This window comes from Citrobacter sp. wls615 (genome assembly GCF_005281355.1).
Lineage (GTDB): Bacteria > Pseudomonadota > Gammaproteobacteria > Enterobacterales > Enterobacteriaceae > Citrobacter > Citrobacter werkmanii.
Window position 1 is genome coordinate 170,837 of the sequence record NZ_SZXM01000026.1, and the last position, 57,671, is coordinate 228,507.

The 57,671-nt window shown below is 52.1% G+C and carries 53 protein-coding genes, 1 other RNA gene, 2 pseudogenes and 1 other annotated feature (2 of these 57 running past the window's edge); of the genes and pseudogenes, 30 read left to right on the forward strand and 26 right to left on the reverse strand.

From position 1 onward, the window contains the following. The 14 genes from thrS to selO form a co-directional block, all read left to right on the forward strand. Positions 1–1,517, forward strand: partial view of a threonine--tRNA ligase gene (gene thrS / locus FDX04_RS09135; protein WP_032939806.1) — the 3' portion only. 412 nt of this gene lie to the left of the window's left edge; 1,517 of the gene's 1,929 nt are visible here — the last part of the coding sequence; its start codon lies beyond the left edge, outside the window; its stop codon occupies positions 1,515–1,517. 3 nt (positions 1,518–1,520) lie between these two features. Continuing rightward, positions 1,521–2,063 (forward strand): translation initiation factor IF-3, encoded by a 543-nt coding sequence (gene infC / locus FDX04_RS09140; RefSeq protein WP_048997935.1) that lies wholly within the window; start codon positions 1,521–1,523, stop codon positions 2,061–2,063. A 96-nt stretch (positions 2,064–2,159) separates the two neighbouring features. Continuing rightward, the gene (gene rpmI, locus FDX04_RS09145; RefSeq protein ID WP_003030583.1) at positions 2,160–2,357 is read left to right on the forward strand and encodes a 50S ribosomal protein L35; all 198 of its coding nucleotides are present in this window, start codon (positions 2,160–2,162) and stop codon (positions 2,355–2,357) included. A gap of 54 nt (positions 2,358–2,411) precedes the next feature. Beyond that, on the forward strand, positions 2,412–2,768 hold the full coding sequence (gene rplT, locus FDX04_RS09150; RefSeq protein ID WP_003030578.1) for a 50S ribosomal protein L20: 357 nt from the start codon (positions 2,412–2,414) through the stop codon (positions 2,766–2,768). Between the two features lie 119 nt (positions 2,769–2,887). Continuing rightward, positions 2,888–3,012 (forward strand) — a sequence feature (Phe leader region). Beyond that, positions 2,893–2,937: a pheST operon leader peptide PheM gene (gene pheM / locus FDX04_RS24310; protein ID WP_001386830.1), complete on the forward strand. Its 45-nt coding sequence runs from the start codon at positions 2,893–2,895 to the stop codon at positions 2,935–2,937. Its footprint overlaps the feature before it by 45 nt. Positions 3,013–3,177: 165 nt before the next feature. After that, positions 3,178–4,161: a phenylalanine--tRNA ligase subunit alpha gene (pheS, locus tag FDX04_RS09160; protein WP_003832580.1), complete on the forward strand. Its 984-nt coding sequence runs from the start codon at positions 3,178–3,180 to the stop codon at positions 4,159–4,161. 15 nt (positions 4,162–4,176) lie between these two features. Beyond that, positions 4,177–6,564 carry a phenylalanine--tRNA ligase subunit beta gene (gene pheT / locus FDX04_RS09165; protein WP_137370825.1) on the forward strand — a complete coding sequence of 796 codons (2,388 nt, stop codon included), beginning with the start codon at positions 4,177–4,179 and terminating at the stop codon, positions 6,562–6,564. A gap of 4 nt (positions 6,565–6,568) precedes the next feature. Next, on the forward strand, positions 6,569–6,868 hold the full coding sequence (gene ihfA / locus FDX04_RS09170; RefSeq protein ID WP_003030571.1) for an integration host factor subunit alpha: 300 nt from the start codon (positions 6,569–6,571) through the stop codon (positions 6,866–6,868). 145 nt (positions 6,869–7,013) lie between these two features. Beyond that, a complete protein-coding gene (gene btuC / locus FDX04_RS09175; RefSeq protein WP_042308812.1) occupies positions 7,014–7,994 on the forward strand; it encodes a vitamin B12 ABC transporter permease BtuC in 981 nt (326 codons plus the stop codon). A 60-nt stretch (positions 7,995–8,054) separates the two neighbouring features. Continuing rightward, positions 8,055–8,606, forward strand: coding sequence for a glutathione peroxidase (locus FDX04_RS09180; protein WP_042308809.1), 552 nt, complete (start codon positions 8,055–8,057; stop codon positions 8,604–8,606). Continuing rightward, the gene (gene btuD, locus FDX04_RS09185) at positions 8,606–9,355 is read left to right on the forward strand and encodes a vitamin B12 ABC transporter ATP-binding protein BtuD (protein ID WP_061381453.1); all 750 of its coding nucleotides are present in this window, start codon (positions 8,606–8,608) and stop codon (positions 9,353–9,355) included. The genes FDX04_RS09180 and btuD overlap by 1 nt, the downstream gene beginning before the upstream one ends. Positions 9,356–9,432: 77 nt before the next feature. Beyond that, positions 9,433–9,897: an NlpC/P60 family protein gene (locus FDX04_RS09190; RefSeq protein WP_137360029.1), complete on the forward strand. Its 465-nt coding sequence runs from the start codon at positions 9,433–9,435 to the stop codon at positions 9,895–9,897. Between the two features lie 318 nt (positions 9,898–10,215). After that, a complete protein-coding gene (locus tag FDX04_RS09195; protein ID WP_137360030.1) occupies positions 10,216–10,929 on the forward strand; it encodes an EAL domain-containing protein in 714 nt (237 codons plus the stop codon). A 61-nt stretch (positions 10,930–10,990) separates the two neighbouring features. Continuing rightward, entirely contained in the window at positions 10,991–12,433 is a 1,443-nt protein-coding gene (selO, locus tag FDX04_RS09200; RefSeq protein ID WP_137370826.1) for a protein adenylyltransferase SelO, read from the forward strand. On the opposite strand, the gene FDX04_RS09205 is transcribed toward selO, so the two are convergent. From FDX04_RS09205 to ppsR, 6 genes and pseudogenes are all read right to left on the reverse strand, one after another. Next, on the reverse strand, positions 12,430–13,209 hold the full coding sequence (locus FDX04_RS09205; RefSeq protein ID WP_137360032.1) for a heme ABC transporter ATP-binding protein: 780 nt from the start codon (positions 13,207–13,209) through the stop codon (positions 12,430–12,432). The two genes, selO and FDX04_RS09205, sit on opposite strands and share 4 nt — an antisense overlap. Beyond that, positions 13,202–13,906 (reverse strand): annotated as a pseudogene (locus FDX04_RS09210) (FecCD family ABC transporter permease); the annotation flags it as partial. The gene FDX04_RS09205 and the pseudogene FDX04_RS09210, both read right to left, overlap by 8 nt. Further along, a pseudogene (locus tag FDX04_RS09215) lies at positions 13,895–15,058 on the reverse strand (TonB-dependent receptor plug domain-containing protein); the annotation flags it as partial. The pseudogenes FDX04_RS09215 and FDX04_RS09210, both read right to left, overlap by 12 nt. Before the next feature lie 74 nt (positions 15,059–15,132). Further along, positions 15,133–15,321: a hemin uptake protein HemP gene (gene hemP, locus FDX04_RS09220; RefSeq protein WP_032939802.1), complete on the reverse strand. Its 189-nt coding sequence runs from the start codon at positions 15,319–15,321 to the stop codon at positions 15,133–15,135. Between the two features lie 170 nt (positions 15,322–15,491). Further along, positions 15,492–16,538, reverse strand: a complete 1,047-nt coding sequence (gene aroH / locus FDX04_RS09225; RefSeq protein ID WP_137370827.1) for a 3-deoxy-7-phosphoheptulonate synthase AroH — start codon at positions 16,536–16,538, stop codon at positions 15,492–15,494. A 126-nt stretch (positions 16,539–16,664) separates the two neighbouring features. Further along, positions 16,665–17,498, reverse strand: a complete 834-nt coding sequence (gene ppsR, locus FDX04_RS09230) for a posphoenolpyruvate synthetase regulatory kinase/phosphorylase PpsR (protein ID WP_038640212.1) — start codon at positions 17,496–17,498, stop codon at positions 16,665–16,667. 328 nt (positions 17,499–17,826) lie between these two features. On the opposite strand from ppsR, the gene ppsA reads away from it, so the two are divergent. Continuing rightward, complete coding sequence (ppsA, locus tag FDX04_RS09235) at positions 17,827–20,205, forward strand: phosphoenolpyruvate synthase (RefSeq protein WP_042308787.1); 2,379 nt, start codon at positions 17,827–17,829, stop codon at positions 20,203–20,205. A gap of 67 nt (positions 20,206–20,272) precedes the next feature. On the opposite strand, the gene fadK is transcribed toward ppsA, so the two are convergent. The 5 genes from fadK to FDX04_RS09260 form a co-directional block, all read right to left on the reverse strand. Further along, positions 20,273–21,910 (reverse strand): medium-chain fatty-acid--CoA ligase, encoded by a 1,638-nt coding sequence (fadK, locus tag FDX04_RS09240; protein WP_137360037.1) that lies wholly within the window; start codon positions 21,908–21,910, stop codon positions 20,273–20,275. A gap of 81 nt (positions 21,911–21,991) precedes the next feature. Continuing rightward, positions 21,992–22,285, reverse strand: a complete 294-nt coding sequence (locus tag FDX04_RS09245; RefSeq protein WP_137360038.1) for a ferredoxin family protein — start codon at positions 22,283–22,285, stop codon at positions 21,992–21,994. Next, positions 22,282–23,571: an FAD-dependent oxidoreductase gene (locus FDX04_RS09250; protein WP_137360039.1), complete on the reverse strand. Its 1,290-nt coding sequence runs from the start codon at positions 23,569–23,571 to the stop codon at positions 22,282–22,284. The genes FDX04_RS09245 and FDX04_RS09250 overlap by 4 nt, the downstream gene beginning before the upstream one ends. Positions 23,572–23,626: 55 nt before the next feature. Next, positions 23,627–24,562: an electron transfer flavoprotein subunit alpha gene (locus FDX04_RS09255; protein WP_137360040.1), complete on the reverse strand. Its 936-nt coding sequence runs from the start codon at positions 24,560–24,562 to the stop codon at positions 23,627–23,629. 21 nt (positions 24,563–24,583) lie between these two features. Further along, positions 24,584–25,348 carry an electron transfer flavoprotein gene (locus FDX04_RS09260; protein WP_137360041.1) on the reverse strand — a complete coding sequence of 255 codons (765 nt, stop codon included), beginning with the start codon at positions 25,346–25,348 and terminating at the stop codon, positions 24,584–24,586. Positions 25,349–25,822: 474 nt separating this feature from the next. On the opposite strand from FDX04_RS09260, the gene FDX04_RS09265 reads away from it, so the two are divergent. Then, positions 25,823–26,713: an AraC family transcriptional regulator gene (locus tag FDX04_RS09265; protein ID WP_061381443.1), complete on the forward strand. Its 891-nt coding sequence runs from the start codon at positions 25,823–25,825 to the stop codon at positions 26,711–26,713. Between the two features lie 54 nt (positions 26,714–26,767). Here the strand turns inward: FDX04_RS09265 and FDX04_RS09270 are convergent, their stop codons facing one another. From FDX04_RS09270 to ydiK, 9 genes are all read right to left on the reverse strand, one after another. Continuing rightward, on the reverse strand, positions 26,768–27,919 hold the full coding sequence (locus tag FDX04_RS09270; protein WP_038640230.1) for an acyl-CoA dehydrogenase: 1,152 nt from the start codon (positions 27,917–27,919) through the stop codon (positions 26,768–26,770). Between the two features lie 13 nt (positions 27,920–27,932). Continuing rightward, complete coding sequence (locus tag FDX04_RS09275; RefSeq protein ID WP_137360043.1) at positions 27,933–29,528, reverse strand: acyl CoA:acetate/3-ketoacid CoA transferase; 1,596 nt, start codon at positions 29,526–29,528, stop codon at positions 27,933–27,935. A gap of 157 nt (positions 29,529–29,685) precedes the next feature. After that, positions 29,686–30,444: a type I 3-dehydroquinate dehydratase gene (gene aroD, locus FDX04_RS09280; RefSeq protein WP_137360044.1), complete on the reverse strand. Its 759-nt coding sequence runs from the start codon at positions 30,442–30,444 to the stop codon at positions 29,686–29,688. 36 nt (positions 30,445–30,480) lie between these two features. Beyond that, a complete protein-coding gene (gene ydiB / locus FDX04_RS09285) occupies positions 30,481–31,347 on the reverse strand; it encodes a quinate/shikimate dehydrogenase (protein ID WP_137360045.1) in 867 nt (288 codons plus the stop codon). A 21-nt stretch (positions 31,348–31,368) separates the two neighbouring features. Next, positions 31,369–32,604: an MFS transporter gene (locus FDX04_RS09290; protein ID WP_079224424.1), complete on the reverse strand. Its 1,236-nt coding sequence runs from the start codon at positions 32,602–32,604 to the stop codon at positions 31,369–31,371. 238 nt (positions 32,605–32,842) lie between these two features. Then, the gene (locus FDX04_RS09295; RefSeq protein ID WP_137360046.1) at positions 32,843–34,063 is read right to left on the reverse strand and encodes an MFS transporter; all 1,221 of its coding nucleotides are present in this window, start codon (positions 34,061–34,063) and stop codon (positions 32,843–32,845) included. Between the two features lie 47 nt (positions 34,064–34,110). Then, positions 34,111–34,467 (reverse strand): YdiL family protein, encoded by a 357-nt coding sequence (locus FDX04_RS09300; protein WP_137360047.1) that lies wholly within the window; start codon positions 34,465–34,467, stop codon positions 34,111–34,113. Positions 34,468–34,625: 158 nt separating this feature from the next. Further along, an RNA gene (gene rprA / locus FDX04_RS09305) (antisense sRNA RprA) lies at positions 34,626–34,733 on the reverse strand. 184 nt (positions 34,734–34,917) lie between these two features. Beyond that, a complete protein-coding gene (gene ydiK / locus FDX04_RS09310; protein WP_137370828.1) occupies positions 34,918–36,018 on the reverse strand; it encodes an AI-2E family transporter YdiK in 1,101 nt (366 codons plus the stop codon). A gap of 213 nt (positions 36,019–36,231) precedes the next feature. Here ydiK and FDX04_RS09315 point away from each other — a divergent pair, with 213 nt between their 5' ends. From FDX04_RS09315 to FDX04_RS09325, 3 genes are all read left to right on the forward strand, one after another. Then, the gene (locus tag FDX04_RS09315; protein WP_137370829.1) at positions 36,232–39,288 is read left to right on the forward strand and encodes an FAD-binding and (Fe-S)-binding domain-containing protein; all 3,057 of its coding nucleotides are present in this window, start codon (positions 36,232–36,234) and stop codon (positions 39,286–39,288) included. After that, positions 39,285–39,695, forward strand: a complete 411-nt coding sequence (gene menI, locus FDX04_RS09320) for a 1,4-dihydroxy-2-naphthoyl-CoA hydrolase (RefSeq protein ID WP_042308766.1) — start codon at positions 39,285–39,287, stop codon at positions 39,693–39,695. The genes FDX04_RS09315 and menI overlap by 4 nt, the downstream gene beginning before the upstream one ends. Positions 39,696–39,772: 77 nt before the next feature. Then, on the forward strand, positions 39,773–39,961 hold the full coding sequence (locus tag FDX04_RS09325; protein WP_029139522.1) for a YdiH family protein: 189 nt from the start codon (positions 39,773–39,775) through the stop codon (positions 39,959–39,961). A 67-nt stretch (positions 39,962–40,028) separates the two neighbouring features. Here FDX04_RS09325 and FDX04_RS09330 read toward each other — a convergent pair whose 3' ends face one another. Beyond that, the gene (locus FDX04_RS09330) at positions 40,029–40,880 is read right to left on the reverse strand and encodes a Vmh family MBL fold metallo-hydrolase (RefSeq protein ID WP_137370830.1); all 852 of its coding nucleotides are present in this window, start codon (positions 40,878–40,880) and stop codon (positions 40,029–40,031) included. A gap of 122 nt (positions 40,881–41,002) precedes the next feature. On the opposite strand from FDX04_RS09330, the gene FDX04_RS09335 reads away from it, so the two are divergent. The 8 genes from FDX04_RS09335 (at position 41,003) to FDX04_RS09370 (ending at position 49,014) form a co-directional block, all read left to right on the forward strand. Beyond that, a complete protein-coding gene (locus FDX04_RS09335) occupies positions 41,003–41,878 on the forward strand; it encodes a LysR family transcriptional regulator (protein WP_137370831.1) in 876 nt (291 codons plus the stop codon). Between the two features lie 489 nt (positions 41,879–42,367). Next, complete coding sequence (sufA, locus tag FDX04_RS09340) at positions 42,368–42,736, forward strand: Fe-S cluster assembly scaffold SufA (RefSeq protein WP_061381440.1); 369 nt, start codon at positions 42,368–42,370, stop codon at positions 42,734–42,736. Positions 42,737–42,744: 8 nt separating this feature from the next. Then, positions 42,745–44,232 (forward strand): Fe-S cluster assembly protein SufB, encoded by a 1,488-nt coding sequence (gene sufB / locus FDX04_RS09345; RefSeq protein WP_137370832.1) that lies wholly within the window; start codon positions 42,745–42,747, stop codon positions 44,230–44,232. A 16-nt stretch (positions 44,233–44,248) separates the two neighbouring features. After that, positions 44,249–44,995, forward strand: a complete 747-nt coding sequence (sufC, locus tag FDX04_RS09350; RefSeq protein ID WP_038640264.1) for a Fe-S cluster assembly ATPase SufC — start codon at positions 44,249–44,251, stop codon at positions 44,993–44,995. Next, positions 44,970–46,241, forward strand: a complete 1,272-nt coding sequence (gene sufD, locus FDX04_RS09355) for a Fe-S cluster assembly protein SufD (protein ID WP_137370833.1) — start codon at positions 44,970–44,972, stop codon at positions 46,239–46,241. The genes sufC and sufD overlap by 26 nt, the downstream gene beginning before the upstream one ends. After that, positions 46,238–47,458 carry a cysteine desulfurase SufS gene (gene sufS / locus FDX04_RS09360; protein WP_079224402.1) on the forward strand — a complete coding sequence of 407 codons (1,221 nt, stop codon included), beginning with the start codon at positions 46,238–46,240 and terminating at the stop codon, positions 47,456–47,458. The genes sufD and sufS overlap by 4 nt, the downstream gene beginning before the upstream one ends. A 12-nt stretch (positions 47,459–47,470) precedes the next feature. Beyond that, positions 47,471–47,887 (forward strand): cysteine desulfuration protein SufE, encoded by a 417-nt coding sequence (gene sufE, locus FDX04_RS09365; RefSeq protein ID WP_042308753.1) that lies wholly within the window; start codon positions 47,471–47,473, stop codon positions 47,885–47,887. A gap of 122 nt (positions 47,888–48,009) precedes the next feature. Continuing rightward, positions 48,010–49,014 (forward strand): L,D-transpeptidase family protein, encoded by a 1,005-nt coding sequence (locus FDX04_RS09370; protein WP_137370856.1) that lies wholly within the window; start codon positions 48,010–48,012, stop codon positions 49,012–49,014. Between the two features lie 69 nt (positions 49,015–49,083). On the opposite strand, the gene lpp is transcribed toward FDX04_RS09370, so the two are convergent. The 3 genes from lpp to FDX04_RS24455 form a co-directional block, all read right to left on the reverse strand. Next, the gene (gene lpp / locus FDX04_RS09375; RefSeq protein WP_003029373.1) at positions 49,084–49,320 is read right to left on the reverse strand and encodes a murein lipoprotein Lpp; all 237 of its coding nucleotides are present in this window, start codon (positions 49,318–49,320) and stop codon (positions 49,084–49,086) included. Positions 49,321–49,629: 309 nt separating this feature from the next. Then, positions 49,630–51,042, reverse strand: a complete 1,413-nt coding sequence (gene pykF, locus FDX04_RS09380; protein ID WP_006684766.1) for a pyruvate kinase PykF — start codon at positions 51,040–51,042, stop codon at positions 49,630–49,632. Between the two features lie 7 nt (positions 51,043–51,049). Next, positions 51,050–51,244: a hypothetical protein gene (locus tag FDX04_RS24455; protein WP_249357174.1), complete on the reverse strand. Its 195-nt coding sequence runs from the start codon at positions 51,242–51,244 to the stop codon at positions 51,050–51,052. A gap of 375 nt (positions 51,245–51,619) precedes the next feature. Between FDX04_RS24455 and FDX04_RS09385 the strand changes: the two genes are divergently transcribed. Genes FDX04_RS09385 through FDX04_RS09395 form a run of 3 tightly spaced genes read left to right on the forward strand, consistent with a single transcriptional unit; the run spans position 51,620 to position 54,137 of the window. Beyond that, positions 51,620–52,642 carry a methionine ABC transporter ATP-binding protein gene (locus tag FDX04_RS09385; RefSeq protein ID WP_137370834.1) on the forward strand — a complete coding sequence of 341 codons (1,023 nt, stop codon included), beginning with the start codon at positions 51,620–51,622 and terminating at the stop codon, positions 52,640–52,642. After that, positions 52,635–53,303, forward strand: a complete 669-nt coding sequence (locus FDX04_RS09390) for a methionine ABC transporter permease (protein ID WP_137360053.1) — start codon at positions 52,635–52,637, stop codon at positions 53,301–53,303. The genes FDX04_RS09385 and FDX04_RS09390 overlap by 8 nt, the downstream gene beginning before the upstream one ends. 21 nt (positions 53,304–53,324) lie before the next feature. Continuing rightward, the gene (locus tag FDX04_RS09395; RefSeq protein ID WP_003029358.1) at positions 53,325–54,137 is read left to right on the forward strand and encodes a MetQ/NlpA family ABC transporter substrate-binding protein; all 813 of its coding nucleotides are present in this window, start codon (positions 53,325–53,327) and stop codon (positions 54,135–54,137) included. Positions 54,138–54,215: 78 nt separating this feature from the next. On the opposite strand, the gene ttrA is transcribed toward FDX04_RS09395, so the two are convergent. Beyond that, positions 54,216–57,281 carry a tetrathionate reductase subunit TtrA gene (gene ttrA / locus FDX04_RS09400; protein ID WP_137360054.1) on the reverse strand — a complete coding sequence of 1,022 codons (3,066 nt, stop codon included), beginning with the start codon at positions 57,279–57,281 and terminating at the stop codon, positions 54,216–54,218. Beyond that, a protein-coding gene (gene ttrC / locus FDX04_RS09405; protein WP_042308742.1) for a tetrathionate reductase subunit TtrC crosses the window boundary here: on the reverse strand, positions 57,274–57,671 show its end. 625 nt of this gene lie beyond the right edge of the window; 398 of the gene's 1,023 nt are visible here — the last part of the coding sequence; the start codon falls outside the window, past its right edge; it ends in the stop codon at positions 57,274–57,276. The genes ttrA and ttrC overlap by 8 nt, the downstream gene beginning before the upstream one ends.

The window sequence follows — 57,671 nt, forward strand, 5'->3', positions numbered from 1 at the left end:
AAGTCAGCTGGTACGAAGCGCGTGAAACCTTCGTGAAGCGTGGTGAGACCTATAAAGTCTCTATTCTTGATGAAAACATTGCCCATGATGACAAGCCTGGCTTGTACCATCATGAAGAATATGTCGATATGTGCCGTGGCCCGCACGTGCCGAACATGCGTTTCTGCCATCACTTCAAACTGATGAAGACCGCTGGGGCATACTGGCGTGGCGACAGCAATAATAAGATGCTGCAGCGTATTTATGGTACTGCATGGGCAGATAAAAAAGCCCTCAACGCCTACCTGCAACGTCTGGAAGAAGCCGCCAAACGCGATCACCGTAAAATCGGTAAACAGCTTGACCTGTATCATATGCAGGAAGAAGCGCCGGGTATGGTGTTCTGGCACAATGATGGCTGGACTATCTTCCGTGAACTGGAAGTCTTTGTTCGTTCGAAACTGAAAGAATACCAGTATCAGGAAGTTAAAGGTCCGTTCATGATGGACCGCGTGCTGTGGGAAAAAACAGGTCACTGGGATAACTACAAAGATGCGATGTTCACGACGTCTTCAGAGAACCGTGAATACTGCATTAAGCCGATGAACTGCCCGGGTCACGTACAGATCTTTAATCAGGGTCTGAAATCTTATCGCGATCTGCCGCTGCGTATGGCTGAGTTTGGTAGCTGCCACCGTAACGAGCCGTCAGGCGCGCTGCACGGTCTGATGCGTGTTCGTGGCTTCACTCAGGATGATGCGCATATCTTCTGTACTGAAGAACAGATCCGTGATGAAGTTAACGCTTGTATTCGTATGGTCTACGATATGTACAGCACCTTTGGCTTCGAGAAGATCGTTGTCAAACTGTCCACTCGCCCCGAAAAACGTATCGGTAGCGATGAAATGTGGGACCGTGCTGAAGCTGACCTGGCCGTTGCGTTGGAAGAAAACAACATCCCGTTTGAGTTCCAACTGGGTGAGGGCGCGTTCTACGGTCCGAAAATTGAATTTACCCTGTATGACTGCCTCGATCGTGCATGGCAGTGCGGTACTGTACAGCTGGACTTCTCTCTGCCGTCCCGTTTAAGCGCCTCTTATGTTGGCGAGAACAACGAGCGTCAGGTGCCGGTTATGATTCACCGTGCAATTCTTGGGTCGATGGAACGTTTCATCGGTATCCTGACCGAAGAGTTCGCTGGCTTCTTCCCGACCTGGCTTGCGCCGGTTCAGGTTGTGGTCATGAACATTACTGATTCTCAGTCTGAATACGTTAACGAATTAACGCAGAAACTACAAAATGCGGGCATTCGTGTAAAAGCAGACTTGAGAAATGAGAAGATAGGCTTTAAAATCCGCGAGCACACTTTACGTCGTGTCCCTTACATGTTGGTCTGTGGCGACAAAGAGGTTGAAGCAGGCAAAGTTGCCGTGCGCACCCGTCGTGGCAAAGACTTGGGCAGCCTGGACGTAAATGAAGTGATTGAGAAGCTGCAACAAGAGATTCGCAGCCGCAGTCTTCAACAACTGGAGGAATAAGGTATTAAAGGCGGAAAACGAGTTCAAACGGCACGTCCGAATCGTATCAATGGCGAGATTCGCGCCCTGGAAGTTCGCTTAACAGGTCTGGAAGGCGAAGCTTTGGGTATTGTGAGTCTGAGAGAAGCAATCGAAAAAGCTGAAGAAGCTGGAGTAGATTTAGTTGAAATCAGCCCTAACGCCGAACCGCCAGTTTGTCGTATTATGGACTACGGCAAGTTCCTTTATGAAAAGAGTAAGTCTTCTAAGGAACAGAAGAAAAAGCAAAAAGTTATCCAGGTTAAGGAAATTAAATTCCGTCCTGGCACCGACGATGGCGATTACCAGGTAAAACTCCGCAGCCTGGTACGCTTTCTGGAAGATGGCGATAAGGCTAAGATCACGCTGCGTTTTCGCGGCCGTGAGATGGCCCACCAACAGATCGGTATGGAAGTGCTCAACCGCGTCCGTGACGATCTGAGTGAACTGGCAGTAGTCGAATCCTTCCCTACGAAGATCGAAGGCCGTCAGATGATCATGGTGCTCGCTCCTAAGAAGAAACAGTAAGGCCTTCAAGTAGCAATGTCTGTGGAGCCTGCGGGTTCCACAGCCGTTGTTCGCCTACGTTTCGTTTATTAACAATGCGAAGTGGAAGTTATTAAAATGCCAAAAATTAAGACCGTACGCGGTGCTGCTAAGCGCTTCAAAAAAACCGGTGGTGGTGGATTTAAGCGTAAGCACGCAAACCTGCGTCATATTCTGACCAAAAAATCTACTAAGCGTAAACGTCACCTGCGTCCAAAAGGCCTGGTTTCTAAAGGCGATCTGGGTCTGGTTATCGCGTGCCTGCCGTACGCATAAGCCGTTAACGTTTAATTAATTTTTTACTAAGAATATAGATACAGGAGAGCACATATGGCTCGCGTAAAACGTGGTGTAGTTGCCCGTGCACGTCACAAGAAAATTTTGAAACAAGCTAAAGGCTACTACGGTGCGCGTTCTCGCGTATACCGCGTTGCCTTCCAGGCTGTTATCAAAGCTGGTCAGTACGCTTATCGTGACCGTCGTCAGAAAAAGCGTCAGTTCCGTCAACTGTGGATTGCGCGTATCAACGCAGCAGCACGTCAGAACGGTATTTCTTACAGCAAATTCATCAACGGCCTGAAAAAAGCCTCTGTTGAAATCGACCGTAAGATCCTGGCTGACATCGCAGTATTCGACAAAGTAGCGTTCACCGCTCTGGTTGAAAAAGCGAAAGCAGCTCTGGCATAAGCCGGTGAAAAGAGGGAGCCTGGCTCCCTCTCTTTTATTGTAGGGCAATCAATTGGTTGACAATTTACCCGTAAGCCTTTTCAATAAAGGTTGTCCGGTTTTTACCACACAAGGTAACGCAAGCATGAATGCTGCTATTTTCCGCTTCTTCTTTTACTTTAGCACCTGAACTCAGGAGGCTTGCGCGTGAAAGAAGAAACGGAAAACAGCGCCTAAAAGCCTCCCTGGTGGAGGCTTTTTTTATACGCGTCATCCTTCAAGTTGTCTCTGTGTTGGCTGCATTCGCTCACCCCAGTCACGTACTGATGTACGCTCCTGAGGATTTGCTCTTTTGCCGCCTTGATACAACTTGAATGATTTTGCGTATATACGAGCGACTAGTGAATATCGCCACATAACGAGGAAAACCATGTCACATCTCGCAGAGCTGGTTGCCAGTGCAACGGCCGCCATTAACCAGGCTTCAGATGTTGCCGCGTTAGACAATGTCCGCGTCGAATATTTGGGCAAGAAAGGGCACTTGACCCTTCAGATGACAACCCTGCGCGAGCTGCCGCCAGAAGAGCGTCCGGCAGCAGGTGCGGTGATAAACGAAGCCAAAGAACAGGTACAGCAAGCGCTGAATGCACGTAAAGCCGAATTAGAAAGTGCTGCGCTGAATGCCCGTCTGGCTGAAGAAACGATCGATATCTCACTGCCGGGACGTCGTATCGAAAACGGCGGTCTGCATCCGGTAACACGTACTATCGACCGTATTGAAAGCTTCTTTGGTGAGCTGGGCTTTACCGTGGCGACCGGTCCGGAAATCGAAGATGACTATCATAACTTCGACGCACTGAATATTCCTGGCCATCATCCGGCACGTGCTGACCACGACACCTTCTGGTTTGACGCGACCCGTCTGCTGCGTACGCAGACTTCCGGTGTGCAGATCCGCACCATGAAAGAAAAACAGCCGCCGATCCGTATCATCGCCCCTGGGCGCGTATATCGTAACGACTACGATCAGACGCACACTCCAATGTTTCATCAGATGGAAGGGCTGATTGTTGATACCAACATCAACTTCACCAACCTGAAAGGTACGCTGCACGATTTCCTGCGCAACTTCTTTGAAGAAGACCTGCAGGTTCGCTTCCGTCCTTCTTACTTCCCGTTCACCGAACCTTCTGCGGAAGTTGATGTGATGGGCAAAAACGGCAAATGGCTGGAAGTGCTGGGCTGTGGGATGGTTCACCCGAACGTGCTGCGCAACGTGGGTATCGATCCGGAGATCTACTCTGGCTTTGCATTCGGTATGGGTATGGAGCGTCTGACCATGTTGCGTTATGGCGTGACCGACCTGCGTTCTTTCTTCGAAAACGATCTGCGTTTCCTCAAACAGTTTAAATAAAGGCAGGATAAAACAATGAAATTCAGTGAACTGTGGTTACGCGAATGGGTAAACCCGGCGATTGATAGCGATGCGCTGTCAAACCAAATCACGATGGCGGGTCTGGAAGTTGACGGTGTGGAACCTGTTTCGGGCGCGTTCAACGGCGTGGTGGTGGGTGAAGTGGTTGAGTGCGCTCAGCACCCGAACGCTGACAAACTGCGCGTCACCAAAGTGAATGTAGGCGGCGACCGCCTGTTGGATATCGTCTGTGGCGCGCCGAACTGCCGTCAGGGCCTGAAAGTGGCTGTGGCAACCGTGGGCGCCGTACTGCCGGGCGACTTTAAAATTAAAGCGGCGAAACTGCGTGGTGAACCGTCTGAAGGCATGCTGTGCTCGTTCTCCGAGCTGGGCATTTCCGACGATCATAGCGGCATTATCGAACTGCCCGCCGATGCGCCAATTGGCACCGATATCCGCGAATACCTGAAGCTTGACGACAACACCATCGAAATCAGCGTTACGCCGAACCGCGCCGACTGCCTGGGTATCATCGGTGTGGCACGTGATGTGGCTGTACTGAACCAGGCTCCATTGGTTGAGCCGCAAATCGCGCCTGTAGCCGCAACCATTAACGACGTCCTGCCGATTCAGGTCGAAGCAGTGGAAGCTTGCCCGCGCTATCTGGGCCGCGTTGTGAAAGGCATCAACGTTAAAGCGCCAACTCCGTTGTGGATGAAAGAAAAACTGCGTCGCTGCGGCATCCGCTCCATTGATGCAGTCGTTGACGTCACCAACTATGTGCTGCTCGAACTGGGTCAGCCAATGCATGCGTTCGACAAAGATCGCATCGAAGGCGGGATTGTTGTTCGTATGGCAAAAGAGGGGGAAACCCTGGTTCTGCTGGACGGCAGCGAAGCGAAACTGAATGCGGATACGCTGGTGATTGCGGACCATAACAAAGCGCTGGCCATGGGCGGCATCTTTGGTGGCGAACATTCCGGCGTGAATGATGAAACGCAAAACGTCCTGCTGGAATGCGCATTCTTCAGCCCGCTGTCTATTACCGGTCGCGCACGTCGTCATGGCCTGCACACCGATGCCTCTCACCGCTATGAGCGTGGTGTCGATCCGGCGCTGCAGTACAAAGCGATGGAGCGCGCTACCCGTTTGCTGATTGATATCTGCGGCGGTGAAGCCGGTCCTATTATTGATGTGACCAACGAAGCGACGCTGCCAAAACGCGCGACCATTACGCTTCGCCGCAGCAAACTGGATCGTCTGATCGGACACCATATTGCTGATGACCAGGTGAGTGATATTCTGCGTCGTCTGGGTTGTAACGTCACGGAAGGTCAGGATGAGTGGAAAGCGGTAGCGCCGAGCTGGCGTTTCGATATGGAAATCGAAGAAGACCTGGTCGAAGAAGTTGCCCGTGTATACGGGTATGACAATATCCCGAATACGCCAATTCAGGCAGGTCTGATCATGGGTGAGCATCGTGAAGCGGATTTATCGCTGAAACGTGTAAAAACCATGCTGAATGACAAAGGCTACCAGGAAGTTATTACCTACAGCTTTGTCGACCCGAAAATTCAGGCGTTGCTGCATCCGGGTGAAGAATCGCTGCTGCTGCCAAGCCCAATTTCTATTGATATGTCAGCAATGCGCTTGTCACTGTGGACCGGTTTGCTGTCAACGGTGGTGTATAACCAGAATCGTCAGCAGAACCGTGTGCGTATTTTTGAAACGGGTTTACGTTTCGTACCGGATACGCAGGCCAACCTTGGGATCCGTCAGGATCTGATGCTGGCAGGCGTGATCTGCGGTAACCGTCATGATGAACACTGGAATCTGGCAAAAGAGACCGTTGATTTCTATGATTTGAAAGGCGATCTGGAAGCGGTTCTCGACCTGACCGGCAAACTGGCGGACATTCAGTTCAAAGCTGAAGCGAATCCAGCACTGCATCCGGGTCAGTCTGCGGCGATTTATCTGAAAGGTGAACGTATTGGTTTCATTGGGGTTGTTCATCCTGAACTGGAACGTAAACTGGATCTGAACGGTCGCACTCTGGTATTTGAACTTGAGTGGAACAAGCTCGCAGACCGCGTGGTGCCTCAGGCGCGTGAAGTTTCTCGCTTCCCAGCGAACCGTCGCGACATCGCAGTCGTTGTGGCAGAAAACGTTCCCGCTGCGGATATTTTATCCGAGTGTAAGAAAGTTGGCGTAAATCAGGTAGTTGGCGTAAACTTATTTGACGTGTACCGCGGTAAGGGTGTTGCGGAGGGTTATAAGAGCCTCGCTATCAGCCTGATCCTTCAGGATACCAGCCGTACACTTGAAGAAGAGGAGATTGCCGCTACCGTCGCCAAATGTGTAGAGGCATTAAAAGAGCGATTCCAGGCATCATTGAGGGATTGAACCTATGGCGCTTACAAAAGCTGAAATGTCAGAATATCTGTTTGATAAGCTTGGGCTTAGCAAGCGGGATGCCAAAGAACTGGTCGAGCTGTTTTTCGAAGAGATCCGTCGTGCTCTGGAAAATGGTGAGCAGGTAAAACTCTCTGGTTTTGGTAACTTCGATCTGCGTGATAAGAATCAACGTCCGGGCCGTAACCCGAAAACGGGCGAAGATATTCCCATTACAGCACGGCGCGTGGTGACCTTCAGACCCGGACAGAAGTTAAAAAGCCGGGTTGAAAACGCAACGCCCAAAGAAGAGTGATTTAACGATTCGTTAAGTTACTTGCGCTGCCAAGCGCAAAGCATGACGTATATAACTAAAAAGGCCGCTCTGCGGCCTTTTTCCTTTTCACTACCGAAACAGCACCGTAGAATCACCCCCATCTCTTTTCAGCAGAATGGAAAACATGCTGACTTTCGCCCATCAACAGCAGCGACGAAACGTGCGCTGGATACTGTCTCTGTCAGTGCTGATGTTACTGGCAACGATTTTAAGCTTGTGCGCAGGAGAACAATGGATCGCTCCCGGCGACTGGTTCAGCGCCCGCGGCGATCTGTTCGTCTGGCAAATCCGCTTTCCTCGTACCCTCGCCGTTTTGCTGGTAGGCGCTGCGTTGGCCTTATCCGGTGCGGTAATGCAGGCCCTCTTTGAAAATCCCCTCGCGGAACCGGGTCTACTGGGCGTGTCTAACGGCGCAGGAGTTGGGCTCATCGCTGCGGTGCTGCTCGGCCAGGGACAGCTTCCCGGCTGGGCGTTGGGTTTATGCGCCATCGCCGGGGCGCTGATTATTACTCTCATTCTGTTACGCTTTGCCCGTCGGCATTTGTCTACCAGTCGCTTGCTGCTGGCGGGAGTGGCGCTGGGCATTATCTGTAGCGCGCTGATGACGTGGGCCATCTACTTTTCCACCTCTTTTGACTTACGACAACTGATGTACTGGATGATGGGTGGCTTTGGCGGCGTAGACTGGCATCAGGCCTGGCTGATGGTGGCGTTGATCCCCGTACTGATATGGATCTGCTGTCAGTCTCAGCCGATGAATATGCTGGCGCTGGGGGAAACTTCTGCGCGCCAACTGGGGTTACCATTATGGTTCTGGCGCAATCTGCTGGTGGTCGCCACGGGATGGATGGTCGGCGTAAGCGTGGCGCTGGCGGGAGCGATTGGTTTCATTGGATTGGTTATCCCACATATTTTGCGGTTGTGTGGTTTAACCGATCACCGTGTTCTCCTGCCTGGCTGCGCGTTGGCTGGCGCAATCGCGTTATTGTTTGCCGATGTTGTCGCGCGTTTGGTGCTGGCTTCGGCTGAACTGCCCATCGGCGTGGTGACGGCTACCATGGGAGCCCCGGTATTTATCTGGCTATTGTTGAAAGCCGCGCGCTAGAAAGCGTTGGTTCGGTCTATGATTAAAAACTGAAAATCAACCTGTTGTTCTGGAGATGCTATGCAAGACACTATCCTCAATACAGAAGTGACGACCATTGACGGCGAGGCGACTACGCTGCAACCGTATTCCGGCAATGTACTGTTAATCGTCAACGTTGCTTCAAAATGTGGACTGACGCCGCAATACGAACAACTGGAGAACCTGCAGAAAGCCTGGCATCAGCAGGGCTTCAATGTGCTTGGTTTTCCCTGCAATCAGTTTCTGGGCCAGGAACCGGGCAGCGAAGACGAAATAAAAACGTATTGCAGTATGACCTGGGGCGTTACTTTCCCGATGTTCAGCAAGATTGACGTCAACGGCGAGGGGCGTCATCCGCTCTATCAGAAGCTGATTGATGCCGCGCCAACGGCTGTTGCGCCAGCAGACAGTGGATTCTATGAACGTATGGTCAGTAAAGGCCGGGCGCCGCTCTACCCGGACGATATCCTGTGGAACTTTGAGAAGTTTTTAGTGGGGCGGGATGGGCAAGTACTGCAACGATTCTCTCCGGATATGACGCCTGAGGATCCTATGCTGGTGCAAAGCATCAAGAAGGCGCTGGCAAACTAATGTCTCGATTGATGCAGCTACAGGATGTAGCGGAATCGACCCGGCTCGGCCCGCTTTCTGGTGAAATAAAAGCAGGGGAAATCCTGCATTTGGTGGGACCTAACGGTGCGGGGAAAAGTACGCTGTTGGCGCGTATGGCGGGTTTGACGACCGGGGAGGGCAGCATCACCTTTGGCGACATGGCGCTTGAAGAATGGCCGGCAGCAAAGCTGGCGCAATATCGTGCTTATCTTGCGCAACAGCAAAACCCGCCTTTTGCCATGCCAGTCTGGCATTTTCTGACGCTGCATCAACCCGACAAAGCGCGAGTCGATCTGTTACAGGAGGTCGCCGATGCGCTGGGTTTGGGGGATAAGCTGGGGCGTGGCGTGAATCAACTCTCCGGCGGTGAATGGCAGCGTGTACGCCTCGCTGCCGTTATTTTGCAAATTTGCCCGCAAGCAAATCCATTCGGTCAGCTTTTACTGTTGGATGAGCCGATGAACAGCCTTGACGTCGCGCAACAAAACGCCCTGGACAAGTTATTGGGGCAGCTTTGTTTGCAGGGAATAGCGATTGTAATGAGCAGCCATGACCTCAATCATACCTTGCGCCATGCGCATAAGGCCTGGTTGCTCAAACGTGGGAAGCTGGTTGCAAGTGGCTCACGTGATACGGTCCTGACGCCAGCTAATCTGTCTGCGGCTTACGGCGTGAACTTCCGTCGTTTGGATATCGAAGGCCACAGAATGCTCATATCAACCACTTAAGTTAAATGGGTTCTTGAAAATCATATAATTTCCACGCTAAATTGGCATAAAAATTAAATCCAGAGGATTCGTCCTGAATGCGTTTTTGGCTCCTTTTTATCACAGCATTGTTTTTGGCGGGCTGCAGCAGCCATCGTGCTCCTGCGCCAAATGCCCACTTGTCGGATTCTATCGCCGTTATTGCTGGTCTTAATGACCAGCTACAAACCTGGCACGGTACACCTTATCGTTATGGTGGTATGAGCCGTAGCGGGGTGGATTGCTCAGGGTTTGTTTTGATGACGATGCGGGATCAATTCGATCTACAGCTCCCGCGCGACACGCGCACGCAATCAAAGATTGGTACCGAAATCGATAAAGATGATTTGCTGCCAGGCGATCTGGTTTTCTTTAAAACCGGATCCGGAGAAAGTGGTCTGCATGTCGGCATTTACGACACCAATAATCAATTTATTCATGCCTCAACCAGCCGCGGAGTGATGCGCTCGTCACTGGATAATGTCTACTGGCGTAAAAACTTTTGGCAGGCTCGACGTATTTAATCCTCACAACTGACGAGGCTGCCAGCGACTGCGCAGCCTCGCCCCCAGCGTTTGCACGTTAACTTTTATATCTGTCCTAAGCAGAACAATAACCCTGCGCGTTAAGAGAGTATCTTACTAAAAATATGATTTATACCGAGATATTAAAAAGTGCAAAGCTGGATATTCGCTTATAATCAGGATAAGCTAAAAAAAAGGATTCGATTTACTGGCTATAAAGGGAAAAATGAAAGAGCCTCTACTTGCATCAGCAGTAACGTATTTCTCCATCCTTTGCTACAGGATGCCGGATAACACCTATGCAGAGGGGCTGGTACGATGATTGTTTCACTGGATAATCTTTATCAATCGGAATTCTCTTTTCTTCCGGCGAGAAGTGAAAAAGGCGATCTTGAGTTCGTAGATATCATCACCAGTTTTGCCAGCCTGCATGGGGATGTGCGTATACCAACCGAGCTGGTCTTACCCCGGATGTCGGACGATGAGCAATACCGTTTATTTGCAGAAAAACTAGAATTAATCGAAACGTGCCAACATTTTTTTATTCAGCGCAGAGTCTCAGCCTGGATTAATTTAACTCCGGCAATTGCTAATACTTTATTATCAGACGCTAAATATGCTTCACAAATTGAACGATTTTCATTTCTGGAACTGACTATTAATGAAAGCTATCCAGAGTTAAACAAAGGTAAAGACAATCCAACGCTGGCTGCGCTTGCGGCAAGATTTCCATTAGTTTTACAAAACTATGGCGCCGGCGGCATATCAACGCGGGCAATTTTTGATGGCCTGTTCAAACGTGTGGTGTTGGATAAAAACTTTGTTCAACAAAGGATTGCACATATTTCATTTGAACCATTTATGCGCGCTATCCAGGCGCAAATCTCACCCTGCTGTGAGTCAATCATCATTAGCGGTATTGACACGCAAGAGATGCTGGCGCGAGTGCTTCCTCTCGGTTTCAGCGCGATGCAGGGAGGACTGTGGCCTGCGGTGCCGCCCGCGCAGATAATTTCATTGTCCAGGATATAACCCTTTTATTTGCTGGTGTTTAACAGGCTATTAACAGTCTACACTAGAGACAGGAGGCCTTATGACCCTGTCTTTTACCACCCGCTGGCGTGATGAATTACCAGCAACCTATACAGCACTCTCGCCCACGCCCCTGAAAAACGCGCATCTTATCTGGCATAACGATGCTCTGGCTGAGCAATTGGCTATTCCTGCGGCGCTGTTTACTCTTCCAGATGGTTCAGGCGTTTGGGGAGGCGAATCCTTGCTTCCCGGGATGTCGCCTTTAGCGCAAGTTTATAGCGGACATCAGTTCGGCGTCTGGGCAGGACAGCTTGGCGACGGACGCGGGATCCTGCTGGGCGAACAACAGCTTGCTGATGGCTCGACGCTTGACTGGCACCTGAAAGGCGCCGGACTCACGCCTTATTCCCGCATGGGCGATGGACGCGCCGTGCTGCGTTCAACCATTCGCGAAAGTCTGGCCAGCGAGGCGATGCACTACCTGGGAATACCCACCACGCGGGCATTGTCGATTGTCACCAGCGACACGCCGGTATATCGCGAAACGGTAGAGCATGGGGCGATGCTCATCCGCGTGGCGCAAAGCCATATGCGCTTTGGCCATTTTGAACACTTTTACTATCGTCGCGAGCCGGAAAAAGTCCGTCAACTGGCAGACTTCGCGATTCGTCATTACTGGCCGCATTGGCAGGAAGAAGCCGATAAATATCAGCTGTGGTTTAGCGATATTGTCACGCGTACCGCAAGCTTAATCGCCGACTGGCAGGCGGTAGGGTTTGCGCATGGCGTTATGAATACGGACAACATGTCGATTCTGGGGCTGACGATGGATTACGGTCCGTATGGTTTTCTTGATGACTACGTGCCAGATTTTATCTGTAACCACTCCGATCATCAGGGACGATACAGTTTCGATAATCAACCGGCCGCCGCGTTGTGGAACCTGCAACGTCTGGCGCAAACCCTGTCGCCATTTATCCCGGTCGAGGCGCTCAATGATGCGCTGGACAATTACCAGATGGCGCTGTTAGCGCGTTACGGTCAACGGATGCGGCAAAAGCTCGGCTTTTTTAGCGAGCAGAAAAACGATAACGACCTGCTGAGTGAACTGTTTAGCCTGATGGCGCGAGAAAGACGCGACTATACGCGAACGTTTCGCATGCTCAGTCTGACGGAACAACACAGTGCGCTATCTCCGCTACGCGATGAGTTTGTGGACCGTGCGGCTTTTGACGGCTGGTTCACGCGGTATCGCTCGCGTCTGGAACAGGACAGCGTTGCTGACGATGTCAGACAAACACAGATGAAGGCGGCAAACCCGGCGATGGTTTTACGCAACTGGCTGGCGCAACGGGCGATTAGTCAGGCGGAGCAGGGTGATTACGCCGAGCTACATCGGCTGCACCAGGCGTTGCGTACCCCGTTTGTGGATCGCGATGATGACTATGTCAGTCGGCCGCCTGACTGGGGCAAACGGCTGGAAGTGAGCTGTTCAAGCTAAGGTGCCAGAAATACCTGTGGGGACGCGTTGGCCGGATGATGGCCAACGTGAACCTGAGCACCGTACCAGCGCATCAGATCATCGGCCCGTAACACGGTCTCCGGCGTCCCTTGCGACGCCAGCCTGCCATTATGCAATAACACTATTCTGTCAGCCCACAAGGCGGCGAGATTCAAATCGTGAAGCACAATACACACATGCAGCTCTCCTGAAGCGACAAGCGTTTTCAGTAACCGCAGCAGATGCTGCTGGTGGTAAAGATCCAGCGCAGAGGTGGGTTCATCAAGAAATAACCAGCCGCGAGGCGCTCCGTCGCACCAGAGTTGCGCCAGGGCTCGGGCTAACTGCACGCGCTGTTGCTCGCCGCCGGAAAGCGCGGCGTATTGCCGACCTGCCAATGGTGTGCATCCGGTCATGTCCATCACCTGCGCGATAAGGCGAGATTCCGAACGCTGGGTCCAGGGCGCGCGTCCCATCGCGATAACGGCCTCTACCGGCCAGTCAAATCCCAGTTGCGTTTGCTGACGCATCACCGCCCGATGGCGCGACAGGGTCTGCGTATGCCACTCATTCAGCGCTTTGCCCGCCAGCACGCAGCGCCCGGCAATAGGTTTGAGGAAACCGGTCAACAGGCGCAGCAGGGTAGATTTCCCCGCACCGTTTGGGCCGATGAGCGCCACCAGTTCACCTTTTGCGAGGGCAAGCGATACATCAGCAATCACCGACTTGCCCGCCACGCGATAGTGAAGCCCTTCAGCAACGAAATATTCAGCCATGCGATCCTCGCTGACGAAAAATAAGCCATAAAAACCACGGGGCGCCGAGCAGACTGGTTAACAGACCGACCGGCATTTCCGCCGGCGCAACTGAGGTGCGGGCCAGCGTGTCGGCAATCAGTAATAAAAACGCGCCCGCCAGCACGGAACCGGGGATAACGGCCCGATGGTCTGCGCCGAGCCACATCCGCATTAAATGCGGGATAACCAGCCCGATGAAGCCAATTACGCCGCTTACTGCTACCGCTGCGGCTACCAGCAAGGCGCTGCAAAGCAGCAAAATACGCTGGATTGTACGCACATTCACGCCAAGATAATGTGCCTCTTCCTCACCCAGTTGCAGCAGGTTCAGGGCCGGAGCCAGATGCCAGATGATCAGCACCGTCGGGATAGCCAGCGAGGTAACCGCCAGCAGCGTGGACCATTGCGCAGCGCCCAGACTTCCCATCCCCCACAGCGACAGCTGGCGCAGTTGCGCATCATTACTGACCCACGACAGAACGCCAACAGCCGCCCCGCAGAGCGCGTTGATCGCTATACCGACCAGCAGCAGCCGCGAGAGTGAGCCGTCGCGCTGTTGGCTGAGGATAAAAATCACCACGGTAGCCGCCAGCGCGCCGACAAATGCAGCCAACATTGGCGCATACAGCATCAGTAACGCGGGCAAAGAGACAGGCAGTACCACCAACAGCGTAACCGGCAGGTCGCGCAGGGTAATTTCATCCTGTAGCCAGCCGGAGCTGAAATCGATTTTTGCCTCCGGGAAACCGGTGGTTGCGCCACCCGGTTGCTGTTCCTGACGATAGTATTCGCCACCGTAGGTCATCAGGTGAGAAGCAAATGAGTCGGTAAACAGGCGGCTACGGTTGTCGATTTTCCCGCCTTTGGTGGTCTGCTTGCGAAATTCGCCGGTGCTATCCGTGTTTTGTGCATTAATACGCGCTTCGGACCAGTAGATGCGCGCATCCGCGTTCAGCCAGTCATTATCCGCCGGGGAGAGGGAGTAAGTCAGTTGCGCATCGCGTTGGATGGTTGAGCGTTCGGTCATTGGATTGCTGGTGGCATCCGCCGCGCTGGTTTGTGGGTTTTTAGGTTCCCGGGCATCATTGTTGTAATAACGCAGCGAGCCGGCCAGCGTCTGGGCGCTGTCAATTTTCCAGCTGCCTTTCGCCAGCATATTGTTAATCGCTTCGTCGTTCGGAGCGGTAGTACCGTCGCTCTGGCGCAAATTACCGCGATCGCGGCTGGACCAGGCCAGCAGCCCATCGAGGGTATCGGTGCGGCCAAATGTGCTGGCGCCCATACCGAGGCTATGATCGCCGGTAGCTGCGGTACCGAACACGCGATAACCGCTGTTTTGTCCGGCTGCCAGCAGATCTTTAGCATCCGCAGTGTCATAGGCGATTACGCCACCCAGCGCGCCGCTGCCATACAGCAGTGCGGAAGGGCCGCGTACCACTTCAATCCGCTTGATTAGCGCCGGATCGAGGAAGGTACTGTTCAGGTGCCCGGTATCGGTTCCCTGGCGAACGCCATCCACCAGCACCAGAACACCGCGACGGTCATAGCCGCGCAGATTGACGTCCTGACCATTTGTCCGACCCGTACCGTCCAGGGTCAGGCCCGGAACCTTCCGTAACAGGTCGGCTGCCGAGCTGGCTGTCTGGTTTTCAGGTGCAGTAGCGTCGATAACGCTGACCATCATCGGCGCTTCAAAGGCGCTACGGGGATTACCGGTGGCGGTGACGGTCATATCCTCTACTGCCGCCCAGGCAACGACGGGAAGATTACTGACAATCGCCAACGCCAGGAGCGACGGGCGCAAGGATGCGGTGTGCAGGTGGGGCATAGCAACTCTCCATTAGAAAATCGAAAAGCGCTGGCTGCCTGGGTATCACCTGGGTGGCTGGCGAAAAGTGTCGTTTATTTAGTCAGAATGAGTTTTCCAGCATGGGTCTGGCGCAGCAGGTAGTGCTGGCCATCGTGCTCTATAATCACGCGTCCTTCTTTGCCCAGCAAACTTTTACTGTCAATGCGACGCTCGGTTGCGGCGACGACAGGCGGTGTTTTTTCTTTTGCAGGCGTTGCTGTTGTGTTATCCATACGTGACATAGAGTTTAAAAATAGCAATCAATGTAACAATGATAATCATTATCATCAAACTGCAAATTTGCGGCAAGCGTTTTTGTGAAATAATTGTGACGGGAACGGTTTTTGCACAACAATGAAGGGAAAAACAAAGAATTACCACCGGGCAACGTAGTGTTACCCGGTGAACAGCGTTAAAAACGGCTATCAACCGCAGAGGCGAGTTTGCCCACCAGCAGTTCAGTATCTTCCCAGTTCAGGCACGGGTCGGTAATCGACTGACCGTAAACCAGCGGCTGACCGCTAACGATTTTTTGCGTGCCTTCGCGCAGGAAACTTTCCGCCATGATCCCGGCAATCGCCGTCGAACCGTTGCGAATTTGCTGGCATACGTCATCACACACTTCCAACTGACGGCGATGCTGCTTCTGGCAATTACCGTGGCTAAAATCGACGACCAAATGCTCAGGCAGGGAAAATTCGTGCAGGGTATCGCAGGCGGCGGCAATATCTTCAGCATAATAATTTGGCTTTTTACCACCGCGCATAATGATATGCCCGTATGGGTTACCACTGGTCTGATAAATGGTCATCTGGCCGGTTTTATCCGGGGAGAGGAACATATGGCTGGCGCGGGAGGCGCGAATCGCATCGACAGCGATACGGGTATTGCCATCCGTGCCGTTCTTAAACCCAACCGGGCAGGAAAGAGCAGACGCCATTTCGCGGTGGATCTGGCTTTCGGTGGTGCGCGCGCCAATGGCGCCCCAACTGATTAAATCGGCAATAAACTGGCCGGTCACCATGTCGAGGAATTCCGTTGCCGTGGGTACACCCAGTTCATTGACCTGCAACAGCAATTTACGCGCCAGCTCAATGCCGTGGTTCACACGGTAACTGCCGTTCAGATCCGGGTCGGAAATTAAGCCTTTCCAGCCCACGACGGTGCGTGGCTTTTCAAAATAGGTACGCATCACGATTTCGAGACGCGTCTGGTACTTTTCGCGCAGCGCCTGTAGACGCGTGGCGTATTCCACTGCGGCATCAAGATCGTGAATCGAGCAAGGGCCTACGATCACCAGCAAACGGGGGTCTTCACCGTTCAATATTTTTTCTATCCGGCGTCGGGAGTCCGTAACATGACGGGCGACGGAGGACGAAACAGGATGCCGCTGCGCAAGCTCTGCTGGAGTGACCAGGTTGTCAATACGCGCAGTACGGAGTTCATCGGTTCTGTTCATTACTTGTCTCAGAAATTTGTTGCTTCAACGGCAGGACTACCGGGAAGTGATGTGCATCACAATATCACACTCATCCGGCCTGGTGGCGAGCATAATAACAAAAAATCGAACCAATGCACTAGCATTCTAGTACATGCGGCGATTCAGCCCCATAATGTCGAGGATCTTGGTGGCAATCTCTTCTACCGAGTAATTGGTACTGTTCAACCATGGGATCTGATTTTTCCGGTACAGTGCTTCCACTTCGGCAACTTCCATCCGACACTGGCGCAGAGAGGCGTAACGGCTGTTCTCCCGTCGCTCTTCGCGGATCGCCGCCAGGCGTTCGGGGTCGATGGTCAGGCCGAACAGTTTATGCTGCAGCGGCTTCAGGGACGTGGGCAGCACCAGGTTATCCATATCATCGGCAATAAAGGGGTAGTTGGCCGCGCGGATACCAAACTGCATGGCCAGATACAAACTGGTCGGGGTTTTGCCGCAACGGGAAACGCCGAGCAGGATCACCTGCGCCTGATCGAGGTTGCGCAACGAAATACCATCGTCATGGGCAAGAGTGTAATCAATGGCGGCAATACGCGCATCGTACTTGTTGAGGTTGCCGGGATTCAGGCCGTGGGTACGATGGGCTATCGGCGTTGGGTCGAGCTTCATCTCTTGCTGCAATGGGGCGACCAGCGCCTGCACGATATCCTGACAAAACCCCTCGCTTTGCAGAATGATTGAGCGGATTTCCGGCAAGACGATGGAGTAAAACACCAGAGGACGCACGCCGGTTTGTTGGTAAATGGCGTCAATCTGGTCTTTAACCGCGCGCGCGCGGCTCTCGTTTTCAACAAACGGCAGCGTAATGCTGTTGATAGTGACCGGAAATTGCGACATTACCGCGTGGCCCAATACCTCGGCGGTGATGGCCGTACCATCAGAAATATAAAAAACGTGACGATCAACAGCATTATCCATTTTGTGCATCCTGGGGCAGACATAATTCTCTGAAAGCATAAATTAAAATTCGCCAGAAGCGAATATTGCGCTATCACTTTTATAAACTGAAACGCTATTTTTATATTTAATGAAAAGTACATTTCATTTTTCGGAACAAATGTTTATACCGATAGTTTTTGTGGTGATCCCCTGTCGCTCGCGGGTTTGCGCAAATGCGGAAACAATCTTAAAAAATAAAAAATAAAGTTGCTTGAACGATTCACCGTTTTTTTCGCCGCGGTAAATATGCAAAGATAAATACGCAAAATTGAGTTTCCTAACCTCGTTCATATATAAGGATTGTTCGATGTCCAACAATGGCTCGTCACCGCTGGTGCTTTGGTATAACCAACTCGGCATGAATGATGTAGACAGAGTTGGGGGCAAAAATGCCTCCCTGGGTGAAATGATTACTAACCTTTCCGGTATGGGTGTTTCCGTACCGAATGGTTTTGCAACAACCGCCGATGCGTTTAACCAGTTTCTGGACCAAAGCGGTGTAAACCAGCGCATTTATGAGCTGCTGGATAAAACGGATATTGATGATGTTACCGAGCTTGCGAAAGCCGGGGCACAGATCCGCCAGTGGATTATCGACACTCCTTTCCAGCCGGAGCTGGAAAATGCCGTCCGCGATGCCTACGCGCAGCTGTCAGCAGACGATGCCCATGCCTCTTTTGCCGTGCGTTCTTCCGCCACCGCAGAAGATATGCCAGATGCGTCATTTGCAGGTCAGCAGGAAACCTTCCTCAACGTCCAGGGCTTCGATGCTGTCCTGGTCGCTATCAAACACGTATTTGCTTCGCTGTTTAACGACCGCGCGATCTCTTATCGTGTTCACCAGGGCTATGATCACCGTGGCGTGGCGCTTTCTGCTGGCGTCCAGCGGATGGTGCGCTCCGACCTTGCGTCCTCAGGCGTTATGTTCTCCATCGATACCGAATCCGGTTTCGACCAGGTGGTGTTTATCACTTCCGCATGGGGCCTGGGCGAGATGGTGGTGCAGGGGGCCGTTAACCCGGATGAGTTCTACGTCCACAAACCGACGCTGGCGGCTAACCGTCCGGCTATCGTTCGTCGCACCATGGGATCGAAAAAAATCCGTATGGTCTACGCGCCAACCCAGGAACACGGTAAGCAGGTGACCATTGAGGATGTGCCGCAGGAACAGCGCGATATTTTCTCTCTGACCAATGACGAAGTGCAGGAACTGGCGAAGCAGGCGGTACAGATCGAGAAGCATTACGGTCGTCCGATGGACATCGAATGGGCGAAAGACGGTCATACAGGCAAGCTGTTCATTGTTCAGGCTCGTCCGGAAACCGTGCGTTCTCGCGGGCAGGTGATGGAGCGGTATACGCTGCACGCCCAGGGTAAAATTATTGCGGAAGGTCGCGCCATCGGTCACCGCATTGGCGCCGGCCCGGTCAAAGTTATTCACGACATCAGCGAAATGAACCGTATTGAGCCCGGCGACGTACTGGTGACTGATATGACCGACCCGGACTGGGAACCGATCATGAAGAAAGCGGCGGCGATTGTGACCAACCGTGGTGGCCGTACCTGTCACGCGGCGATCATTGCCCGTGAACTGGGGATCCCTGCCGTGGTTGGCTGTGGCGATGCCACCGAGCGCATGAAGGATGGTGAGAAGGTCACTGTCTCCTGCGCCGAAGGCGACACCGGTTATGTTTACGCTGAGATGCTTGATTTCAGCGTGAAGAGCTCCAGCGTGGAGACTATGCCGGATCTGCCATTGAAGGTGATGATGAACGTCGGCAACCCGGACCGGGCTTTCGACTTTGCCTGCCTGCCGAACGAAGGCGTTGGTCTGGCGCGCCTGGAATTTATCATTAACCGCATGATCGGCGTGCACCCTCGTGCGCTGTTGGAGTTTGATGACCAGACGCCTGAGCTGCAAAATGAAATCCGCGGCATGATGAAAGGTTTCGACTCTCCGCGTGAATTCTACGTTGGTCGTCTGACGGAAGGGATCGCGACGCTGGGCGCGGCGTTTTATCCGAAACGCGTCATCGTGCGTATGTCGGACTTTAAGTCCAACGAATATGCTAACCTGGTTGGCGGTGAGCGTTATGAACCGCACGAAGAGAACCCAATGCTGGGCTTCCGCGGGGCGGGCCGTTACGTTTCAGACAGCTTCCGCGACTGTTTCGCACTGGAATGTGACGCGGTGAAACGTGTCCGTAACGACATGGGTCTGACTAACGTTGAAGTGATGGTACCGTTTGTACGTACCGTTGCCCAGGCGAAAGCGGTGGTTGAAGAGCTGGCGCGTCAGGGGCTGAAACGCGGCGAGAATGGCCTGAAGATCATCATGATGTGCGAGATCCCGTCTAACGCCCTGTTGGCAGAACAGTTCCTTGAGTACTTCGATGGCTTCTCCATCGGCTCAAACGACATGACGCAGCTGGCGCTGGGCCTGGACCGTGACTCGGGTGTGGTTTCTGAACTGTTTGATGAGCGTAACGACGCGGTGAAAGCGCTGCTGTCGATGGCGATTCGCGCTGCTAAGAAACAGGGCAAATACGTGGGTATTTGCGGTCAGGGACCTTCTGACCACGAAGACTTCGCGGCCTGGCTGATGGAAGAGGGGATCGACAGTCTGTCGCTGAACCCGGACACAGTCGTACAGACCTGGCTGAGCCTGGCTGAACTGAACAAGTAATATCATGCCTTATCCGGCCTATTCAACGTAGGCCGGATAAGATGCGTTAGCATCGCCATCCGGCGCTCTATCCTGCAACACTCTCCATGCTCAAACGTTTAATAATATCCTGACGCAACTGGTATTTTTGTACCTTACCGGACGCTGTGCGCGGTAACTTCTCGACAACCACGATATGCTCCGGGTATTTATACTTTGCCACCCGTTTGCGGCTAAAAAAGGCGACGACAGATTCCAGCGACAGCGAATGATGTGGGGCTTTTAGTACCACATAAGCGCACGACCTTTCACCTAACCGTTCGTCCGGCATCGCGACAACGCAGGCATCATGAATGCGTGGATGCTGCAATAAAATATCCTCCACCTCGCGGCTGCTGATATTTTCCCCACCGCGCACAATAATATCTTTTTTACGCCCGGTGATTTTGATGTATCCCGCGTCGTCCATCCGGCACAAGTCGCCACTGTAATACCAACCTTCTTTATCCAGCGCACGGGCGGTCAGTTCGGGTTCATCGAGGTAGCCCATAAAAACATTGGGACCACGCGAGGCTTCTTCACCTTCTACTCCTGCGGGCAGGGTATTGCGCGCTTCATCGACGACTTTAATTTCGACCCCTGCGGCAGCATAGCCGTCGGTGGTCATCATGCGGGAAGGTGAATCATCGAGATTGACCAGCGCATGCGGCGAGCTCTCCGTTGAGCCATATATGCTTAACAATTTAATGCCGAGCCGTTGGCAGTCACGGGCAATCTTTTGCGGAATGGTGGTACCTCCGCATAGAAAAAAGCGTAGCGAGGAGAGATCGCAGGAGCGTTTTTCCATGCGACACAACATGTCATAGACAAATGGCGTTGCGCCGAGTACGCAGGTGCAGTGCTGTTGCTCCAGCAGATCGAGACAGGCGTCTGGAGTAAAAATATCCAACAACACGCTGCGTGCGCCGATTAAAAACGGTGCGGTAACGCCATGCAGAAAACCGGTAGCGTGGCCAAGCGGCGCGGGCATTAAAAACACATCTTGCCAGGTGAGATTGAGACGGGCGCAGTAGGCGCGTTCGCTGGCAAGAATGTTATTGTGAGTTAACATTACGCCTTTCGGCATCCCCTCGGTTCCGGAGGTAAACAGTACCGCTGCCAGTTCATCAGCGTGGACGTTAATCGTTTGGCTTAACGGCGGTGCTAAAAGCAGTTGGCTGAGCGCCTGCGCGGTGGTTGCCGGGGCCAGTTTATCCACGGCGACAATCTGTTGCAGATGCGGTAACTGGTTTTGTAAGGGGAGGATCAAATCGACCGGTCGGCTTTGTTTAAACAGGGTAGGTGCGAAAAAAATCTTCGCTTTGCATTTATTCAATACCCATACCAACTCCGCTTCGCGCCAGGCGGGTAGTAACGGGACGGAAACGGCTCCGGTTTTCAGGCAGGCCAGATAAATAATGGTAAATTCGCACCAGCCCGGCAACTGGAAAGCGACGCGATCGCCGGGTTGAATACCGCAGGCTAAAAACCAGCTCGCCAGACTGCTGGCGGCACCGTCGAGTGCGGCATAGGTATATGAAGCGCCATGATTATCAACCACGGCGATTTTATCCGGCATGGCTCTGGCTGTTTGGTTCCAGTAATCGCCAAGCGAAGCATCTCCCCATAAACCTTGTTGTCGCCAGGCTTCGCGACGTTCGGCGTTAAACGTTAGTGTGATACTCATTCGTTATTCCCAGGATAATATCGGCATACGTCTGACCGGATTGGCCGTGGAGGCCGATCCGGGGTGCAACGGCTCAATCCGTTAGCCGTAGCGGAAATCAATGCCAAATGTTCCTGCCGGATACTCCCATTGTTCGAGGATAGTATCGCCGCACAGCACTCGACAGGTGCCACATTCCAGGCAGCCAGCAGAATCAAAATGAATATTTCCACTCTCGTCCTGCTTATACAGTCCGGCGGGACAGGCCTTCAGCAGTTTGCGAAATTCGTTAAGGTCGGGATGTTCGCCCAGAATAATGTGCGGGTGACCTTCATCGACATTGAATTTATTGACGCCCAGCTTGACGTCGACGTTAACGGTATTGTCCTGACTCATAGCGCAGTTGCCCCCTTGATGCCGTCTTTCAGTAAGTTCATCAACCCAATTTGCTTCGCATGGGACATCATCATCTTACGAATCGGCTGGTTCGGACGCCCATCAACGGTGAACATATCGTTCATGATATCCGCGACCATGCGAGGGTATTGGGTGAACAAGCGCGGGTTTTCCATCAGCGCCGGGATCTTGCGAAAATGCTGTAAATCACGCATCACACAGCCCTGTTCAAGGGCGCGTTTGTAGTCCATCAGGCTGCTGGCGGAGAAGTCCTTGCGTTCTTTGGCTGCAATGGCGGTTTGGGCGGCGGCTTCTGCGGAGGCTATTGCTAAATCCATACCACGCACCGTGTAACCCAGATTCAGACAGAAACCCGCGGCATCGCCGACGATCATTACGCCGTCATCAACCAGTTTGGGTACCATTGCCAGCCCGCCTTCCGGCACCATATGTGCGGAATACTCCAGCAGTTCTCCTCCCGCAATCAGCGGACGAATAGTCGGGTGTTGCTTAAAGTCTTCCAGCATTTGTGGAATACTTTTCGTCGCGTGAGCAATATCCCCCAGCCCGCATACCAGCCCCAGAGAGACCGAGTCCTGGTTGGTATACAGAAAGCCTCCCCCCATCAGTCCATCGGACGGTGAACCGGCAAACAGCCAGGCTGCGCCTTCATCGCCTGAGAGGTTGAATCGGTCCGCAATTACAGCCGGCGGTAAGCCGATCAACTCCTTTACGCCAACGGCATAGTGGTGAGCGGAAGAGGGCGGTACCATCCCCAGCGACCGTCCTAATATTGAGTTGACGCCATCGGCCAGGATGACAATATTGGCTTCGAGAATATCGTCACCGGCTTGCACACCGGTGACTCTGGTACCTTCGCGGATCAGCGCATCAACGCGGACGCCGGGGATGAACTGCGCGCCTGCCTGTTCTGCTTTTTCCATCAGCCAGGGATCAAGCCGGTTGCGCAACACGGTGTAAGAATCCTGTGCTGGCGCGTTGTCTTTTTCCCGATGAAAGTCGAGCGTTACGGCGCTCTCTTCGGTCAGGAAGGATATTTTTTCGCGGGTCACTTTACGTTCGAGTGGCGCTTCTTGCGCGAATCCCGGCATGATGCGTTCCAGAGTATGCGCATAGAGTCGCCCACCGGTCATATTTTTACTGCCCGCACTGTTTCCGCGTTCGATGACCAGCACGTCCAGCCCGGCCTTCGCCATAACGTAGCCTGCAACTGTACCCGCCACGCCAGCACCGACCACAATGGCATCAAATTTTTCATCTGACATGCTTTATGCTCCTTTCCCGCCGCAAGGCAGCGGGAGATGTGCGTTAAATGGGGGATTAGTGGCTGAGATGTTCGATAAGGGCCGGAACAACTTTGTAGATGTCGCCTACCAGGCCGTAATCGGCGTAATTGAAAATAGGGGCTTTCTTGTCTTTGTTGATAGCGACAATGACTTTCGCGCCGTTACCGCCGACCATGTGTTGAATTTGTCCTGAGATGCCCAACGTGAGGTAAAGATCTGACTTCAGTAACACACCAGAAACGCCAATGTAGCGTTCGCGCTCCATCCAGTTTTCGCCTTCGGCAATCGGGCGTGAACAGCCCACTTCTGCCCCCAGTACGGATGCCAGCTGGTGCACCATCTCCAGATCGTGTTGCGCAACCAGGCCGCGCCCCACGCCAACCACACGTTTTGCTTTACTGAGGTCCACGCTGCTCACAGATTTGGCGCGACGTTCCTGACACATAATTTCATGAAGCGGTGCGATGTAAGCTGCCGAGACAACAGGGCAATTGTGCGATGCGTTTTCCGCTACGGGTTCAAGCAGGCCTGGGGCTAGCGTGATAATTGCCAGCGCGCTTTTGATTTTTTCTTTGCCGAATGCCAGGCCACCATACATGCGGTGCTCTGCGAACACGGTGTCATCCTCAAGCGTCACCGATATTGCGTCGTTCACCATCGCGGCATTGAGTTGGATGCTTAACCGTGCCCCAAGTGATTTCGCGCGTTTTGTGGCGGGCATCAACAGCATTCCGGCGTGTTCTTGTATCAGCGTTGTGATGGTTTCGGCGTAATTTTCTACACGCTGTAAACCGGAGGGAGCTTCGAGCACGATTATCTCATCGGCGCCCAGGGGTTTGACCTGATTAGCCTGTTCGCTGCCCTGGACAATAAGATGGACGTGTTCACCCCACTGTCGCGCGCCGGTCATTAATTCTGCGTAGCGTTCTACGTTATCGCTGAACACCCATACGTTAGCTAATTTACTCATGATAATTTCTCTCCGTTGAGCTTAGTTCAGGGCTTTTTTCAGGTGTTCCGCCAGTTCGGCTATGGCTTCAGCTGAGTCATTTTCCAGAATGATGTGCTTACGTTCTGTTTGTGGCGGTACGGTGAGGCTTACCAGTTCCGCTAACGGTGACGCAGGCGTCCAGCCAATATCGCTGGCTTGCCACGGCGTGACGGGCTTTTTACCCGCGCCGAGAATGGCTTTCATTGAGGGAATACGCGGCGTGTTGATATCCGAAGTTACGCAGAGTACAGCGGGGAGCGGCAGGTCAATCACTTCGACCTCATCTTCCAGCGTGCGCTCAACCACAATGCGGTCGCCGTTACGTTGGATGTTGCTGACGGCGTTAATCACCGGGAGTTGCAACAGTTCGCCAACCAGTAAGCCAACCTGTTGGGCGTAGATATCCCCCGATCCTTCGCCGAACAGCATCAGGTCGAAATTCATATTTTTGGCCGCGCAGGCCAGCGCCTGAGCGGTATCGCGGGGCAATGAATGCTCCAGCTGTGGATCCTGCACCATGAACAAACTGTCCGGTCCACGTGACAGCACGTCTTTACGCACTTTGGAATTTTGCAGTAGCGAGCCGCCCACGGTTAAAGCGACGATTTCATCACCCTCCGTACTCAGTTGCACCGCGGCCTCAATCGCATTCAGATCAAACTGGCTGATTTTGGCGTCGGCCCGGTCAAAGTTAAGCGAACGCTGTGGGGTAACAACAATGTCCTGTTCTTCAGGCACCAACTTAAAGCAGGTTATTATTTTCATGGCATCTCCAGTCATCCACAGTTGGGAAAATTAACTGAAAATAGTGTGCGGCAGAGAGGGGACTGTTTTCGACGGAGCAATCTGTTTTCATTCCCAACAATCTTGCAAAAAAAAGTGAGGCGGGAATGCTTATTTTATAAACGGGAACTCGGGAGTGTGTACTGAAGAAAAAAAAGAACACACAAACCAGGGAAGGATAATTGCGAAATGCATCCTGTTTTTTAGCGTTTATACGCTTAATTTGTTTCTGATATGTAAATTGTTAATGTTGAATTAATAACATTTATTCTTTTCGTTTTTTATAAAACGGTAATAATCGTGGAGAACAGCGCGACGGGGCAGGAGGTATCATCTTGCAGTCGACGCAAATAATTTTGTTTCGCCAGCAAGGAATAACGTTGTATAACATCATTATCGTTTTCGCTTTCCGATATTAATTATTCGCAAAATTACTGCCTTTAGGTGGAGGTTGTCATGTATCAACGCTGCTTTGATAATGCCATGGAGACCCTTTTTGAGCAGGGGAAAACGCCGAGACTTTCCCGATTCGTCATTAGCGATGATCCTAACTGGGAGTCCGGCCATCATGTTCATGATAATGAAACGGAGCTTATCTATGTCAAAAAGGGTGTTGCAAGATTAATCATCGACTCTTCGCTATATGTCGCGCATGCCGGGGACATTGTGGTGATTGAGCAAGGGCGATTGCATGCGGTTGCATCTGATAGCAGCGCACCGGCTACCACTTACACCTGTGCGCTCTATGGTTTTCGGTTTAACGGCTGGCAGGATAATCAGCTATTGCAGACGCACTCGTGTCCGGTCATTAGCGTCAGTCAGGGTAAAGAGGTTATTAAGAGTATTTTTAATGAACTGGGGGTGATGCTCCCGCAGAGTAAGAACAACCTGACATCTTCTGCTTATGACGCATTCGCGTATGCATTAACCGTTTTATATTACGAAAACTTTAAAAATGCTTACCGCTCTGAACAGGGATATATTAAAAAAGATGTCTTAATTAAAGATGTATTAGTCTATTTGAATAACAATTTCCGCGAAAAGATCACTCTCGAACAGTTATCTAAAAAATTCCGCGCCAGCGTGAGCTATATCTGTCATGAATTTACCCGGGAGTATCGTATTTCACCCATCAATTATGTTATTCAGCGACGAATGACAGAAGCGAAATTTTCCCTGACCAATACCGAGGCCTCGTTGGCGGAAATTTCGTGGCGGGTAGGGTATGAAAACGTCGATCATTTTGCCAAACTTTTTCAGCGGCATGTGGGATGTACTCCCAGCGATTATCGTAAGCAGTTTAAAAATAACCTTGCTGAGCAAGAATGCCTGATGCCTGAAGTCTGATTCCCCCGCACGGTCCCGGATAGCGCATCTGCGCTATCCGGGCAGTTATACCGCTTACTTATTTTGATAATCTTTCAGGATTTGGCGACCCGCGACGTAAATCATGATTTCATCGGTACCACCGCCAATCCGCTCACAGCGGACATCGCGCCAGAATCGGGATACGCGTGCTTCATCGGTGTAACCCAGTCCGCCCATGATCTGAATCGCGTCGTCAATCACTTCCATTGCCGTACGTGCGCAATACAGTTTTGCCAGTGCCGCACTGGTTCGCAGCGACTGTTCCTGATCGGCCTGCCAGGCGACCTTCAGCACCATATTGCGCATGTTTTCGATTTTTATTGCCATCAGCGCCAGTTTTTCCTGGATCATTTGGTTATGACCAATCGGCTTACCAAATGCGATGCGCTGGTTAGCGTAACGAGCGGCATCTTCGAAGGCGCATTCGGCAAACCCCGTGCTGCGCGCGGCGTTGATCAGGCGTTCCATTTCAAAGTTGTACATTACGTTGAGGAAGCCCATGCCTTCTTCGCCGACCATATCGCTTTCGTCCACTTCAACGTTATCAAGATAGACTTCGCAGGTGCTTAACATGTGCCAGCCGATTTTATGCAGCGGGTTAACCTTAATGCCCGGTTTCTTAGAATCCACCCACCACAGCGTAAAGGCTTTCTTCGGATCTTTCGGCTCCGGGTCGCGAGCCAGCACCAGCATGTACGGATACTCTTTAGCGCCGGTGATAAATGTTTTTTGCCCGTTGAGATACACCTTGCCATTTTTGCGGGTGTAGCTGGTGGTGGCACTATTATTATCGGAGCCTGCTCCCGGCTCGGTTAATGCCAGCGCATACGCCGGATCGCCCGTTTCCATGGTGCTTTCTGCTGTTTTACGCAGCTGCTCGGCGGAGCCAAAACGTCGCATACTGTGGATGCACTGACCGTTGGTGATCAAAAATGCGGGCGCGCCGCATTTTGACACTTCCATCAGCGCCAGCATCTGGGTGACGTAATCAGCCGGGATGCCGCCAAACTCTTCCGGAACGCCCAGCATCGAAATACCGTTGTCCGCAAGGGCTCGCATAAATTCCTTCGGATAAGTCGCCGTCTGATCGCAGGTGCGGAAATACTCCTCCGGGAAATTGCTGGTAATCAGCTCGCGAATGCTGGCAAGCAACAGTTCTTGTTCTTCAGTTAATGAAAAGTCCATCAGGGTACTCCTTTTAATTGGCTGCGTCGGGTAATACAAAGCCCATCGAGGCATCGATAAATAATCTTTCGTCCATCAATTTCAGGTCTGGGGAAATAATCGGCGTGAAGTCCATTTTGTCGAGAATGTCTTCCTGCAAAGAGACCCCTGGCGCAATTTCAACTAAATGGAGACCATCTTCTTTTAGCGTAAATACAGCGCGTTCGGTGATGTAGCGCACATCGAGACCACGCTCAAGGGCAATTTTCCCGCTGAACGTCACTTCAGGTAATTCGTTAACGAATTTTTTCACCCGACCTTCCTGCACGATATTTAACTTGCCATCGGCAACTTCCGTTTTCAAACTTCCGGCAGTTAACGTGCCGCAGAAAATAATTTTCTTGGAGGTGGCGCTAATATCGATAAAACCGCCGGTGCCCATAATTTTGCCATTGAATTTATGTACACCGACGTTGCCGTGCCGATCCACTTCAGCAAAACTTAAATAACACACATCCAGGCCGCCGCCGTGGTAGAAGTCAAACTGGGAGGTCATATCCAGAATGGCGCGGGTGTTAACGTTGGCGCCAAACGCGATGCCCTGAGACGTAATGCCGCCAATCGGGCCGGTTTCGACCGTCAGAATAAAATCGTCGGCACAACCTTCTTCGCGTGCGACAAGGCCAATCCCGTCGGCGATGCCCACGCCAACGTTGCCGACTGCGCCTTTACGCATTTCGAACAGCGCGCGTCTGGCCACCAGTTTACGCTGGTTAAGCGGCAGGGCAATTTGCTGGCTGTCATCAAGGACAAAATCGCCGGAAATAAAACGGTTAACCGGCGCGCCACCGTACAGTTGCGTTTGGTCGGGGTCGATGACCACAATATCGACCAGATAGCCCGGAATACGCACCGCTTTCGGATGCAAAGTGGCTTTCTTCACCATTTTTTGCACCTGCATCATGACGATCCCGCCGTTGTTGTGTACGGCCTGAGCAATCACCAGCGCATCGAGATACATCACTTCATCTTCAAAGGTGGCGTAGCCTTCGCTATCGCAGGTCGTCGCGCGAATAAACGCGATGTTTGGCGCAATGGCTTTGTAATAGAGGTACTCTTTGTTATCGATTTCCACCACTTTGATCAGATCTTCGGTGGTCACCTCATTCAGTTTGCCGCCCTGTTGGCGAGGATCGACAAACGTACCGATGCCGATATCACTCAGAATGCCTGGCTGGTGGGCTGCTGATGCTCGTAGAGCTTGGGTCAATACGCCCTGAGGATAGTTATAGGCAGCGATTTTATTCTGCTCCGCCAGGTCGGAGATTCGTGGCGATTGCCCCCAGTGGCCGCAGAGCGCCCATTTGACTAAACCTTCCTGCGCCAGCGGGCTGATTCCGCGGTCGGCACGGTCACCCAATCCCGTTGGGCTAATTAATGATAAATTACGTGGTGATTGCGTGTTTTTGTATTTTTCTGCCAATGCATTAATTAATGTAGTTGCTTCAAGAATACCGCCACCTGCGCCTAATACACAAAGTGTTGCTTCATCAGGAATATAATTAATGGCTTCTGCTGCGGATAATACGGGTACCCGACCATCGATACGGTTTGGTCTCGGAAATTTCATATAAACTCCAGATTATATGCGTGCGACTACCTGTCGTTATTGCCGACAATAATATTGTGAGTTAATTTAATCAGACTTAGCTGCCAGCCAGATATTCGTGGTTACGCGAATATCTGGGGCAGGGCATTGCTAATCGTAATGTGGATATATTCTGCTATTAAGCCTGATGCAATATTGTTAATACAGTACGCAGATCGGCGACCGAAATTTGTCCCGGGGCCGACGCTTTTTTCACTGCTCCAAAGGTGGCTGCTGAACCGAAAACCTCGCCGGAGAGACGTGAAATCACCCCAGTTTTAGCCATCGACATGGTAATTATCGGCCGGTCCGCATAGCGCTCTTGCATTTCCAGCGTAGCGCCCAACAATGTCAGCACATCCGTTTTGTTTTGCGGCATCAGGGCGATTTTAGGAATATCCGCGCCAAGTTCCTGCATTTTACGCAGACGCTGGATGATCTCCTCTGCGGCTGGAGTCTTATGGAAATCATGATTCGACATAATCACGCTGACATTTTTCGCGTGGGCATGTTCGACGGTCGCTCTAACCTGCTCATCACCGGTGAAAAGTTCCAGGTCGATCATATCCACCAGACCACTGTCTACTGCTGCACGGTTAAGTGCAATATAGTTTTCGACAGACAGTGCCTGTTCACCGCCTTCTTTGGCGCTGCGGAAAGTGAAAAGTAGCGGTTTGTCCGCTATCACATCGCGGATGGTGCGAGCCGCTTCCAGCACGGCATCTGTGGAGGAGACATCGCTGAAATGGTCAACGCGCCACTCCAGAATGTCGAAATCCGCTTCGCGATAGGCCAGCGCTTCGCTTTTTACCGTGGGGATGTCTTTACCCATCAGCGAGACAATGATCTTCGGCGCACCCTCGCCAATGACGAGGTTTCTTACGGTTACGGTTTTCATTGATTACCCTTTAAATATATTACAAATGCGTGCCCGTCAGGCTGCAAAACCCATAACCTGTTTCACATACTCCAGTGGGAAATCTTTCCCGGTCCAGAGTTTGAATTGTTCAGCCCCTTGCCATAACAACATGCCGTAACCATCAATTGTTTTGCAACCCGCAAGTTGCGCCTGTTGCAATAATTTGGTCATATGCGGGTTATAAACGCATTCGGTTACCAGCAGGTCCGGGCGCAGCAGGGAAACGTCGGTCACGAGAGATTCGTTTTCCAGCGGTTTCATGCCGACTTTTGTGCCGTTGGTCAAAATATCCGCGCTGGCCAACGCGTCAGCAAAAGCCTGTTGATCGGCGAGATCGATAACGGTCACAACGCAATCGGTGTTTTCATTAACGCGTTTGGCGAACGCCTGCGCTTTAGCAAAGAACTCATCTTTACGGTTAAACAGCTTAATTTCTTTGATGCCTTCAATCGCCGCCTGCGCGCCAATAGCCGTAGACGCGCCACCTGCGCCCAACAGTACCATGGTTTTACCTTTAATATCGAAGCCGCTTTCTTTAATGGCGCGAATATGACCGGTACCATCAGTATTGTAACCGCGCAGGTAACCATCATCATTAACGATGGTATTAATCGCACCGACCAGTTTGGCTGCAGGGGTCAATTCATCAACATATTCACAGGCCAGTTGCTTGTTGGGCATTGAAACCCCGGTGCCGCGCATTTTTAAGGCTTTTAAGCCGGCAATCGCGTTAGCAAACGTTGAGTTATCGACTTCAAATGCCATGTAGGTAAAAGGTAGTCCCGCTTTTTCTAATGCCTTGTTTTGCATTTCTGGTGACAGACTATGTCTGATAGGGTAGGCCATTAAACCAATCAGTTCATATTTAGCAGTTACGTCCATTTGATACTCCTTCTAAACAATTTATTGAAAATAACGCTCGCCCAACCGCACATCATTTTTGGGGATAGCAAATACGCGGTAGTAACGAATAAAGACGATGATGGCGGTGATGAAGGCCAGCAGAGCAAATGCAAAGTCCAGCAAAATGATGTACTGCAGGCCAATGTTAGAAAGGTATCCGGTGATTAGTGGGATAATAAAATTGGCTACGCCACCCATCATCATATAAACGCTGGTGACTTTGGCTTTACTCCTGGGGAAAAACTCTGACATCACTGAGACGCCAAGCTGTAAAATACCGCCAGCGGCAGAGAACCCAATCAAAAATGAACCGGCGTTACACACCAGCGGAGAGGGATATAAATAGATGACCGCTGCGGTGATGGTTGCCAGCCCGGCGTTAAACACATTTGCCCATATCGGTCGAACCATTTTCTTCAGCAGGGCGGCAAAAATAAATACGCAGACCAACGAACCCATACTGTAGTAAGAGATGGTTTTCAGGGCGTCGGCTTCCGCCATGCCGGCAAATGCCATTGCGTATTTCGGCATCCAGACCACGATGACGTAAAAGGTTGAAAACGCCGCGACACCAAACATCACCGAAGCGACACCTTCCAGCCAAACCAATGGTTTGCTGTGCATCTGTGGCAGCTCTTTGGCGATACCGGCATCCACCATCTGGCTGGGAAAGCGGCTTTTTAACAGCATCAGGGTGATAACGACGAACAGTACGCCTGGAATAACGACCGCATAGCCGTACCAGATATGGTTGAGCAGCATGGTGCTGACGACAATGGGGTAGATCATCTGTCCGAACGAGACCATCGCTTTAACCAGGATAACCGCCGATCCTGATGCTTTGGGGAAGCATTCCATTAACGCCGGATAGCCGCCGGTATCCAGCGCCGAGTTAGCCACACCAACGCAAACGGCCAGAATAAAGGCAATCATCAGATTAGGACTAGCGGGAATGCCGAAGAAGAACAGCATATACAGAATAGCGCCTAGCAGGATAATCGCCTTGCGACCAAACTTATCTGAGAGCACCCCAAAGAATAAAATGCTCACCAGTCGTCCCAGACCAATGCCAGAAATTAAATAGGCAATCCCGGCATTGTCTGTGGAGAATTTTTCTGCGAGAGACGTCATATTTTGCGCCAGCGTAATGACGCTAATACCGTGTAGGAAATAACTTAAATAAATACAGGTTATCGCCAGAAGAAATGGCGTGTTAAAGGTCTTATTTTGAGACATTTTCACAACTCCTTGCGGATTTTAAAATTGTTCCGTACTTGTCGATATTTTTAAATTTCGGCGACCTTGTGATTAATATACCGTTCAGTAGTCATAGAACCTACATAGCATGGCGTTTAACTTACCAGGTATTTTGCATCGTAAACTGTGAATTTAATTCTTTCTGATGAATTTTTGCTGATATTTTAATAGTGCAGTCAATTATGTTGCAGGGGAGAGGAACAATATTGCATCCCCATTATTTTGCGACCGTCACCATTTTTAGTTGATGCTTTAAGGCGCTGCGGCTGCGATAACCAATAAACAGTGCCAACAGAAAACCGACAGCGGCGATACCAGTATCAAACCACATGATATGAGCAATGCTGGTCTCTGAGATCCTGGCTGTAATCAGCGGAATGGTGAAAGTCGCAATGCTGCCTGCGCTGTAGTAAATGCCGGTCGCTTTACCCTTCGCATGTGGAAAGCGTGCCGCCATCAGCGTTAAACCGATTTGCACCACGCCTCCGGCTGAAGAAAACCCAATGACAAACGCAAACGCGATAACCACGTAGGGTGTCGGATGCAGGCAAACTATCAGCAGCGCAATAAATGAAATAAATGTGTACAGCATCAACAACGATGTCGCGCGTTCCGCTTTGCGCGCCAGTGGCGCAGTAATCAATACACACAACAAAGAGCCGCAGGTGTAAATGCTTAACAATTTGATAGATAACGTATAGGACATGCCAGCGACAAACTGTCCGTACTGCGCCAGCCACTGGCTTACCAGATAAAATGTCGCCATGGCGATGTAGCCATACAGGGTGTAACTGGCAAGATCGAGAATCGAGCAACGATGTTCAGATTGGTGGATTTCCCGTTGAGCAGGTAATGCCCTGGTGGAGGTTTGACGCCCTGGATGCGTCGGGAAACGACAGCGAAACAAAAACACGCCGTTGAGTATCATAATGGCTGCCGCCAGCAGAAAGGACCAGCCAAACCAAAGCTCGGCCCACACCAACAAACTGATAATCATGGGAAGCAGAAACTGGCCGCTAGAGACGAAGGCTTTTATTAATATATTGGCTGTACTGGGTGAGCGGGGAAACGCCTCCATCAGGCTGGGATAGGTTCCGGCATCGAGAAAACTATTGGCCATTCCCGCCAGAAAGCCAAAAGCATAGGCGATAAAAATGCTATGAGTATTGATGATGCCAACAAAGAAAATCAGGTAGCAGATCATGCCGAAAATAATAAACGGTCGGCGGCCATAGCGATCGGAGAGCATGCCTGCCATTAATAAGACACTTAAACGACCGATGCCCAGTGAGGAAATAACAATCGAGACACCCGCGGCATTGGTTTGCCACTGGTGTTCTAGTGAAGACATATTGAGGCTTATCAGGATGACCCCCATGCCGTGGACCAGGTAATTAAAGTACAGCCCTATCGCAGTGGAGAAATAGGTGTTTTTCATAATATGTTACTCAGCGAATAGGCTAAATCGGTATGGCGTTGTAACACTTAACACAAACGCTCAAGGTCGTGAGCATAGAGTTCAACAGCAGCCGATTGATAGATTTTCCAGTCGAGGAAATCGTTGTGATGATAAACCGCCTGAAATGAGTTCAGATCAGGAAAAAAACGCATGGTATTATTACCGATACGATTGTTTATTTTGTCGATAACTGCATTAATTCTTACCTTCCGCCTGGCTTTCATTTCTTCACAAATGTGTGCGATGTCCTCCGGGATTTTCTTTTCGCCATTTTCCCATTGTTGCCATACGGCAACATTATTATCACGCGAGATATACATAGCGCTTTCCTCCACCGTCATAGCAAAAATATGGCGGATAGCCTGCAGTTCCAATGCGTTCATTATTTGATCACCTCATAAAAGACGGTGGAATAGTAATAACATCGCTGTGGATATTTCGGCTTGAAGAGAGTCACAGTATTTTGTGCAATATTATTTGTTGGATAGCGGGGAAGAGGTGCTGAGTTTTACAACCAGCCGAGTGGAGAGGCGAGTGAAGGACAAAAAAAAGCCCATCGTGGGAGATGGGCAAAGACTACACACAGCAATTCGTTGTTTCACTCAGGGGAATTCCATGCTTATAAATCAATGTGTTGATCTACAGCCTTGAGCTAATAGTAGGCATACAGATTTTTCGCGTCGATCAGATTCATCTCAATAGTTTAAAAACTGTAAAGAATTTGCGACATAAATGAGTACGTCGGGGAGGGTGCCGTTCGGTTTAACTCAGTATCAGGGTGAAATAGATTAACGCCGCTAAACAATCAGGCGGCAATGCCGCCTGACGTTGGGTTACTTGTTGCTTTCTATTTCGGCGAGGAGTTCATCTGGATCGCTCCCCGGCGCAGGAGCTTCATTTACCCAGGCTGAGAACAGACGCCAGGACACGGCCAGGACTACCGGGCCGATAAACAGACCAATCATGCCGAATGCGATTAATCCGCCGATGACTCCGGAAAGGATAAGGATCAGCGGCAAATCGGCCCCCATACGAATCAGCATTGGCCGAATGACGTTATCCAGCGTTCCAACCACGCCGCTCCACACCAGCAGTACGGTGCCCCAGGTTGAATCCCCGGTCCAGTACAGCCAGATAATGGCCGGGACCAGCACCGGTAGCGGCCCCAGTTGTACCAGGCAGGAGAGGATCATTAATACTGCCAGCAGCGTCGCATACGGCACGCCAGTTACCGCCAGACCAATGCCGCCGAGGACCGCCTGCACCAGAGCCGTAACCACAACACCTAACGCAACAGCACGAATGGCCTGCGCCGCCAGCAGAATGGCGGCATCACCGCGTTTGGATGCCAGACGACACGCGAAATGACGGATCCCTAACGCCACCTGCTCACCACGCCAGTACAGCAGGGCGCTGAACAGCAGCATCAGGCCACAATGCATCATAAAGCGGCCAATATGCGCAGCCTGACCGACAAACCAGGTGGTTGTGGCGCCAATATAAGGCCGAACTTTGGCCATAATGGCCGCGCCGCCCATATCCAGCAGGCTGTGCCATGCGCCATACATTTTGGCTCCCACCAACGGAATACTGTTCAACCACGCCAGATCCGGAAGCGCCATATCGCCAGCGGTGACGGCATGGATCAACGGTCCGCTGCCATCAACAATGCTATTAACCAGCAGCGCGATAGGAATGATGAACAACAGCACCAACAGCAGGGTCATTACCAGCACCGCCAGTGAACGGCGTCCCCACAGTAGTTTTTGCAAGCGTAACAGGATAGGCCAGGTTGCGATGACCACCGTACCCGCCCATGCAAAACCAAGGATAAAGGGCTGCACAATCCAGAGACAGGCCACAATCATGATGGCTAAAAACAGCACCGTTAGCAGCACTTGTGCAATATCCCTGGGCTGACGAAAATTTACCATAAATACTTTTCACCTTTGTCTTTGCGTCAGAACGTTGACGCGACGTGAACACTTAAATCACACCCTGTAATGATGAGCAATTTCAGCGGTTTTGAACAGGCGGATTCTGCCTGTAAATCTGCTGAGCGTATTAGAAAAAAATGTGATACAACAAGCAAAGCAACACGCAAACGATTAAATTCACAACACAGACCGCAGGAAAGGGTCACTATAATGATTCCACAAATTTCTCAGGCGCCAGGTGTCGTTCAACTGGTGCTCAATTTTTTGCAGGCGCTGGAGCAGCAAGGATTCACGGGCGATACGGCAACGAGCTATGCCGATCGGCTGACAATGTCGACGGATAACAGTATCTATCAGCTGCTTCCTGATGCTGTGGTTTTCCCGCGTTCAACGGCAGATGTGGCGCTGATCGCCCGTCTGGCGGCTGAACCTCTTTTTTCGTCGTTAATTTTTACCCCGCGCGGCGGCGGAACCGGCACGAACGGTCAGGCGCTGAATCAGGGCATTATTGTTGATATGTCCCGCTATATGAGTCGCATTATTGAAATCAACCCCCAGGAAGGTTGGGTGCGGGTCGAAGCTGGGGTAATCAAAGATCAGCTCAACCAGTTTCTGAAGCCTTATGGCTATTTCTTTGCCCCGGAATTATCCACCAGTAACCGGGCAACGCTGGGCGGGATGATCAATACCGACGCATCCGGACAAGGTTCGTTGGTTTACGGTAAAACCTCCGATCACGTGCTGGGTATCCGCGCGGTGCTGATGGGCGGCGATATTCTTGATACTCAGCCAATGCCGGTCGAACTCGCCCAAACGCTGGGCAACAGCAATACCACTATTGGCCGCATCTATAAGACGGTGTATGAGCGGTGTCGCGATAACCGGCAGCTTATTCTTGATAAATTCCCCAAACTTAATCGCTTCTTAACCGGTTACGATCTTCGGCACGTCTTCAACGACGAGATGACCGAGTTTGATTTAACCCGCATTCTTACCGGCTCTGAAGGTACGCTGGCGTTTATTACCGAAGCCCGCCTGGATATCACGCCGTTGCCCAAAGTCAGGCAGTTGGTCAACGTCAAGTATGATTCGTTTGATTCAGCATTGCGTAACGCCCCGGTCATGGTGGAGGCGCGCGCACTGTCGGTTGAAACCGTTGACTCCAAAGTGCTTAATCTGGCGCGAGAAGATATCGTCTGGCATTCGGTAAGTGAATTGATTACCGATGTGCCGGATAAAGAAATGTTGGGCCTGAATATCGTCGAATTTGCGGGTGACGATGAAGCATTGATCGATGCTCAGGTTAGTGCGCTGTGTGAACGTCTGGATGGGTTAATTGCCCGTCAGGAAGCCGGTGTCATTGGTTGGCAACTGTGTACTGAACTCGCGGGCGTGGAGCGTATTTACGCCATGCGTAAAAAAGCCGTTGGTTTGCTGGGGAATGCGAAAGGTGCCGCGAAGCCGATTCCGTTCGCCGAAGATACCTGCGTTCCGCCGGAGCATCTGGCGGACTATATTGCCGAGTTTCGTGCGCTGCTCGACAGCCACGGTCTGAGTTATGGCATGTTTGGTCACGTGGATGCCGGGGTGCTGCACGTCAGGCCGGCGCTGGATATGTGCGACCCGCAGCAGGAAGTGCTGATGAAACGCATTTCTGACGATGTTGTCGCGCTGACGGCAAAATATGGCGGTCTGCTGTGGGGCGAGCACGGGAAAGGTTTTCGTGCAGAATACAGTCCGGCGTTCTTCGGAGAGGAACTGTATCGCGAATTGCGCAAAGTGAAGTCGGTATTTGATCCGCAAAACCGACTGAACCCGGGGAAAATTTGTCCACCGGAAGACGTTGACGCGCCGATGATGAAAGTGGATGCCGTCAAGCGCGGGACTTACGACCGACAGATCCCACTGGCGGTGCGGCAAGAGTGGCGCGGGGCAATGGAGTGTAACGGCAACGGGTTATGCTTTAACTTTGATGCGAAAAGCCCCATGTGCCCGTCGATGAAAATCAGCCTCAACCGTATCCACTCGCCGAAAGGCCGTGCCACGCTGGTACGTGAATGGCTGCGTTTGTTGGCCGATCGCGGAATTGACCCAGTTCAGCTGGAAAAAGAGCTACCGGAAAAACGCGCCAGTTTACGCGCGCTGATTGCCCGCACCCGCAATAGTTGGCATGCCCGCAAAGGCGAATACGATTTCTCGCATGAAGTTAAAGAGGCGATGTCTGGCTGTCTGGCGTGTAAAGCCTGTTCTACGCAGTGCCCCATTAAAATTGATGTACCGGAGTTCCGCTCGCGCTTCCTGCAACTGTATCACACGCGTTATCTGCGACCGTTGCGCGATCATATGGTGGCGACCGTCGAGAGCTATGCGCCGCTCATGGCGCGAGCCCCCAAAACGTTTAACTTTTTCATCAATCAGCCGCTGGTGCGTAATCTGGCTAAAAAGCACATCGGTATGGTGGATTTACCGTTGTTGTCTGCGCCGTCGCTGCAACGTCAGTTGGTTGGTCATCGTTCTGCCAACATGACGCTGGAGCAGCTCGAATTACTCAGCCCTGAGCAAAAAGCCCGCACGGTGCTGGTGGTACAGGATCCGTTCACCAGCTATTACGATGCGCAGGTGGTGGCTGATTTTATCCGTCTGGTAGAAAAACTGGGCTTACAGCCGGTACTGCTGCCGTTCTCGCCAAATGGCAAAGCGCAGCACATTAAAGGCTTTTTAAACCGTTTTGCCAAAACAGCGAAAAAGACATCCGAGTTTCTCAACCGGGTAGCGAAGCTGAACATTCCGATGGTGGGCGTCGATCCGGCGCTGGTGCTCTGTTATCGCGATGAATACAAGTTGGCGCTCGGAGAACAGCGGGGGGATTTCCATGTATTGCTGGTTAACGAATGGTTATCAACCGTTGTGGCGTCACAGCAGCCAGTCGCTGTTGCCGGTGAGGCGTGGTATTTCTTTGGACATTGTACCGAAGTGACGGCCCTGCCGGGCGCGCCTGCGCAGTGGGCGGCTATTTTTGCCCGTTTTGGCGCCAGGCTGGAGAACGTCAGCGTGGGGTGCTGCGGCATGGCTGGCACTTATGGGCATGAAGTGAAAAATCACCAGAACTCGCTGGGGATCTATGAGCTATCATGGCACCAGGCGTTGCAACGACTGCCGCGAAATCGGTGTCTGGCTACCGGATATTCCTGTCGTAGCCAGGTTAAACGCGTTGAAGGCACGGGCGTTCGCCATCCATTACAGGCACTGCTGGAGATTATAGGATGATCTGGAAACGTGAAGTCACTCTTGAGGCGCTAAATGCCATGGGTGAAGGAAATATGGTGGGGTTGCTCGACATTCGCTTTGAACATATTGGCGACGATACCCTGGAAGCCACTATGCCGGTGGACCATCGCACCAAACAACCTTTTGGTTTACTACATGGCGGTGCGTCGGTGGTGTTGGCGGAAAGCATCGGTTCGGTGGCCGGCTACCTGTGCACCCAGGGGGAGCAAAAGGTGGTGGGACTTGAGGTTAATGCCAACCATGTTCGCTCTGCGCGGGAAGGGCGTGTCAGAGGCGTGTGTAGCGCGATCCATACCGGCTCTCGCCATCAGGTATGGCAAATCGAAATCTTCGATGAGCAAGGGCGGTTGTGCTGCACATCGCGTCTGACGACCGCAATTTTGTGATGCATATTGCTTTTGGTCATTATCTGCACAGCGAATGGTGTTATACTGTGCAGGTTTTGAACACAAGCGAGGATGATATGTCTACCCAATTAGACCCGGCCCAACTGGCAATAGAGTTTTTACGTCGTGATAAAACCGATCTTTCACCAGCTCAGTACCTGAAAAGATTGAAACAACTTGAGCTGGAGTTTGCGGATTTATTGACGCTCTCTTCAACTGAACTGAAAGAAGAGATCTATTTTGCCTGGCGCATGGGCGTTCATTGATTCCGGTATGCTTATCGTAATGAAACCCCGACACGCGTTCGGGGTTATTTTTAGCGTTAAATCTTGTTTACCACTTCATCTCACCGGTATTAACCTTCGCACTTAGCTCCAGAGAGCTGGCATCCGCCAGACCTGGCCATGCCGCCGTCATGGTTTTAATCACGTAAGCTGATCCTTTATTCGCGCTTAACGCCTGCTCAAATGACTGCAAATAGTCCCGGGTGAAGCGAATCGCTTTATCGTCTGTCGGGCGTTCGCCAATGTAATGCCCCGGGACCACCTGAGCAGGCTGTAAGTTCTGCATCTCGCTTAACACATTGCGCCACGCGGAACGCTGTTCAGCAGACTGCGTATCCGCCGTCCAGACATGAATACCCGAAGCCACGCCGGTACCACCAATGATTGCGCGGTTCGCAGGGATCCAGACATACGCCGCATAATCGTTGGAATGGCGTAGCTCCAGCGTTTCGCCATCAACTGTGAAATGCGTTTGTGTGGTGGCTTGCGGCACGGTGAGTGAGGTTGGCGCGCCGTCCTTCATTTGCGGCCCCCAGAACTGCAGTTTGGCCTCTTTCGTGGCGCGGATGTGCTCTACCACATGCGGTGTTGCCAGCACTTTTACCTGCGGGAAGGCGCTGACGATGGGCTGCAGACCAAAGTAGAAATCCGGGTCGCCGGAGGTGATTACGATGGCTTTAAGCGTTTTACCGCTGGCGTGAATCATCTGTACCAGTTGTTCGCCATCTTTGGTGCTGAACTGCGCGTCAAACAAAATCGCCTCTTTCGGTCCCGAAACCAGCGTCGAGGAGACCGGGAAAATAGCCTTATCCTGCGGGTTATAGACGTCCAGTTGTAACGGAGCGGCGAAGACAGAAGAGGAGAACAAAGGTAACAGCAGGGCCAGAGTTTTAACTTTCATACCAGGTAACCTTATGCAGGAAATTGTCTTTTGATAGTTCACGTATTTTAAGGAAATTTGCATCTGTTAGAATTCCTGTATCAGGGTATGCTGAGTTTCTTAAAACGATCGGATGGGGTGCTATGGACAGGGTGATGGCGGCAACGGTATTTAACCATATCTGTGATTTGGGTAGCTTAAGCGCCGCCGCGCGTGCGCTGGGGATTTCCAGACCGATGGTAAGTCGTTACCTCGACGAAATGGAAAAATGGGCGGGGGCAAGGCTTATCCACCGGTCGTCGCGTCGCCTGACGATCACGCCAGCGGGAGAAGAGGCGTTAGTGAAAACGCGTTCTTTGGCGCAACTGTCACTGGATATTGCTGCCGCCAGTGCCGCGCAAATACCTTCCGGTACGCTACGTGTCGCGTGCGCGCATTATACCGCGATGCATATTCTTGCTCCGGTTCTGCCGACGTTTATGGCGCGGTATCCGCAGTTGCGTATTGAAGTTGAGATCAATAATCAGCCGGTAAGTCTTGTTGGGGAACGCATCGATGTGGCGATCCGCATTACGGATAACCCCGAGCCAGGGGCCATCGCCCGTCGATTGGGGGACTGTGAATCCGTGCTGTGTGCGTCTGTCGATTATCTGCACCAACATGGCACTCCTGAAACTCTCGACGATCTTACTCAGCATAACTGCCTCTATTACAGCGGCTTTGCCGGAAAATCCTGGCACTTTCTCGATGCACAAGGGCAGACGGTTTCTGTTGCGATCAAAGGGAATTTGAGCGCCGGGATCTCTTCGCTGCTCTGTGAATCGGCGCTGGCGGGTATGGGGATTGCGCTGGTACCGGAGCCGGAAGCGCGAGAAGGGCTGGCGCAGGGAAAGTTAGTTCGGTTACTGCCAGAGCTACAGCCTAAACGCCTGCCAATATACGGGTTGTATCTTTCTCGTGAGCATCAGCCTGCGGGGTTACGCTTGTTGTTAGACGCAATTAGTGAAACAACGCGCTAATTATGTCCTTGACTGCGCTCAAAAAATAATCAAACCGCAATTTGTGTTAAACAAAACTTATCCGGGAGTGAGATTATTCTTATGCCCCTTCAAGAGCTAAGCCATTGCGAGTGCCGGAGATAAGCGCCGGATGGGGCCGGAACCCTTAAGCCTGCCAGCAAGCAGACTTAAGGGTTTTTTGTTATTTGCACGCTTTTTGAACCGTTTTCATCTCTGTCGAAACTCAGACCTATTCCTTAAATAGACATTATCTATACATCTTTTGATGTTTGACCTGCCTGAACGATTGGATTTTCATAATCCATTATTAATCAAAGCATTGAACAAAATAATCCATCTCTGATAACCCGCGCTGCAGGGTCTATGCTTATTAAAAGTAGCCAAAAAGGGCGATTAACCCGAATGCCCCTGCTGTTGAGGGGTTGAAGTGATAATCATTATCACTAACATGGTGTTATAGCTTGAAAGCTAATGACTCGAGGTAACCCTATGGAATTGCATTCAGGAACATTTAACCCGGACGATTTCGCATGGCGTGGTTTGACGTTAACACCGGCAGCTGCGGCGCACATCCGTGAACTGGTGGCAAAACAACCCGACATGTTGGGCGTGCGTTTAGGTGTGAAACAAACCGGATGCGCGGGATTCGGCTACGTGCTGGACACCGTCCGTGAGCCGGAAAAAGACGATCTGCTGTTTGAATCGGATGGTGCCAGACTTTATGTGCCGTTACAGGCGATGCCGTTTATCGACGGGACGGAAGTCGATTTTGTTCGCGAAGGATTAAATCAGTTATTTAAATTTCATAACCCGAAAGCCCAGAACGAATGCGGCTGTGGCGAAAGTTTTGGGGTATAGGCGGTACTATGTCTCGTAATACTGAAGCAACTGATGATGTCAACACCTGGGCTGGCGGGCACCTCAATTATAAAGAGGGCTTTTTCACCCAACTGCAAACCGATGAGCTGGCAAAAGGGATCAATGAAGATGTTGTGCGCGCGATTTCGGCAAAACGTAATGAACCCGACTGGATGCTGGAGTTTCGCCTGAATGCCTTTAACGCTTGGCTCACCATGGAAGAGCCGCACTGGCTCAAAGCGCACTACGACAAGCTGAATTATCAGGATTACAGCTATTACTCTGCGCCGTCCTGCGGCAATTGTGATGAAACCTGCGCTTCTGAACCAGGGGCTGTTCAGCAAACAGGGGCGAATGCCTTTTTAAGCAAAGAGGTAGAAGACGCGTTTGCACAGCTTGGCGTACCGGTCCGTGAAGGAAATGAGGTAGCGGTTGATGCCATTTTTGACTCGGTGTCGGTGGCGACAACCTATCGCGACAAGCTGGCAGAGCAGGGCATTATTTTCTGTTCATTCGGTGAGGCGATTCATGACCATCCCGAGCTGGTGAAACAGTATCTGGGAACCGTCGTTCCGGGTAATGATAATTTCTTCGCCGCGCTAAATGCCGCAGTGGCATCTGATGGCACCTTTATTTATGTGCCGAAAGGCGTGCGTTGTCCCATGGAACTCTCGACCTACTTCCGGATTAATGCCGAAAAGACCGGGCAGTTTGAACGTACCATTCTGATTGCGGATGAAGGCAGCTACGTCAGTTATATCGAAGGTTGTTCGGCTCCGGTACGGGACAGCTACCAGCTGCATGCGGCGGTAGTGGAAGTCATCATCCACAAAGATGCTGAAGTGAAATACTCGACGGTGCAAAACTGGTTCCCCGGTGATGGTAATACCGGTGGCATTTTGAACTTCGTCACCAAGCGTGCGCTGTGCGAAGGCGAAAACAGCAAAATGTCATGGACGCAGTCGGAAACCGGCTCGGCCATTACCTGGAAATACCCAAGCTGCATCCTGCGCGGCGATAACTCCATCGGCGAATTCTACTCCGTCGCGCTGACCAGCGGACACCAGCAGGCCGATACCGGCACCAAGATGATCCACATTGGCAAGAACACCAAATCGACCATCATCTCGAAAGGGATCTCCGCCGGTCAGAGTCAGAACAGCTATCGCGGCCTGGTAAAAATCATGCCGACCGCCACCAACGCCCGTAACTATACCCAATGCGACTCCATGTTGATCGGGGCGGACTGCGGGGCGCATACCTTCCCGTATGTCGAGTGTCGAAACAACAGCGCCCAGCTTGAGCACGAAGCCACGACGTCACGCATCGGTGAAGACCAGCTGTTTTACTGTCTGCAACGCGGCATCAGCGAAGAGGATGCCATTTCGATGATCGTCAACGGTTTCTGTAAAGACGTGTTCTCTGAACTGCCGCTGGAATTTGCGGTGGAAGCGCAAAAACTTCTCGCCATAAGTCTTGAACACAGCGTCGGTTAAAATTTAAGGAAAGCACATGTTAAGCATTAAAGATTTACAGGTCAGTGTTGAAGATAAGGCGATTCTGCGTGGGCTCAGCCTTGAGATTCGTCCCGGAGAAGTCCACGCCATTATGGGGCCGAACGGTTCCGGGAAAAGTACGCTGTCCGCCACGCTCGCCGGACGTGAAGACTACGAAGTTACTGGCGGGACGGTTGAATTTAACGGTAAGGATTTACTGGAACTGTCGCCGGAAGACCGAGCCGGTGAAGGGATCTTTATGGCATTTCAGTATCCGGTAGAAATTCCCGGCGTCAGTAATCAGTTTTTCCTGCAAACGGCGCTGAATGCGGTGCGCAGTTACCGTGGGGAGGAGTCGCTGGACAGGTTCGACTTCCAGGATCTGATGGAAGAAAAAATCGCGCTGCTGAAAATGCCGGAAGACTTACTGACGCGCTCGGTAAACGTCGGGTTCTCCGGCGGCGAGAAAAAGCGGAATGACATTCTGCAAATGGCGGTGCTGGAGCCTCAGCTGTGCATTCTTGATGAATCAGATTCCGGGCTGGATATTGATGCGCTGAAAATCGTCGCCGATGGCGTGAACTCGCTGCGCGACGGGAAACGTTCATTCATTATCGTCACTCACTATCAGCGCATCCTGGACTATATCAAACCCGATTATGTTCACGTTCTCTACCAGGGGCGAATTGTGAAGTCCGGCGATTTCACGCTGGTCAAACAACTGGAGGAGCAAGGATATGGCTGGCTTAGCGAACAGCAGTAACGTGCTGCAACAGTGGCACCATCTGTTTGAGACCCAAGGGGAGACCCGTTCGCACTATGCGCAACAGCATCTGCACCAGATGCTGCGTCTGGGGCTGCCAACGCGTAAGCATGAGGACTGGAAATACACGCCCCTGGAGGGATTAACCAACAGCCGGTTCGTTAGCAATATCTCCGCAATAACGCCAGCCCAGTGTGACGCGTTAGCCCCGGCGATTGATGCGGTACGGTTGGTGTTTGTCGACGGGCAATTTTGTCCAACACTCAGCGACAGCGTGGAAGGTAGCGGCTTTGATATTACCGTTAATGATGAGCGTCAGATGTTGCCTGCGGCTATCCAGCCGGAAGTATTCCTGCACCTGACCGAAAGCCTGTCCCGCAGCGTAACGCACATTTTGGTCAAGCGTAACCAGCGACCAGCGAAACCGCTGCTGTTGCTGCACATTACCCAGGGACTGACGGGCGATGAGGTAAATACGGCGCACTATCGCCACCATCTGGAGCTGGCGGAAGGCGCAGAAGCCACCGTTATTGAGCATTATGTCAGTCTCAGCGAGTTTCGTCATTTTACCGGTGCGCGCTTAACGATGAACGTCGCGGCGAATGCGCATTTGCACCACATTAAACTGGCGTTTGAGAATCCACTCAGCCACCACTTTGCCCATAATGATATTCAGTTAAGTGCAGATGCCTCGGCGGTCAGCCAAAGTTTCTTGCTGGGTGATGCAGTGTTACGCCATAACACCAGTACCCAGCTTAATGGCGAAAATACCACGCTGCGCCTTAACAGCCTGGCGATGCCGGTGAAAAATGAAGTCTGCGATACCCGAACCTGGCTTGCGCACAACAAAGGTTATTGCAACAGCCGCCAACTGCATAAAACGATTGTCAGCGATAAGGGTCGGGCGGTGTTCAATGGCCTGATCAACGTCGCTCAACACGCTATTAAAACCGACGGTCAGATGACCAACAATAATTTACTGCTCGGAAAACTGGCGGAAGTGGACACCAAACCACAGCTTGAAATTTACGCCGATGACGTGAAATGCAGTCACGGGGCGACGGTAGGGCGGATTGACGACGAACAAATGTTCTACCTGCGTTCGCGCGGGATCGGTCAGCAGGATGCTCAACAGATGATTCTCTATGCGTTTGCCGCTGAGCTAACGGAAGCTCTGCGCGACGAAACGCTGAAACAACTGGTACTGGCGCGGATCGCTCACCGCTTGCCGGGAGGCGTAGCATGACATTTCCCATTGAAAAAGTGCGGGCTGATTTTCCGGTCCTGACGCGTGAAGTGAACGGTTTACCGCTGGCTTATCTGGACAGCGCCGCCAGCGCGCAAAAGCCTAATCAGGTGATTGATGCCGAAGCCGAGTTTTATCGTCACGGCTATGCGGCGGTTCACCGTGGTATTCATACGCTAAGCGCACAGGCCACGGAAAAAATGGAGAATGTGCGCAAGCTCGCCTCGCTGTTTATTAACGCCCGCTCGGCTGAAGAACTGGTGTTCGTTCGCGGTACCACGGAAGGCATTAACCTGGTGGCGAACAGTTGGGGCAACAGTAATGTCAGGGCTGGCGATAACATCATCATTAGCGAAATGGAGCACCATGCCAATATTGTTCCCTGGCAAATGCTGTGCGCCCGCGTGGGCGCAGAACTGCGGGTCATTCCGCTCAATGCCGATGGCACGTTGCAACTGGAAGTGTTGCCTGCGCTGTTCGATGAGCGTACGCAACTGCTGGCAATTACCCACGTTTCAAACGTACTGGGTACCGAAAACCCGCTGGGTGAGATGATTGCGCTGGCGCATCAATACGGCGCAAAAGTGCTGGTGGATGGCGCACAGGCGGTTATGCATCATCAAGTGGATGTCCAGGCGCTGGATTGCGACTTTTATGTTTTCTCCGGACACAAGCTCTACGGGCCAACCGGTATTGGCGTTCTGTATGCCAGAGAGTCGCTGCTGCAGGAAATGCCGCCATGGGAAGGAGGCGGTTCGATGATTGCGACCGTGAGCCTGAGCCAGGGAACCACGTGGGCCAAAGCGCCGTGGCGTTTTGAAGCCGGAACACCTAACACCGGGGGAATTATCGGGCTTGGTGCCGCTATTGAGTATGTTTCAGCGCTGGGGCTGACTGAAATCAGCGAATATGAACAGTTCATGATGCGCTATGCGTTGGAACAGCTGGCGGATGTGCCGGATTTGACGCTTTACGGACCGGATAACCGCCTGGGGGTGATTGCCTTTAACCTCGGTAAACATCACGCCTATGACGTCGGGAGTTTTCTCGATAACTATGGGATCGCCGTGCGGACGGGGCATCACTGCGCTATGCCACTGATGGCCTACTATAACGTTCCCGCCATGTGTCGGGCGTCGATTGCCATGTACAACACCCATGAAGAAGTGGATCGCCTGGTGACAGGTCTCAAGCGTATTCATCACTTACTGGGATAACAGGGAGGCGTTATGGCTGCGCTACCGGATAAAGAAAAGTTGTTGCGTAATTTTCTGCGTTGCGCTAATTGGGAAGAGAAATACCTGTACATCATTGAACTGGGTCAGCGTTTGCCGGAATTAAACGCCGATGAACACTGCCCCGAAAATAGCATTCAGGGATGTCAAAGTCAGGTATGGATCGTAATGCGTCAGAATGCTGAAGGGATTATTGAACTACAGGGCGACAGCGATGCGGCAATTGTGAAAGGGCTTATCGCCGTGGTCTTCATTCTGTATGACCGTATGACGGCCCAGGATATTGTGAATTTTGATGTGCGTCCGTGGTTTGAAAAAATGGCGCTCGCACAGCATCTCACACCATCTCGTTCACAGGGGCTGGAGGCAATGATTCGGGCTATCCGCGCCAAAGCCGCAACTCTTAGCTAAACTGATAAAACACGTCAACGTTCAGACCGACTTGAAAATGTCGTGTAAGGCAACGCTGTGACTCGTAAGCCGGATCTGGCGCTCGCCGCCGTCCGGCAGGAACGCCAGGGGGGTGAGTGAGTATGAAACGCGCGTCTGTTATTACCCTAATGCTAATCGGCGCTTACAGCGCTATTCAGGCCGCATGGGCGGTCGATTATCCGTTGCCCCAGGCGAACAGCCGTCTTGTTGGGCAAAATCAAACTTACACCGTGCAGGAAGGCGATAAAAACCTACAGGCGATTGCCCGTAAGTTTGATACCGCCGCAATGCTGATCCTCGAAGCGAATAATACTATTGCCCCTGTTCCCAAACCCGGAACGCTGATTACTATTCCCTCGCAGCTACTGCTGCCCGATGCGCCGCGCGAAGGCATTATTGTGAATCTGGCGGAGCTACGTCTGTATTATTACCCGCCGGGAGAGAATATCGTTCAGGTATTCCCGATTGGTATCGGTTTGCAGGGACTGGAAACTCCGGTAATGGAAACCCGGGTAGGGCAAAAAATACCGAATCCAACCTGGACCCCTACAGCAGGCATCCGTAAACGTTCTCTGGAGCGCGGCATCACATTGCCTCCGGTTGTGCCAGCCGGGCCAAATAACCCGTTAGGACGCTTTGCATTGCGTCTGGCGCATGGAAACGGTGAATACCTGATCCATGGCACCAGCGCGCCGGACAGCGTCGGCCTGCGAGTGAGCTCGGGATGTATTCGCATGAACGCGCCGGACATCAAGGCATTGTTTGCTCAGGTTCGAACAGGAACGCCGGTCAGGGTGATTAATGAGCCGATCAAATATTCGATTGAGCCGAACGGCATGCGGTATGTCGAGGTGCATCGCCCACTGTCGCCGGAAGAGGAACAAAACGTTCAGACCATGCCGTATGTGCTCCCAGCCGGTTTTACTCAGTTCAAAGACAATAAAGCCGTTGATAGCAGCCTGGTGGAACGCGCGTTGTATCGTCGCGCGGGTTATCCGGTCACTGTGACGGCCGGGCAAGCATCGGTTGTTACCAGCGGGAGTGACGTGAAGTCTGCGCAGAATGGTGTGCCGGGAGAGAATGCAGAGGTACGCGCTACGCAATAACAGGGAACGAGAAATTCAGAGCAAAAAAAATGGCGCACAATGTGCGCCATTTTTATTACACAGTTACTATTACTTGCGGTATTTAGTAGCTGCGTTGTCCAGACGCTGGTTAGCGCGAGCTGCGTCATCTTTAGCAGCCTGAACGTCGGAACGCATTGCGTTCACGTCGTTGCTCAGCTGGTCAACTTTAGCGTTCAGAGTCTGAACGTCAGAAGACAGCTGATCGATTTTAGCGTTGCTGGAGCAACCTGCCAGCAGAGTAGAACCCAGGATTACCGCGCCCAGTACCAGTTTAGTACGATTCATTATTAATACCCTCTAGATTGAGTTAATCTCCATGTAGCGTTACAAGTATTACACAAACTTTTTTATGTTGAGAATATTTTTTTGATGGGAATGCACTTATTTTTGATCGTTCGCTCAAAGAAGCATCGAATTGTGCAAAAACGGCTAAAAAACCGAGTGAAAACAGAAAGCTTCCATCGGATTCATCTTAGATAATCACGGATTGGATAGTGAAATCCGATTTGATTTTTTATTAATTGTGGCTATCGATAAAATAAAAAAAGCGCCACGAGGGCGCTTTTTTAAGCAAATTAATTCGCGGTGGAATTATTACAGTACGTGAACGGATGCAGTGTTGGTCGTGCCGCTTGGAACCAGCGCGCCAGAAACCATAACCACAACGTCACCTTTCTGCGCCAGACCGCTCTCCAGAGCAACTTCTTTGCCCAGGCGGTAGAAATCATCGGTAGAGCTGATTTCTTTGACAACCTGAGCCACAACGCCTTTGCTCAGCACCAGCTGACGCGCGGTAGTTTCGTTGGTGGTCAGCGCCAGGATGGTGGCATCCGGGAAGTATTTACGCACTGCACGAGCAGATTTACCGCCCTGGGTTGCAACCACGATCAGCGGAGCATCCAGTTTTTCTGCAGTTTCAACCGCGCCACGGCAAACGGCTTCAGTGATGCGCAGTTTACGGCTGTCGTTGTTGAAATCCAGACGGCTGGTCATTACACGGTCAGTACGTTCGCAGATGGTCGCCATGATGGTGACGGCTTCCAGCGGGTATTTACCTTTTGCGGATTCGCCAGACAGCATGACTGCATCAGTGCCGTCGAGGATGGCGTTAGCTACGTCGCCAGCTTCAGCGCGGGTAGGGCGCGGGTTTTTGATCATGGAGTCCAGCATCTGGGTCGCAGTGATAACGACTTTACGTGCGCGGATACATTTCTCGATGATCATCTTCTGCGCGAAGATAACTTCTTCAACCGGGATCTCAACGCCCATGTCGCCACGAGCAACCATGATGCCGTCAGAGGCTTCGAGGATTTCGTCGAAGTTGTTCAGGCCTTCCTGGTTTTCGATTTTGGAGATGATCTGGATGTTTTCGCCGCCGTGCGCCTTCAGGTGCTCGCGGATCTCAACCACGTCAGAACGTTTACGGATAAAGGATGCCGCAACGAAGTCAACGCCCTGTTCGCAACCGAAAATCAGGTCCTGTTTGTCTTTTTCAGCCAGTGCTGGCAGCGCGATAGAAACGCCCGGCAGGTTAACGCCTTTGTTTTCGCCCAGGTCGCCGTTGTTCAGCACCTTACAGATAACTTTGTTACCTTCGATAGCGGTAACTTCCATGCCGATCAGGCCGTCGTCAACCAGTACAGTGTTGCCAACGGACAAGTCTTTCGTGAAGCCTTCATAAGTCACAGCAACGATTTCGCTGTTGCCGACAACGGATTTGTCGGTGGTGAAGGTGAAGGTCTGGCCTGCTTTCAGAGAAACGTCGTTGCCGCCTTCCAGTTTAATGGTACGAATTTCCGGACCTTTGGTGTCGAGCAGAATGGCAGCTTTTTTGCCGGTTTTGCTCATCACGTTGCGCAAATTCTTGATGCGCTGACCGTGTTCTGCGTAATCGCCATGAGAGAAGTTCAGACGCATGACGTTCATGCCCGCGTCCAGCATTTTGGTTAACATCTCTTCGGATTCGGTTTTCGGACCGATGGTGCAAACAATTTTCGTCTTTTTCATGACAGTCTTAGTCTTTAAGTTGAGAAGGATTGGGAAATCTGGCTCCCATCGCGCACGGACGGGAAGCTAAACCTGAGTTACGAAAGTGGTGATGTCTCGCTCTAAGGATAGGTGACATCGAAAGAGCGTGCAGAGGAATATGTGCTTGCGTTTCAGCCCAACGGGAAGGTGAGTTTTGTAGTCGTTGAGTTTTACAGGTCAATGTGCTGAAACCATTCAAGAGACAATTGGCGCGCATTATACGCTGAATTTTATCTAAAAGGAAAATGGAAACGCTGTTTCAAAACACTTCTGTGCAGTTTGACAAAAAATATTCATTAATTTGTTCATCGGTATGGATAAAGGCGTTGAGCACAGAAGTAATTTGTTGCGCAACAAACCGCGCTTGCCGTCCCGAATAAGCAGATTTATACGGGTGTTTTCAATGTTGAGAGCATATTCCTAAAAATTATATCAAATTCGTTTTAATTCATTCTAAAAGCCAATTTCACTCATTACACTCATTTGGACATCCATACTGCTAAACAGCTAAAGGCGCTAGCAGGATAACTAAAACAGCAGCGGATACCCAAACGACATGATTGTCCTGAAAAATATTTCAAAAGTGTTTACGCCAGGCAGGCTTGCTATTACCGCTGTCGATAACGTCAATCTGACGGTTGAGCAGGGGCAGATTTACGGAATTATTGGTTACAGTGGGGCGGGTAAGAGCACCTTAATTCGCTTGCTTAATGGTCTGGAAAAGCCGACCTCGGGCAGTGTGACGATTAACGGCCACGATATCTCTGCCGCCCGCGGAGAATCTCTGCGCCAGGCGCGACTGAAAATCAGTATGGTGTTCCAGCATTTCAACTTACTGTGGTCGCGCACGGTTAGCGAAAATATTGCTTTCTCTATGCAAATCGCGGGGGCGCCAAAGGCGTCCATCAAAGCGCGGGTTGCCGAACTGATTACGCTGGTTGGGTTGAGTGGGCGCGAGAATGCTTATCCGTCCCAGCTAAGCGGCGGACAAAAACAGCGGGTGGGCATTGCCCGCGCGCTGGCGAACAATCCTGACGTACTGCTGTGCGACGAAGCCACCTCGGCGTTAGATCCGCAAACTACCGATCAGATCCTTGATTTACTGCTCGATATTAACCGTCGCTTCAAATTAACCATTGTGTTGATCACCCATGAAATGCACGTGGTGCGTAAAATCTGCGACCGTGTGGCGGTGATGGAAAACGGTAAAGTCGTTGAAGAAGGCGACGTGCTCAGCGTCTTTACCCATCCGCAGCAGCTGATCACCCGACAATTCGTGCGTCAGGTGAGCCAGTACGCCGAAGAAGATGAGTTCAACCCACAGCTGGCACGCGAACTGGGCGGCGTGGTGATCAAGCTAACGTTTACCGGGCAACGCACCCACCGTCCCGTCGTTGGAGAATTGACCCTGCGCTACGGCCTGCCGTTTAACATTTTGCACGGCAAGATGACGCAAACCGCGCACGGGGTGTTTGGTCAGCTATGGGTACACGTTGTGGCTACCGAGGAGCAACTGAGCAATATTCTGGCCGACCTGCGCGATAGCGACATTGAAGGTGAGGTGATTCAACATGGCTGAAGAACTATTCCCCCATCTGAAGTGGGATCAATTATTAGCAGCAACGCAGGAAACGCTCTATATGACCGCGCTTTCTGGCGTGGCGACCTTTGTTCTTGGGGTCGCCCTTGGCCTGGCGCTGTTTCTGACCGCACGCGGTGCATTGTTCCAAAACCGCGCCGTGTATAGCGCGATTTCGCTGGTGGTGAATATCTTCCGTTCGATCCCGTTCATCATTTTGATCGTGCTGCTGATCCCGTTTACCAAAGCGATGGTTGGCACCATTCTCGGTGCCAATGCTGCATTGCCTGCGCTTATCGTGGGGGCCGCGCCGTTTTATGCGCGTCTGGTCGAAATTGCCCTGCGTGAGGTCGATAAAGGCGTTATTGAAGCGACACGTTCGATGGGCGCGCGTCTGAGTACGCTTATTTTTCGGGTTTTACTGCCGGAATCTTCTCCCGCTCTGGTGTCCGGGATCACCGTGACGCTGATTGCGCTGGTCAGCTACAGCGCGATGGCGGGAGTCATTGGTGCCGGGGGTTTAGGGAATCTGGCCTATCTGGAAGGATTCCAGCGCAACCACAGCGACGTCACGCTGGTGGCGACGGTGACGATTCTGCTCATCGTCTTCATCATCCAGCTTTGCGGCGATGTGATCACCTCTCTGTTAGATAAACGCTAATAAAATACGGAAACCATTATCATGAAAAAATCACTGACATTACTCGCCGCAGCAACCTTAAGCGCCCTGAGCTTCGCCTCCTGGGCTGATACGCTGACCGTTGGCGCATCAAACGTACCGCACGCGGAGATCCTTGAGCAGGCCAAACCGATTCTGGCAAAGCAGGGGATCGACCTGGAAATTAAGCCGTTCCAGGATTACATCCTGCCGAATACCGCGCTGGCTGGCCGTGAAATTGACGCTAACTACTTCCAACATATTCCGTATCTGAACAGCGTGATTAAAGATCATGCTGGCGATAAAACCTATGACTTCGTCAGCGCCGGAGCAATTCACATTGAGCCGATTGGTATCTATTCGAAGAAGGTGAAATCACTTAAAGATCTGCCGGAAGGTGGTAAGGTGATCATGCGCGATGCGGTATCTGAGGAAGGCCGTATTCTGTCGATTTTCGAAAAAGAGGGTGTGATCAAGCTGAAGCCGGGGGTGGATAAAGTTACCGCGCGCATTAGCGACATCGTGGAAAACCCGAAAAAACTGAAGTTCCTGCCTAACGTGGAAGCGGCGCTGTTACCGCAGATGTACAACAACGACGAAGGCGATGCGGTGGTGATTAACGCGAACTATGCTATCGATGCGGGGCTGGATCCGGTGAAAGATCCGATTGCCGTCGAAAGCGGTGAAAACAACCCGTATGCCAACATCATTACCGTACATCGTGGCGATGAGAAGAAAAAGGATATTGTGGCGCTGGTAGACGTACTGCATTCAAAAGAGATTCAGGACTGGATCCGCACGAAATACAAAGGCGCGGTGATCCCGGTAAATAACTGATCCGCTTCTTGCCTTATCCGGCCTACAACGTCCTGTAGGCCGGATAAAACGCGTTAGCGTTGCCACCCGACGCGAAAGTTACACTCGCTCAATTCTTGCCGGCAGCCCCTGGCGTACCGCCGCACCCGACACCCAGTCAAGCCAGGTATTGGTTACCTGCCGGGTAGGATCCGCAAAGCCAAGATCGTTAAGATTAATTCCCGACCTTATCTGCGCGTCAAATGGCATCGGCTCGCCGTCGAGCGTATGCTGCGCCGCGCCCATTTCTTTATGTCCATAGCCATGTTCAATGGCGATAACTCCCGGCATCACGCCATGCAGCAGGCTTATTTGCGCCAGTGCCTGACCGCCAGGCGTGGTGATACGTACCGTATCACCATGTGCTAAACCGTACCGCTTACCGTCATACGGGTTGAGCGCCACCAGATTAACCGGCTTCAGATGATGCAGGCGCGGGATCACCGCCGTGGCGCTGGACATGGTATTGGATTTAAAGGAGATCAATTTCAGTGGCCATTCTTGTTCCGGGAACAACTCTTCGACCGCACGTCCATCCGACAGGCGCGAAGGATACCAGGCCGGGCATCCGCTGTAGCGTTCCCCGGTTATCGCATGGCGGTGCGCGGCGACATTCGCATTCCAGATTTGCAACGGTTTTTCCCACGCATTGCCGACGCGATTCTCCACCTGGCCATTGCTGGCTGGAGCGAAACGCCCACCGCGTGAATACACAAATGCCACCCGGCTGGCTTCATCGGCTTTCAGCGTTTGCGTTATCACCGGCATGATCCGTTGCACCCCAGTCAAGGCAATGTCTTCCGGCTGAGCCTCCGGGACCGGTGCTTTGCCCATAAACGCAATATTCGCGGCGAGGCGCAGATAATAATCTTCCGCTCGATTTAACGGATACTGATTGCCTTGCGGGTCGGTAATCGCATTATCACCAAAACCAGGCAAACCAATGCGTTTCGCTACCGCAATACAGAAAGATTCCATTGAAGCCGGTTGACCGTCAGCGGTACTGCTGGTTGCGGCTCTGACCACGGGCCAGCGAGCGGTGGTGGCTTTGCTAGCGACGCCCGCCCACGGGGCGCTGAATCCCCAGCTTTCGAAGTTATGGGTATCCGGCACGATGTAATCTGCCAGCGCTGTGGTTTCGTTCATAAAGGCATCAATGGCGATAAATAGCGGCAAACGCGCAGGATCTTTAAGCTTTTCTTCCGCCACGCCGCGCAACCCTGCGATGCCGTAAAACGGGTTGGTCATGTTAGAGATCCAGGCTTTTAGCGGATAAGGGTAGCCTTCGAGTGCCGAGACAAGAAGTTCAGTGAGTTGACCGGCCACAAACGGATACCACGGGGCTTTTGCCGGGAAGGGTGATTGGCCGGCGGCCACTTTATTGCGATACTCTTCGGAAGACTCATACGCGGTTTTACTGCGTGCGATGCTTAATCCCTTTGGTTTAATCTTCCCGGCGAAACTGTCCATGTTGTAGCGTGGTCCATCGGTGGCGCCATTGAACTTACCGCCGCCGACAAACACGCCGCCTTCAAGACTCAGGTTGCCAATCAGCGCATTGAGCATCATCACCGACCAGGCGTTATAAAATCCATTGCCTGCCATCATACCACCGTGGGAGATCACCGCCGCTTTGCGTCCATGACGAGTAAACGCATCGGCCAGGGCGCCGATGTCTGCTTCAGACACGCCGCACTGCTGGCTGTATTGCGCCAGCGTTAGTTTTTCGGCGGATTCTTTTAGGCACTGGAGGCTGCTTTTTACCGTTACCGTCTGACCGTCTGTCAGCGTGACTTCTCGGGTGACAAACAACTGCGCGCGTGGGCAACCGCTGGCAGCGACAATATCGCCGGCCTCGTTAACGACCACCGGCTCCTGGGCGGCGTTTGCGTTCAGATGCGCGAGGGTTAAATGCTGTCCGGCAAGATTTGGGATCTCATCGGTAATCACCAGATGCGTGGCGTTGCTCCAGCTTTTTTCTCCGGCCTGCTGCATGGCCTGCACGCCGGGAATGGCGAGATAATCGGCGTTATAGCGTTGTTTTTCGATTATCCAGCGGATCATACCCATCGCCAGTGCGGAGTCGCTTCCCGGACGCACGGGCTGCCAGCGGCCGCGATCGTCAGCCAGTACCGTGGTTAATGGCAGGGCTGGCGCTACCACCACATAGCGGAAGTCGTCGCGTAAACGGGCGCTGGCGAGCTGGCGAGCCTGGCGCTTAAACGGGTTACCGGATTGCGCTGGAGAGGTTCCCATAAACAGTGCGAACTCGACATTATCCCAATCGGGTTTCACGTGGGTGTTTTTATCCAGATCCCCCATTAGCGCACCAGAACCGGCTCGATAGGCCAGGCCGCAGTAAGCGCCATGTGCGCCGAAGTTTTTACTGCCGAAACTGTTCAGCGCGAAGCGACGTAAAAACGTATCACGTCCTTCATCGCTGGTATTGGTGACCAGCAACTGATTGGATTTTGGCCCAAAGCTGGGATGTCTGGCATCAAGCGGTGTATGGGGATCGTGAATAGCCCGCAGGCCGTCAACATGGCCCTCACCAAACAGATCGCCGCCTTCCACCACTTCTTTGATCAATTGTTCGAAGCTGATGCGCTGCCATTTTCCCTCACCGCGTTTGCCAACGCGTTTCATGGGCTGCAGAATGCGCAGTGGACTGTACAAACCTTCAAGTAATGTTGCGCCACGAGCGCAGGCGGTGGAGCGCGCATCCAGACCCGACTCGCCCGCCAGTTTCGCCATTGCCGTGGCAAAGGGGACAGAGGCGTCAATATGGTGCTCGTGAGATAATGGATGATAGGGGTTACCGGCAATGCGCAGCACTTTGCCTTGTTCACTATCAACCCGGACTCGCACACCGCATTGTGTCCAGCAACCAAAACATTGCGTCATCGAGATCACCTGCTGTGGATTCTGCTGCCATTGCGGCCTGGCATTGGCTTCGGGGATGAGCGCATTACCAAAGATGCGATCTCGAGTAATTTTGCCGGAGGTACCGTCCAGCAAGCCGTCCAGCGCGCGCTTTGCTACATCCCGATAACTCAGACCAAACGTCACCATGCCACCTACAGCAAGACCGACTTTAAGCCACTGACGACGGGTTAAATTAGCCATGTTGCATTCTCCTTGCGATCGCGTTCAGGGCTTCACGAACAATAATAATCAGTGCTATCCACAGGCCGAAGGTGCCCACAATGGCCAGCCAGCCATCGGTACCGCCGGGCAGGGTGTAAGGATTAAACTGGGCGTTAAATTTCGGTACGGTCTGTACCTGGATGAGTAACGTCCAGCGCATCAGCCAGCACAACGCCATGGCGCTAAACGCCAGTAATATGTGCAGCGGCCGCGATAATGGAAAACGCAGCACCAGCCCGCAAAGGCCAAGCGAGATAAGCCATAGCGCAACCCAGCCGATGGCGTAGTGCCGTGCCGAAGAGGCGACATCCAGCCACTGGCGGATTGCTGAACCGGATAGCGTATTGCTGCTCACCCAAATTGCCACCA

Coding starts and splice junctions, on each gene's coding strand:
- rpmI (WP_003030583.1), top strand. CDS start 2,160: ATGCCAAAAATTAAGACCGTACGCGGTGCTGCTAAGCGCTTCAAAAAA.
- rplT (WP_003030578.1), top strand. CDS start 2,412: ATGGCTCGCGTAAAACGTGGTGTAGTTGCCCGTGCACGTCACAAGAAA.
- pheS (WP_003832580.1), top strand. CDS start 3,178: ATGTCACATCTCGCAGAGCTGGTTGCCAGTGCAACGGCCGCCATTAAC.
- pheT (WP_137370825.1), top strand. CDS start 4,177: ATGAAATTCAGTGAACTGTGGTTACGCGAATGGGTAAACCCGGCGATT.
- ihfA (WP_003030571.1), top strand. CDS start 6,569: ATGGCGCTTACAAAAGCTGAAATGTCAGAATATCTGTTTGATAAGCTT.
- btuC (WP_042308812.1), top strand. CDS start 7,014: ATGCTGACTTTCGCCCATCAACAGCAGCGACGAAACGTGCGCTGGATA.
- FDX04_RS09180 (WP_042308809.1), top strand. CDS start 8,055: ATGCAAGACACTATCCTCAATACAGAAGTGACGACCATTGACGGCGAG.
- btuD (WP_061381453.1), top strand. CDS start 8,606: ATGTCTCGATTGATGCAGCTACAGGATGTAGCGGAATCGACCCGGCTC.
- FDX04_RS09190 (WP_137360029.1), top strand. CDS start 9,433: ATGCGTTTTTGGCTCCTTTTTATCACAGCATTGTTTTTGGCGGGCTGC.
- FDX04_RS09195 (WP_137360030.1), top strand. CDS start 10,216: ATGATTGTTTCACTGGATAATCTTTATCAATCGGAATTCTCTTTTCTT.
- selO (WP_137370826.1), top strand. CDS start 10,991: ATGACCCTGTCTTTTACCACCCGCTGGCGTGATGAATTACCAGCAACC.
- FDX04_RS09205 (WP_137360032.1), bottom strand. CDS start 13,209: ATGGCTGAATATTTCGTTGCTGAAGGGCTTCACTATCGCGTGGCGGGC.
- hemP (WP_032939802.1), bottom strand. CDS start 15,321: ATGTCACGTATGGATAACACAACAGCAACGCCTGCAAAAGAAAAAACA.
- aroH (WP_137370827.1), bottom strand. CDS start 16,538: ATGAACAGAACCGATGAACTCCGTACTGCGCGTATTGACAACCTGGTC.
- ppsR (WP_038640212.1), bottom strand. CDS start 17,498: ATGGATAATGCTGTTGATCGTCACGTTTTTTATATTTCTGATGGTACG.
- ppsA (WP_042308787.1), top strand. CDS start 17,827: ATGTCCAACAATGGCTCGTCACCGCTGGTGCTTTGGTATAACCAACTC.
- fadK (WP_137360037.1), bottom strand. CDS start 21,910: ATGAGTATCACACTAACGTTTAACGCCGAACGTCGCGAAGCCTGGCGA.
- FDX04_RS09245 (WP_137360038.1), bottom strand. CDS start 22,285: ATGAGTCAGGACAATACCGTTAACGTCGACGTCAAGCTGGGCGTCAAT.
- FDX04_RS09250 (WP_137360039.1), bottom strand. CDS start 23,571: ATGTCAGATGAAAAATTTGATGCCATTGTGGTCGGTGCTGGCGTGGCG.
- FDX04_RS09255 (WP_137360040.1), bottom strand. CDS start 24,562: ATGAGTAAATTAGCTAACGTATGGGTGTTCAGCGATAACGTAGAACGC.
- FDX04_RS09260 (WP_137360041.1), bottom strand. CDS start 25,348: ATGAAAATAATAACCTGCTTTAAGTTGGTGCCTGAAGAACAGGACATT.
- FDX04_RS09265 (WP_061381443.1), top strand. CDS start 25,823: ATGTATCAACGCTGCTTTGATAATGCCATGGAGACCCTTTTTGAGCAG.
- FDX04_RS09270 (WP_038640230.1), bottom strand. CDS start 27,919: ATGGACTTTTCATTAACTGAAGAACAAGAACTGTTGCTTGCCAGCATT.
- FDX04_RS09275 (WP_137360043.1), bottom strand. CDS start 29,528: ATGAAATTTCCGAGACCAAACCGTATCGATGGTCGGGTACCCGTATTA.
- aroD (WP_137360044.1), bottom strand. CDS start 30,444: ATGAAAACCGTAACCGTAAGAAACCTCGTCATTGGCGAGGGTGCGCCG.
- ydiB (WP_137360045.1), bottom strand. CDS start 31,347: ATGGACGTAACTGCTAAATATGAACTGATTGGTTTAATGGCCTACCCT.
- FDX04_RS09290 (WP_079224424.1), bottom strand. CDS start 32,604: ATGTCTCAAAATAAGACCTTTAACACGCCATTTCTTCTGGCGATAACC.
- FDX04_RS09295 (WP_137360046.1), bottom strand. CDS start 34,063: ATGAAAAACACCTATTTCTCCACTGCGATAGGGCTGTACTTTAATTAC.
- FDX04_RS09300 (WP_137360047.1), bottom strand. CDS start 34,467: ATGAACGCATTGGAACTGCAGGCTATCCGCCATATTTTTGCTATGACG.
- ydiK (WP_137370828.1), bottom strand. CDS start 36,018: ATGGTAAATTTTCGTCAGCCCAGGGATATTGCACAAGTGCTGCTAACG.
- FDX04_RS09315 (WP_137370829.1), top strand. CDS start 36,232: ATGATTCCACAAATTTCTCAGGCGCCAGGTGTCGTTCAACTGGTGCTC.
- menI (WP_042308766.1), top strand. CDS start 39,285: ATGATCTGGAAACGTGAAGTCACTCTTGAGGCGCTAAATGCCATGGGT.
- FDX04_RS09325 (WP_029139522.1), top strand. CDS start 39,773: ATGTCTACCCAATTAGACCCGGCCCAACTGGCAATAGAGTTTTTACGT.
- FDX04_RS09330 (WP_137370830.1), bottom strand. CDS start 40,880: ATGAAAGTTAAAACTCTGGCCCTGCTGTTACCTTTGTTCTCCTCTTCT.
- FDX04_RS09335 (WP_137370831.1), top strand. CDS start 41,003: ATGGACAGGGTGATGGCGGCAACGGTATTTAACCATATCTGTGATTTG.
- sufA (WP_061381440.1), top strand. CDS start 42,368: ATGGAATTGCATTCAGGAACATTTAACCCGGACGATTTCGCATGGCGT.
- sufB (WP_137370832.1), top strand. CDS start 42,745: ATGTCTCGTAATACTGAAGCAACTGATGATGTCAACACCTGGGCTGGC.
- sufC (WP_038640264.1), top strand. CDS start 44,249: ATGTTAAGCATTAAAGATTTACAGGTCAGTGTTGAAGATAAGGCGATT.
- sufD (WP_137370833.1), top strand. CDS start 44,970: ATGGCTGGCTTAGCGAACAGCAGTAACGTGCTGCAACAGTGGCACCAT.
- sufS (WP_079224402.1), top strand. CDS start 46,238: ATGACATTTCCCATTGAAAAAGTGCGGGCTGATTTTCCGGTCCTGACG.
- sufE (WP_042308753.1), top strand. CDS start 47,471: ATGGCTGCGCTACCGGATAAAGAAAAGTTGTTGCGTAATTTTCTGCGT.
- FDX04_RS09370 (WP_137370856.1), top strand. CDS start 48,010: ATGAAACGCGCGTCTGTTATTACCCTAATGCTAATCGGCGCTTACAGC.
- lpp (WP_003029373.1), bottom strand. CDS start 49,320: ATGAATCGTACTAAACTGGTACTGGGCGCGGTAATCCTGGGTTCTACT.
- pykF (WP_006684766.1), bottom strand. CDS start 51,042: ATGAAAAAGACGAAAATTGTTTGCACCATCGGTCCGAAAACCGAATCC.
- FDX04_RS09385 (WP_137370834.1), top strand. CDS start 51,620: ATGATTGTCCTGAAAAATATTTCAAAAGTGTTTACGCCAGGCAGGCTT.
- FDX04_RS09390 (WP_137360053.1), top strand. CDS start 52,635: ATGGCTGAAGAACTATTCCCCCATCTGAAGTGGGATCAATTATTAGCA.
- FDX04_RS09395 (WP_003029358.1), top strand. CDS start 53,325: ATGAAAAAATCACTGACATTACTCGCCGCAGCAACCTTAAGCGCCCTG.
- ttrA (WP_137360054.1), bottom strand. CDS start 57,281: ATGGCTAATTTAACCCGTCGTCAGTGGCTTAAAGTCGGTCTTGCTGTA.